The sequence below is a fragment of the Klebsiella sp. JN_Kp126 genome (genome assembly GCF_033843325.1).
Lineage (GTDB): Bacteria > Pseudomonadota > Gammaproteobacteria > Enterobacterales > Enterobacteriaceae > Klebsiella > Klebsiella michiganensis.
On record NZ_JAWXQV010000090.1, the window covers coordinates 1 to 56152 of the forward strand.

At 57.1% G+C, this 56152-nt stretch carries 58 protein-coding genes (1 of these 58 cut by a window edge); 30 read left to right on the forward strand and 28 right to left on the reverse strand.

Annotated features, from left to right (window positions below; all coding sequences use genetic code 11):
* The first annotated feature begins 387 nt into the window (after positions 1-387).
* The 6 genes from SIK97_RS24055 to SIK97_RS24080 all read left to right on the forward strand — a co-directional run bounded on the left by SIK97_RS24055 (position 388) and on the right by SIK97_RS24080 (position 4947).
* Positions 388-702, forward strand: coding sequence for a BON domain-containing protein (locus SIK97_RS24055; RefSeq protein WP_047723038.1), 315 nt, complete (start codon positions 388-390; stop codon positions 700-702).
* 127 nt (positions 703-829) lie between these two features.
* Positions 830-1396: a fructose-1-phosphate/6-phosphogluconate phosphatase gene (gene yqaB / locus SIK97_RS24060; protein WP_014226508.1), complete on the forward strand. Its 567-nt coding sequence runs from the start codon at positions 830-832 to the stop codon at positions 1394-1396.
* The gene (locus SIK97_RS24065) at positions 1393-1821 is read left to right on the forward strand and encodes a YqaA family protein (RefSeq protein WP_025107289.1); all 429 of its coding nucleotides are present in this window, start codon (positions 1393-1395) and stop codon (positions 1819-1821) included. Before yqaB ends, SIK97_RS24065 begins: the two co-directional genes overlap by 4 nt.
* Before the next feature lie 66 nt (positions 1822-1887).
* Positions 1888-3444 carry a glutamate--cysteine ligase gene (gene gshA / locus SIK97_RS24070; RefSeq protein ID WP_057173699.1) on the forward strand — a complete coding sequence of 519 codons (1557 nt, stop codon included), beginning with the start codon at positions 1888-1890 and terminating at the stop codon, positions 3442-3444.
* A 165-nt stretch (positions 3445-3609) separates the two neighbouring features.
* The gene (gene luxS / locus SIK97_RS24075; protein WP_004104795.1) at positions 3610-4125 is read left to right on the forward strand and encodes an S-ribosylhomocysteine lyase; all 516 of its coding nucleotides are present in this window, start codon (positions 3610-3612) and stop codon (positions 4123-4125) included.
* A 54-nt stretch (positions 4126-4179) separates the two neighbouring features.
* A complete protein-coding gene (locus SIK97_RS24080) occupies positions 4180-4947 on the forward strand; it encodes an AraC family transcriptional regulator (RefSeq protein ID WP_048260169.1) in 768 nt (255 codons plus the stop codon).
* Here SIK97_RS24080 and leuA read toward each other — a convergent pair.
* The 14 genes from leuA to SIK97_RS24150 form a co-directional block, all read right to left on the reverse strand.
* The gene (leuA, locus tag SIK97_RS24085; RefSeq protein WP_057173701.1) at positions 4926-6602 is read right to left on the reverse strand and encodes a 2-isopropylmalate synthase; all 1677 of its coding nucleotides are present in this window, start codon (positions 6600-6602) and stop codon (positions 4926-4928) included. The two genes, SIK97_RS24080 and leuA, sit on opposite strands and share 22 nt — an antisense overlap.
* A 144-nt stretch (positions 6603-6746) precedes the next feature.
* Positions 6747-8285, reverse strand: coding sequence for a multidrug efflux MFS transporter permease subunit EmrB (gene emrB / locus SIK97_RS24090; RefSeq protein WP_004123984.1), 1539 nt, complete (start codon positions 8283-8285; stop codon positions 6747-6749).
* A gap of 15 nt (positions 8286-8300) precedes the next feature.
* Entirely contained in the window at positions 8301-9473 is a 1173-nt protein-coding gene (gene emrA / locus SIK97_RS24095; protein WP_049082122.1) for a multidrug efflux MFS transporter periplasmic adaptor subunit EmrA, read from the reverse strand.
* 132 nt (positions 9474-9605) lie between these two features.
* A complete protein-coding gene (gene mprA, locus SIK97_RS24100) occupies positions 9606-10136 on the reverse strand; it encodes a transcriptional repressor MprA (protein ID WP_004104785.1) in 531 nt (176 codons plus the stop codon).
* Between the two features lie 91 nt (positions 10137-10227).
* Positions 10228-10563 carry an L-valine transporter subunit YgaH gene (gene ygaH, locus SIK97_RS24105; protein ID WP_014226502.1) on the reverse strand — a complete coding sequence of 112 codons (336 nt, stop codon included), beginning with the start codon at positions 10561-10563 and terminating at the stop codon, positions 10228-10230.
* Positions 10553-11299, reverse strand: coding sequence for an AzlC family ABC transporter permease (locus tag SIK97_RS24110; protein WP_014226501.1), 747 nt, complete (start codon positions 11297-11299; stop codon positions 10553-10555). Before SIK97_RS24110 ends, ygaH begins: the two co-directional genes overlap by 11 nt.
* 277 nt (positions 11300-11576) lie before the next feature.
* Positions 11577-12572 (reverse strand): glycine betaine/L-proline ABC transporter substrate-binding protein ProX, encoded by a 996-nt coding sequence (gene proX / locus SIK97_RS24115; RefSeq protein ID WP_014226500.1) that lies wholly within the window; start codon positions 12570-12572, stop codon positions 11577-11579.
* Positions 12573-12634: 62 nt separating this feature from the next.
* Positions 12635-13699 carry a glycine betaine/L-proline ABC transporter permease ProW gene (gene proW / locus SIK97_RS24120; protein ID WP_004853456.1) on the reverse strand — a complete coding sequence of 355 codons (1065 nt, stop codon included), beginning with the start codon at positions 13697-13699 and terminating at the stop codon, positions 12635-12637.
* On the reverse strand, positions 13692-14894 hold the full coding sequence (gene proV / locus SIK97_RS24125) for a glycine betaine/L-proline ABC transporter ATP-binding protein ProV (protein WP_014226499.1): 1203 nt from the start codon (positions 14892-14894) through the stop codon (positions 13692-13694). Before proV ends, proW begins: the two co-directional genes overlap by 8 nt.
* 345 nt (positions 14895-15239) lie before the next feature.
* Entirely contained in the window at positions 15240-16202 is a 963-nt protein-coding gene (gene nrdF, locus SIK97_RS24130; RefSeq protein ID WP_014226498.1) for a class 1b ribonucleoside-diphosphate reductase subunit beta, read from the reverse strand.
* A gap of 10 nt (positions 16203-16212) precedes the next feature.
* Positions 16213-18357, reverse strand: a complete 2145-nt coding sequence (gene nrdE / locus SIK97_RS24135) for a class 1b ribonucleoside-diphosphate reductase subunit alpha (RefSeq protein ID WP_057173703.1) — start codon at positions 18355-18357, stop codon at positions 16213-16215.
* Positions 18330-18740 carry a class Ib ribonucleoside-diphosphate reductase assembly flavoprotein NrdI gene (gene nrdI / locus SIK97_RS24140; RefSeq protein WP_004104769.1) on the reverse strand — a complete coding sequence of 137 codons (411 nt, stop codon included), beginning with the start codon at positions 18738-18740 and terminating at the stop codon, positions 18330-18332. The genes nrdE and nrdI overlap by 28 nt, the downstream gene beginning before the upstream one ends.
* Positions 18737-18982: a glutaredoxin-like protein NrdH gene (nrdH, locus tag SIK97_RS24145; RefSeq protein ID WP_004853449.1), complete on the reverse strand. Its 246-nt coding sequence runs from the start codon at positions 18980-18982 to the stop codon at positions 18737-18739. The genes nrdI and nrdH overlap by 4 nt, the downstream gene beginning before the upstream one ends.
* A gap of 183 nt (positions 18983-19165) precedes the next feature.
* Positions 19166-19597: a carboxymuconolactone decarboxylase family protein gene (locus SIK97_RS24150; RefSeq protein ID WP_004853446.1), complete on the reverse strand. Its 432-nt coding sequence runs from the start codon at positions 19595-19597 to the stop codon at positions 19166-19168.
* Positions 19598-19684: 87 nt separating this feature from the next.
* Between SIK97_RS24150 and SIK97_RS24155 the strand changes: the two genes are divergently transcribed.
* Positions 19685-21043 (forward strand): PLP-dependent aminotransferase family protein, encoded by a 1359-nt coding sequence (locus SIK97_RS24155; RefSeq protein WP_057173705.1) that lies wholly within the window; start codon positions 19685-19687, stop codon positions 21041-21043.
* A gap of 63 nt (positions 21044-21106) precedes the next feature.
* On the opposite strand, the gene SIK97_RS24160 is transcribed toward SIK97_RS24155, so the two are convergent.
* Positions 21107-21433 (reverse strand): DUF883 family protein, encoded by a 327-nt coding sequence (locus tag SIK97_RS24160; protein ID WP_004123945.1) that lies wholly within the window; start codon positions 21431-21433, stop codon positions 21107-21109.
* Between the two features lie 149 nt (positions 21434-21582).
* Here SIK97_RS24160 and SIK97_RS24165 point away from each other — a divergent pair, with 149 nt between their 5' ends.
* Positions 21583-21933: a DUF2002 family protein gene (locus SIK97_RS24165; protein ID WP_004123942.1), complete on the forward strand. Its 351-nt coding sequence runs from the start codon at positions 21583-21585 to the stop codon at positions 21931-21933.
* Between the two features lie 41 nt (positions 21934-21974).
* Here the strand turns inward: SIK97_RS24165 and alaE are convergent, their stop codons facing one another.
* Positions 21975-22424 carry an L-alanine exporter AlaE gene (gene alaE, locus SIK97_RS24170; protein WP_014839290.1) on the reverse strand — a complete coding sequence of 150 codons (450 nt, stop codon included), beginning with the start codon at positions 22422-22424 and terminating at the stop codon, positions 21975-21977.
* Between the two features lie 705 nt (positions 22425-23129).
* Here alaE and stpA point away from each other — a divergent pair.
* Positions 23130-23531 carry a DNA-binding protein StpA gene (gene stpA, locus SIK97_RS24175; protein ID WP_042945891.1) on the forward strand — a complete coding sequence of 134 codons (402 nt, stop codon included), beginning with the start codon at positions 23130-23132 and terminating at the stop codon, positions 23529-23531.
* A gap of 46 nt (positions 23532-23577) precedes the next feature.
* On the opposite strand, the gene SIK97_RS24180 is transcribed toward stpA, so the two are convergent.
* From SIK97_RS24180 to SIK97_RS24190, 3 genes are all read right to left on the reverse strand, one after another.
* Positions 23578-23757 (reverse strand): hypothetical protein, encoded by a 180-nt coding sequence (locus SIK97_RS24180; protein WP_042945889.1) that lies wholly within the window; start codon positions 23755-23757, stop codon positions 23578-23580.
* A gap of 90 nt (positions 23758-23847) precedes the next feature.
* Entirely contained in the window at positions 23848-24369 is a 522-nt protein-coding gene (locus SIK97_RS24185; protein WP_014226492.1) for a rhodanese family protein, read from the reverse strand.
* Positions 24370-24378: 9 nt separating this feature from the next.
* Complete coding sequence (locus SIK97_RS24190) at positions 24379-24678, reverse strand: ArsR/SmtB family transcription factor (RefSeq protein WP_014226491.1); 300 nt, start codon at positions 24676-24678, stop codon at positions 24379-24381.
* A gap of 182 nt (positions 24679-24860) precedes the next feature.
* Here SIK97_RS24190 and SIK97_RS24195 point away from each other — a divergent pair, with 182 nt between their 5' ends.
* A complete protein-coding gene (locus tag SIK97_RS24195) occupies positions 24861-25457 on the forward strand; it encodes an undecaprenyl-diphosphatase (protein ID WP_057173708.1) in 597 nt (198 codons plus the stop codon).
* Between the two features lie 13 nt (positions 25458-25470).
* On the opposite strand, the gene SIK97_RS24200 is transcribed toward SIK97_RS24195, so the two are convergent.
* The gene (locus SIK97_RS24200; protein ID WP_057173710.1) at positions 25471-27258 is read right to left on the reverse strand and encodes a sigma-54-dependent Fis family transcriptional regulator; all 1788 of its coding nucleotides are present in this window, start codon (positions 27256-27258) and stop codon (positions 25471-25473) included.
* Positions 27259-27507: 249 nt separating this feature from the next.
* On the opposite strand from SIK97_RS24200, the gene SIK97_RS24205 reads away from it, so the two are divergent.
* The 7 genes from SIK97_RS24205 to SIK97_RS24235 all read left to right on the forward strand — a co-directional run bounded on the left by SIK97_RS24205 (position 27508) and on the right by SIK97_RS24235 (position 36527).
* A complete protein-coding gene (locus SIK97_RS24205; RefSeq protein WP_057173712.1) occupies positions 27508-29028 on the forward strand; it encodes an aldehyde dehydrogenase family protein in 1521 nt (506 codons plus the stop codon).
* Positions 29029-29692: 664 nt separating this feature from the next.
* A complete protein-coding gene (locus SIK97_RS24210; protein WP_014226488.1) occupies positions 29693-30289 on the forward strand; it encodes a fimbrial protein in 597 nt (198 codons plus the stop codon).
* A gap of 163 nt (positions 30290-30452) precedes the next feature.
* Entirely contained in the window at positions 30453-31112 is a 660-nt protein-coding gene (locus SIK97_RS24215) for a molecular chaperone (RefSeq protein ID WP_033836968.1), read from the forward strand.
* 28 nt (positions 31113-31140) lie between these two features.
* Positions 31141-33675 carry a fimbria/pilus outer membrane usher protein gene (locus SIK97_RS24220; RefSeq protein WP_185219880.1) on the forward strand — a complete coding sequence of 845 codons (2535 nt, stop codon included), beginning with the start codon at positions 31141-31143 and terminating at the stop codon, positions 33673-33675.
* 48 nt (positions 33676-33723) lie between these two features.
* Positions 33724-34788 carry a fimbrial protein gene (locus tag SIK97_RS24225; protein ID WP_049103470.1) on the forward strand — a complete coding sequence of 355 codons (1065 nt, stop codon included), beginning with the start codon at positions 33724-33726 and terminating at the stop codon, positions 34786-34788.
* 135 nt (positions 34789-34923) lie between these two features.
* Positions 34924-35718: a CatB-related O-acetyltransferase gene (locus SIK97_RS24230; RefSeq protein ID WP_057173716.1), complete on the forward strand. Its 795-nt coding sequence runs from the start codon at positions 34924-34926 to the stop codon at positions 35716-35718.
* 35 nt (positions 35719-35753) lie between these two features.
* Complete coding sequence (locus tag SIK97_RS24235) at positions 35754-36527, forward strand: transporter substrate-binding domain-containing protein (RefSeq protein WP_049103465.1); 774 nt, start codon at positions 35754-35756, stop codon at positions 36525-36527.
* Positions 36528-36566: 39 nt separating this feature from the next.
* Here SIK97_RS24235 and SIK97_RS24240 read toward each other — a convergent pair whose 3' ends face one another.
* Positions 36567-37487, reverse strand: a complete 921-nt coding sequence (locus tag SIK97_RS24240) for a LysR substrate-binding domain-containing protein (RefSeq protein WP_057173718.1) — start codon at positions 37485-37487, stop codon at positions 36567-36569.
* A gap of 145 nt (positions 37488-37632) precedes the next feature.
* Between SIK97_RS24240 and SIK97_RS24245 the strand changes: the two genes are divergently transcribed.
* The 11 genes from SIK97_RS24245 to SIK97_RS24295 all read left to right on the forward strand — a co-directional run bounded on the left by SIK97_RS24245 (position 37633) and on the right by SIK97_RS24295 (position 47825).
* On the forward strand, positions 37633-38409 hold the full coding sequence (locus SIK97_RS24245; RefSeq protein WP_057173720.1) for an SDR family NAD(P)-dependent oxidoreductase: 777 nt from the start codon (positions 37633-37635) through the stop codon (positions 38407-38409).
* A 63-nt stretch (positions 38410-38472) separates the two neighbouring features.
* Complete coding sequence (locus SIK97_RS24250) at positions 38473-39666, forward strand: MFS transporter (protein ID WP_014839275.1); 1194 nt, start codon at positions 38473-38475, stop codon at positions 39664-39666.
* Between the two features lie 405 nt (positions 39667-40071).
* Complete coding sequence (locus tag SIK97_RS24255; protein WP_057173722.1) at positions 40072-41466, forward strand: cytochrome c peroxidase; 1395 nt, start codon at positions 40072-40074, stop codon at positions 41464-41466.
* Between the two features lie 7 nt (positions 41467-41473).
* Positions 41474-42115, forward strand: a complete 642-nt coding sequence (ccmA, locus tag SIK97_RS24260) for a cytochrome c biogenesis heme-transporting ATPase CcmA (protein WP_032751934.1) — start codon at positions 41474-41476, stop codon at positions 42113-42115.
* Complete coding sequence (ccmB, locus tag SIK97_RS24265) at positions 42115-42771, forward strand: heme exporter protein CcmB (RefSeq protein ID WP_086074038.1); 657 nt, start codon at positions 42115-42117, stop codon at positions 42769-42771. Before ccmA ends, ccmB begins: the two co-directional genes overlap by 1 nt.
* Positions 42772-42868: 97 nt before the next feature.
* A complete protein-coding gene (locus SIK97_RS24270; protein ID WP_032750933.1) occupies positions 42869-43606 on the forward strand; it encodes a heme ABC transporter permease in 738 nt (245 codons plus the stop codon).
* Positions 43603-43806: a heme exporter protein CcmD gene (ccmD, locus tag SIK97_RS24275; RefSeq protein ID WP_032750932.1), complete on the forward strand. Its 204-nt coding sequence runs from the start codon at positions 43603-43605 to the stop codon at positions 43804-43806. Before SIK97_RS24270 ends, ccmD begins: the two co-directional genes overlap by 4 nt.
* The gene (ccmE, locus tag SIK97_RS24280; protein ID WP_014839268.1) at positions 43803-44282 is read left to right on the forward strand and encodes a cytochrome c maturation protein CcmE; all 480 of its coding nucleotides are present in this window, start codon (positions 43803-43805) and stop codon (positions 44280-44282) included. The genes ccmD and ccmE overlap by 4 nt, the downstream gene beginning before the upstream one ends.
* Entirely contained in the window at positions 44279-46216 is a 1938-nt protein-coding gene (locus tag SIK97_RS24285; protein ID WP_032750931.1) for a heme lyase CcmF/NrfE family subunit, read from the forward strand. Before ccmE ends, SIK97_RS24285 begins: the two co-directional genes overlap by 4 nt.
* Positions 46213-46770 (forward strand): thiol:disulfide interchange protein DsbE, encoded by a 558-nt coding sequence (gene dsbE, locus SIK97_RS24290; RefSeq protein WP_014226473.1) that lies wholly within the window; start codon positions 46213-46215, stop codon positions 46768-46770. The genes SIK97_RS24285 and dsbE overlap by 4 nt, the downstream gene beginning before the upstream one ends.
* Positions 46767-47825, forward strand: coding sequence for a cytochrome c-type biogenesis protein CcmH (locus SIK97_RS24295; protein WP_032750930.1), 1059 nt, complete (start codon positions 46767-46769; stop codon positions 47823-47825). The genes dsbE and SIK97_RS24295 overlap by 4 nt, the downstream gene beginning before the upstream one ends.
* Here the strand turns inward: SIK97_RS24295 and SIK97_RS24300 are convergent.
* The 7 genes from SIK97_RS24300 to speB are packed head-to-tail and all read right to left on the reverse strand — an operon-like array spanning position 47822 to position 54745.
* Positions 47822-48754 (reverse strand): 2-hydroxyacid dehydrogenase, encoded by a 933-nt coding sequence (locus SIK97_RS24300; RefSeq protein ID WP_032751932.1) that lies wholly within the window; start codon positions 48752-48754, stop codon positions 47822-47824. The two genes, SIK97_RS24295 and SIK97_RS24300, sit on opposite strands and share 4 nt — an antisense overlap.
* A 5-nt stretch (positions 48755-48759) precedes the next feature.
* Entirely contained in the window at positions 48760-49488 is a 729-nt protein-coding gene (locus tag SIK97_RS24305) for a class II aldolase/adducin family protein (RefSeq protein ID WP_004853394.1), read from the reverse strand.
* On the reverse strand, positions 49489-51009 hold the full coding sequence (locus tag SIK97_RS24310) for an amino acid ABC transporter permease/ATP-binding protein (protein WP_004853393.1): 1521 nt from the start codon (positions 51007-51009) through the stop codon (positions 49489-49491).
* A 24-nt stretch (positions 51010-51033) separates the two neighbouring features.
* Positions 51034-51837: an ABC transporter substrate-binding protein gene (locus SIK97_RS24315; RefSeq protein ID WP_009652546.1), complete on the reverse strand. Its 804-nt coding sequence runs from the start codon at positions 51835-51837 to the stop codon at positions 51034-51036.
* 9 nt (positions 51838-51846) lie between these two features.
* Positions 51847-52923 carry an isopenicillin N synthase family dioxygenase gene (locus SIK97_RS24320; RefSeq protein WP_009652534.1) on the reverse strand — a complete coding sequence of 359 codons (1077 nt, stop codon included), beginning with the start codon at positions 52921-52923 and terminating at the stop codon, positions 51847-51849.
* A gap of 12 nt (positions 52924-52935) precedes the next feature.
* A complete protein-coding gene (locus SIK97_RS24325) occupies positions 52936-53784 on the reverse strand; it encodes a sugar phosphate isomerase/epimerase family protein (RefSeq protein WP_057173724.1) in 849 nt (282 codons plus the stop codon).
* 10 nt (positions 53785-53794) lie between these two features.
* A complete protein-coding gene (speB, locus tag SIK97_RS24330) occupies positions 53795-54745 on the reverse strand; it encodes an agmatinase (protein ID WP_057173726.1) in 951 nt (316 codons plus the stop codon).
* A 116-nt stretch (positions 54746-54861) separates the two neighbouring features.
* On the opposite strand from speB, the gene SIK97_RS24335 reads away from it, so the two are divergent.
* Together SIK97_RS24335 and SIK97_RS24340 are read left to right on the forward strand one after the other, a co-directional pair.
* Positions 54862-55773 (forward strand): LysR family transcriptional regulator, encoded by a 912-nt coding sequence (locus SIK97_RS24335; RefSeq protein WP_004135102.1) that lies wholly within the window; start codon positions 54862-54864, stop codon positions 55771-55773.
* 296 nt (positions 55774-56069) lie between these two features.
* Positions 56070-56152 carry the start of a hypothetical protein gene (locus SIK97_RS24340; protein ID WP_014226465.1) on the forward strand. The gene runs 322 nt beyond the window's last position, so the window shows 83 of its 405 coding nt (coding positions 1-83); it begins with the start codon at positions 56070-56072; its stop codon lies off the right edge, out of view.

Below are 56152 nucleotides of genomic sequence, written 5' to 3' on the forward strand. Positions count from 1 at the left end.
AGTACTCGGCTACGAACCGAGCGGTCGGAGGTTCGAATCCTCCCGGATGCACCATCTTCTCCGAGATAGCAGCTACGCTGTTGTTTCATGGTCTGCGAGATAATCGCCAGCGCCAGGGAGGATAACGTTGCTTCAGCAACGGCCCGAAGGGCGAACCCAGTGAGTCATCCTCCCGGATGCACCATCTTCTCCGAGATAGCAGCTACGCTGTTGTTTCACGGTCTGCGAGATAATCGCCAGCCACTCTCCTTGCCTCAAAACCCCTTAAGCGCAATCATTCACCTTATTCTTCAGCACTTTTTTCATTGGCAACTCCCTCTTTCCACTATAATTTATTCCTGTATATCGATCTGATTTTGGGTGAGATAAGTGCAAGGAGAGAAATCCATGAAATGGTTCAAAGCAATATCTGCGTTTTGCGCGACGCTTCTGGTCGCCGTATCGCTGGCGGGCTGCGCAGGTTCGTCCACAAAGGAAAGTACTGGTGGGTACATTGACGATACCGTCGTGACCACCAAAGTCAAAACCGCGCTCTTCAATGATAAAGAGATTAAGTCTTCGGAAATTAGCGTCCAGACCTTTAAAGGTCGTGTACAGCTGAGCGGCTTTGTCTCATCCGCCGAAAGCGCTAAACGTGCGGTAGAAGTGACGCGAACAGTGCAGGGCGTTCGCGTGGTGGAGAACGATTTAAGAATCAAATAAACGCATCAGATTGCATCTGTATCGACAAGGGTGCCTTCGAGCGCCCTTGTCGCATCTGCCGCTGGCAGCGACAAACCTGACCTTTTGCGTTACAGTAAGACCTCCTTAACCGGTTGGTGAGAAGACGATGTACGAACGTTATGCAGGACTGATTTTTGATATGGATGGCACGATCCTCGATACCGAGCCGACGCATCGTAAGGCATGGAACGAGGTTCTCGGACGTTACGGTATGCGTTTTGATATGCAGGCTATGGTCGCGCTTAACGGCTCTCCAACCTGGCGGATTGCTCAGGCCATTATCGAATTAAACCAGGCTGATTTAGATCCTCACCTTCTGGCGCGGGAAAAGACGGACGCGGTGAAAGCGATGCTGCTTGATAGCGTCCGTCCTCTGCCGCTGATTGAAGTGGTTAAAGAGTGGCACGGTCGTCGTCCGATGTCAGTCGGTACCGGCAGCGAGAGCGCCGTTGCTGAAGCGCTGCTGGCCCATCTGGGCCTGCGTCACTACTTCTCGGCGGTGGTTGCCGCCGATCATGTCGCCAACCATAAACCCGCTCCTGATACTTTCTTACTCTGCGCTGAGCGCATGGGCGTTGCGGCGGAAAAATGCGTGGTCTTTGAAGATGCGGACTTCGGTCTGCAGGCGGCGAAGCGCGCCGGAATGGATGCCGTGGACGTGCGATTGTTGTGAGCGACGCGCTGTCGCTGATATCGCTGTTTGCCAGCAGCTTTTTAAGCGCCACGCTGCTTCCCGGTAACTCGGAAGTGGTGTTGATCGCCATGCTTCTGGCGGGAGTGAGTCAGCCGTGGTTACTGGTTTTAATAGCAATAATCGGTAATAGCCTTGGAGGGGTAACTAACGTTATTCTGGGGCGCCTGTTTCCGCTGCGCAAGACATCGCGCTGGCAGGAGAAGGCGACCGGCTGGCTGAGGCGTTACGGCGCGGTCACGCTATTATTAAGCTGGGCGCCTGTTATAGGCGATTTGCTGTGTTTACTGGCGGGATGGATGCGCATTTCCTGGGGACCAGTGCTCTTTTTTTTATGCCTTGGCAAAGCATTACGCTATATCGTCATTGCGGCGATAACGCTTCAGGGCATGACGTGGTGGCACTAATTGGACTGACGGTTCAACCATTACAATTATGCTAATTCAAACGATTTCGACAGGCGGGAGGTCAAATTGATCCCGGACGTATCACAGGCGCTGGCCTGGCTGGAAAAAAATCCGCAGGCGCTGCAGGGTATTCAACGTGGTCTTGAACGCGAAACGCTGCGCGTCAACGCTGACGGCACGCTGGCCACTACCGGTCATCCGCAGGCACTGGGTTCAGCGCTGACTCATAAATGGATTACCACCGATTTTGCCGAAGCTTTGCTGGAATTTATTACGCCGGTTGATGGCGATATCCAGCATATGCTCACCCTCATGCGCGATGTTCATCGCTATACCGCACGCCATATTGGCGACGAGCGGATGTGGCCGCTGAGCATGCCTTGCTATATCGCGCCCGGCCAGGATATTGAACTGGCGCAGTACGGTACCTCTAATATCGGCCGCCTGAAAACGCTGTATCGCGAAGGGCTGAAAAATCGCTACGGCGCGCTGATGCAAACCATCTCCGGCGTGCACTATAACTTCTCGCTGCCGATGGCTTTCTGGCAGGCTAAGTGCGGCGTTGAGGATGCTGAAAGCGGTAAAGAGGCGATTTCAGCGGGCTATTTCCGCTCCATTCGCAACTATTACCGTTTTGGTTGGGTGATTCCATACCTGTTCGGCGCCTCTCCGGCGATCTGCTCATCGTTCCTGCAGGGCAAACCGACGGCGCTGCCGTTTGAGAAAGCCGGCAACGGCATGTACTACCTGCCGTATGCGACCTCGTTGCGTCTGAGCGATCTGGGCTATACCAATAAATCGCAAAGCAATCTCGGAATTACGTTTAACGATCTCTACGAGTATGTGGCAGGATTGAAGCGGGCGATTAAAACGCCTTCCGAAGAGTATGAAAATATCGGGCTGGAGAAAGACGGTAAGCGTCTGCAAATCAACAGCAACGTGCTGCAGATCGAAAACGAGCTGTACGCGCCGATTCGCCCGAAACGCGTGACCCGCAGCGGCGAAACGCCTTCCGACGCGCTGCTGCGCGGCGGTATTGAGTACATTGAAGTTCGCTCCCTGGATATCAATCCGTTCTCACCGATTGGCGTTGATGAGCAGCAGGTGCGTTTCCTCGATCTGTTTATGGTCTGGTGCGTGCTGGCCGATGCGCCGGAGATGAGCAGCGACGAGCTGCTGTGCACGCGCACCAACTGGAATCGGGTGATTCTGGAAGGCCGTAAGCCGGGCCTGACGCTGGGTATTGGCTGCGAAACCGCTCAGTTCCCGCTGGCTCAGGTCGGCAAAGATCTGTTCCGCGATTTACGCCGCGTGGCGCAAACGCTGGATAGCATCCACGGATGCCAGGCCTATCAGCAGGTCTGCGATGAGCTGGTCGCCTGCTTCGATAACCCGGAATTAACCTTCTCGGCGCGCATTCTGCGTTCTATGCTTGAAGAGGGGATTGGCGGTACCGGCAGAGAGCTGGCCGATCGGTATCGGACGATGCTGCGCGAAGAGCCGCTGGAAATTTTAAGCGAAGCGGATTTTGTCGCCGAGCGTGAAGCATCGGTACAGCGTCAGAAGAAGGTGGAGGCGGCGGATAGCGAGCCGTTTGAAGCGCTGCTGACACGGCACGCGTAGTTTTACGAGCCGTAAAAAAGAAAACGGCCACATCACTGTGGCCAAACTTTCATCTCTGATTCAGGGATGATGATGATAATAAATGCGCGTCTTTCATATACTCAGACTCGCGGCCTCAAAAAGAGTTCATTTTATTTTAAAAAAAATCACTATCGGAGGTGAAGAATGCCGTTGTTAGATAGTTTCACAGTCGACCATACCCGAATGGAAGCGCCTGCGGTGCGTGTCGCGAAGAAAATGAACACGCCTCACGGCGATGAAATCACCGTTTTCGATCTGCGATTCTGCGTGCCAAACCAGGAAGTGATGCCGGAAAGAGGCATTCACACCCTTGAGCACCTGTTTGCCGGCTTCATGCGCGATCACCTGAACGGCAATGGTGTGGAAATTATCGACATCTCTCCGATGGGCTGCCGCACCGGGTTCTATATGAGCCTGATCGGTACGCCGGACGAGCAGCGCGTCGCGGATGCCTGGAAAGCGGCGATGGCCGACGTGCTGAAGGTGAAAGATCAGAATCAGATCCCGGAGCTGAACGTTTATCAGTGCGGAACCTACACCATGCACTCGCTGGAGGAAGCTCAGGAAATCGCTCGCCATATTATTGAGCGCGATGTCCGCGTCAACAGCAACGATGAGCTGGCGCTGCCGAAAGAAAAACTGCAAGAACTGCACATCTAGTGCTTCTGCCACGGCCCGGCGAACCGCGTCGGGCCGCTACTCCCTGACGCCGCGATGTCGACGACTTTAACCTTCAATTTTCAACACCGTTCGCTGGTGCCTTTTGCCCATGATTACGCCCATGGCGATAGCGAACCCTGGCATCAGCACGATTGCGCCCAGCTGCTGCATATCCTCAGCGGCGTGGTGCGGGTGGAAACCGCGCAGGGTTATTGGATTGTGCCGCCGGGGCGTGGCGTCTGGCTGCCCGCCGGTACGCCGCATACCCTACGGGTGACCGGCGTCGCGGCCGCGCGAACCCTGTTTATCGATCCCCTTGCCCGGGCCGATCTCCCCTCATCCTGCCAGATAGTCCAGGTGACTCCGCTGCTGCGTGAACTGATCGTCGCGTCGCTGACGCTGGCGGAATCCTACGCGCCGGGCAGCCGCGATGAACGCATTTACGAACTGATCCTCGATGAAATTCGCGGCATGGCGGTGCTGCCGTTTGGCCTGCCGGAGCCGCAAAGCGAAGCGCTGCGCCGTTTATGCCAGAAGGTAAGAGAAGCGCCCGGCGAACCCTGGAGCAGCGCCGAGGCGGCGAAGGAGAGCAGCATGAGCGAGCGCACGCTGAATCGTCATTTTCAGCAGCAGACCTCGCTCACCTGGAGCGAGTGGGTGCGCCGGGCGAAGCTGATGGAAGCGCTGGTTCGCCTGGCACAGGGGCATTCGGTACTGCGGGTGGCGCTGGATCTCGGCTACGGTAGCCATAGCGCTTTTAGCGCCATGTTTCGTCGGGTGATAGGCGTGGCCCCCAGCGACTACTTCCGCTCGCCGGCGTAATGGCCTGCGCTCATCGCATTGCACAACGCCTGCAGCGAGGCGCGCGCCACGTCGCTATCAATTCCTACCCCCCAGCGGCTGTCGCCATTCGGGAATACGCAGCGAATATAGGCCACTGAACGGCTGTCGCTACGTTCACCGAGGGTATGCTCATGATAATCTTTAATCACGATGTGTTGCTTTAACAGGCCGCTCAGCCCGCTGGCGGCGGCGGACAGCAGGCCGTTGCCGCGGCTCAGCAGTCGTCGCGTTTCACCGGCGATGCGCAGGGTCGCCTGCAGAGAAAGCTGGCCGTCCTGCTGGCTATCGCTTTGGTAATCCAGCAGCGCAAGCGGCGGCTGGGGCAGAAGTCCGTAGCGGGCGCGAAACAGCTGCCACAGCGCGTTCTGGGTCATCTCTTTACCATGCGTATCGGTTTCGTGCTGAACGTGCAGGCTAAAATCCTGCTGCAGCGCGCGCGGCAGCTTCAGGCCATGATTCTGCTCAATCAGCCACGCGCTGCCGCTTTTGCCGGACTGGCTGTTGACGCGGATCACCGCTTCGTAGCTACAGCCGATATCCTGCGGGTCGATGGGCAGATAGGGCATTTCCCAGCAATCGCCGGGCCGGCGGGCATCGAACCCTTTTTTGATCGCATCCTGATGCGAGCCGGAAAAGGCGGTATAGGCGAGGCTTCCCGCCCACGGGTGGCGCGGATGAACCGGGATCTGGTTGCAGCTTTCGACAATTTCGACCACCCGGTTCATTTCGGAGAAGCTGAGCCGGGGATCGACGCCCTGGCTGTAGAGATTCATCGCCAGCGTCACCAGGCAGACGTTACCGGTGCGTTCGCCGTTGCCGAACAGGCAGCCTTCGACGCGGTCGGCGCCGGCCATCACCGCCAGCTCCGCGCTGGCGACGCCGGTTCCCCGGTCGTTATGCGGATGGACGCTGATGCACACATCGGCGCGGCGCGAGAAGTGACGACAAAAATACTCAATTTGATCGGCATAAACGTTAGGCGTGCTCACTTCTACCGTCGCGGGCAGATTGATAATCATCGGCCGTTCGGCGCAGGGCTGCCAGATTTCCGCCACCGCTTCGCAAATCTCCAGCGCGAATTCCGGCTCGGTGAAGCAGAAGGTTTCCGGGGAATACTCGTATTGCCAGCGGGTCTGCGGCTGCTGTTCGCACTGCTGGCGGATAAGCCGGGTGGCGCGGGTCGCCAGCTCGACCACCTGCGCTTTGTTCATTCCAAAAACCAGCTCGCGGAACAGCGGAGCGGTGGCGTTATAGAGGTGAACGGTGGCGCGGTGGGCATCGCGTAGCGATTCGAAGGTCCTGAGGATTAAATCTTCCCGCGCCTGGGTCAGCACCTGAATCGTCACATTCTGCGGGATACGCCGTTCTTCAATCAGTTGACGCACAAAGTTGAAATCGGTTTGCGAAGCCGAGGGAAATGCCACCTCGATCTCTTTAAATCCGCACTCCAGCAGCAAGTCCCAGAACTGCAGCTTGCGCGCGCTGTCCATCGGCTCGGCCAGCGCCTGGTTGCCGTCGCGCAGGTCGGTGGAGAGCCAGCGGGGGGCGCGGGCTATTTTTTGCTCCGGCCAGCGGCGGTCGGGCAGGGCAATCGGCGGATAGGGACGGTATTTTTCACCGGGTTGAGTCAGCATGATTTTCTCCTTCTTAGCGGATCTTCATCGTGCACGACAGAACGAAAAGGCATCTCCAGCGAACTGGACATCAACTAGCGTAAACCGGACAACCTGCGTTTTGGGCAATAAAAAAGGGATCCGCAGATCCCTTCAGGTCAAACCTTAGTGCGCGCCGCCGCCGCCGCCCCCGGCGCTAAACGGCGGCCTGGCAAACCACACCAGCCCGAGCAGTAGGATAAATATCGCCGCCGAGAACCAGAAAATTTCGTTGGCGGAGATAATCAGCCCCTGGTTGGTTATCTGCTGCGCTATCCAGCCGGACGCCTGCTGTTGCGTCATCCCTAATCCCTGCAGCTGATCGTACATCTGCTGGGCGTTGGGATTATACGGCGTCACCGATTCGGTAAGTTGAGCATGGTGCAGCGCCTCGCGGTTCGTCCACATGGTGGTGGTAATCGAGGTGCCGATGGAGCCCGCCAGGGTACGCGTGAAGTTCGACAGGCTCGATGCCGCCGCCAGCCGTTCCGGCGGCAGGCCGGACAGCGTGATGGTCGTCAGCGGCATAAAGAAGCAGGCCACCGCGAAGCCCTGGATAAACTGTGGCCACGCCGAGGCGCCGAAGTCCATACCCGGTTCGAAGGTCCACGCGCGCCAGTAGAAACAGACCGCGTACATAATAAAGCTGAAGGTGACCAGCCGACGCATATCCAGCTTATGCGCGAAGCGGCCGATAATCGGCGACAGGATAACCGGGATCACCCCGACCGGCGCCGAGGCCAGGCCGGCCCAGGTGGCGGTATAGCCGTATACCTCCTGCAGTAGCTGCGGCAACAGCACGATAGCGCCGAAGTAGAGCATATAGGCGAGGCTGATACACAGGCAGCCGATGGTGAAGTTTCGCGACTTAAAGAGCGACAGGTCGACTATCGGGTTGTCGTCGGTTAGCTCCCAGACGATCAGGAAGCTTATCGCCACCACTGCGACAATGGTCAGGATGATGATCTCGTTTGAGGCGAACCAGTCCAGCTCTTTACCCCGGTCGAGCATCACCTGCAGGCTACCGATACCAATAATCAGCAGCGCCAGGCCAACGCCGTCAATCCGCCGCTGCTCGGTGCGGGTTTCGCGGTTGCGCAGGGTCTGTAGCGTCATGACCACCACGGCGATGCCAATCGGCACGTTGATAAAGAAGATCCAGCCCCAGTGGTAGTTGTCGCTGATATAGCCGCCGAGGATGGGGCCGCAAATCGGCGCGACGATCACCGTCATTGACCACAGCGCCAGGGCGATAGAGCGCTTGGCGGGCGGATAGTTGCTGAGCAGCAGACTTTGCGACAGCGGGATCAGCGGACCGGCGACGATCCCCTGAATCACGCGGAAGAAAATCAGCATCGTCAGGCTGTTTGACATGCCGCAGGCCCAGGAGGCGATGGCGAACGCCACCGTCGACCAGAGGAACAGCTTCACTTCACCTACGCGTTTTGCCAGCCAGCCGGTAATCGGAATGGAGATAGCGTTCGCCACCCCAAACGAGGTGATAACCCAGGTCCCCTGGCTCAACGATGAGCCAAGGTTACCGGCGATGGTGGGGATGGCCACGTTGGCGATGGTGGAGTCCAGCACCTGCATAAAGGTCGCGAGCGACAGCGCAATGGTCATAATGACCAGCTGCGCGCCTTCCAGCGGTTTTTGCTGTTGCATTACGCTCACCCCGAATTATCCGGCGTTGGCCTGGATGATGTCGTTTATCAGCTTATTGACCGGCTCAAGGCCGATTTCGCGGGCATTACTTTCGTAAACCGGAGAGCTGCGCACCTGGCTTGCCAGCATCTCGCCGCCGCGGTCGGTGGTGTTCACCTCAACCAGGGTCGAAAGGCCGATGCGCAGCGGGTGCTCTGCCAGCTGTTTTTCATCGAGCTCAATACGTACCGGCAGGCGCTGAACCACTTTGATCCAGTTGCCGGTGGCGTTCTGCGCGGGCAGCAGCGAGAAGGCGCTACCGGTGCCCATATCGAGGCCGACCACTTTACCGGTGTATTTCACATCGTCACCGTAAATATCGCTGATCACGGTAGCCGGCTGACCGATACGCATGTGCGCCAGCTGGGTTTCTTTAAAGTTGGCGTCAATCCACAGGTTGGTCGCCGGCACGACGGCCATCAGCGGGGTGGTACTGCTGATTTGTGCGCCGGGCTGTACGGAGCGACGCGAAACGTAGCCGCTAATCGGGCTGACGATTTTCGTCCGCTGCAGGGCCAGCCAGGCGTTACGCACTTCGGTGGCCGCTTGTAGTACCGCAGGCTGCTGTTCCAGCTTCGTGCCCAGAACGATCGCCTGATTGGCGTTGTATTGCTGAATCGCCACGTCCAGTTCGGCCTGCGCGCTGGCAACCGTGTCGCGCGCGTGCTGCAGCTCTTCGCGGCCAATCAGGTTGGCGGCCCCCAGCGGAATACGACGGTTAAGGTCGGTCTGCGCCTGGGAAAGCGCGGTTTTTTTCACGTCGATGCTGGCCTGCAGCTGCTTGCTGTTGATCATCTGCTGGCGCGTTTGACGTACGCTGGCGGCCAGCTGGGTTTGCGCTTTTTCAAACGCCTGCTGGGCATCGGTCTGGTCGAGGGTGACCAGCGGATCGCCTTTTTGCACGTAGTCGGTGTTGTCGGCCCAGACTTTCGTCACGCTGCCGGACACCTGCGCCATAATTTGTACCTGATTCCCTGCCACGTACGCGTCGTCGGTCTCTTCGAAGTGACGCAGTACCAAAAACCAATAAATCCCGTATGCCACGGCAACAATAATAAAGAGCAAGGTCAGCAGCAGGAGGGCGCCTTTACGTTTCCCTTTTTTGTTGCCCGGTTGCTGCGGGGTTTGGCTCTCCGCATTTGCGCTCATGTTATTCTCCACGATCTTATTATTTCACATCGGCTGAGCCGACCTGTTTATCAGAAAGGCCAGCAGAAGATCTGCTGGCCTGTCCGTTTTCCTTGTCAATCCAGAAAAATTGTTGAGCGGTTGGTTCCGCGCTTAGCGCAGAGACTCCGCAAGCACGCCATCCTCTTCCATTTGGTCAAGGCGACCAAGCAGCTTACGGGTGATGTGCTCGAGCTGATCTTTTTCGCTGGTGCTTAAAGAAGACCAGAGTTGATGCAGGCAGTTGTGCTGCGGGGGTAACACTTCGCGCAGGAACTGATGCCCCTTTTCGGTAAGCTGTAAATGCAGGCAGCGACGATCGTTATCGCTTTCGCGGCGCTCAATCCAGCCGCGTTTTTCCAGCTCGTCGGCAATGCGCGTGGCGTTGGTACGCGAAGAGCCCAGCGCGCAGCTCAGCTCGGAAGGCTGAATGCTGTGGTTTTCCTGAGACTCGAGCGTGATCAGCGCCATAAACAATGTCTCGTTAATCCCTTGCGCTTTCAGCATCTTGTTGCGGTTTTCCAGCAATTTTCCCTGCATATGCATGCAAAGACGGGTGAGCAGAATCTCCTGAAAAGGAAAGTCTTCGTGACGGCTGGCGCGGAACTTGAGCATTTGCTCAATGGGAGTAAACGAACTATCCATTTTGGTTATGACCTCATTAATTACAGTCGATATAATAACTATTGTGACAAATAAATCAAATGAATTATTGACAGAAATTGATACTTTAAGCTTATAGCCATGTGCCGATTTTCCAGACAACACCGTAGGTTAGGGCGCTTAATAGTGTAGGCAAAATAATGCTGCGCGTTTTCCAGAAAGCCAGGCCCAGCACGGCGAAGCCAGCCAGCGTGGGCAGCAGGCGGCGGGCATCGTGGAGAATTTCCGGTACGCTGGAGACCACCAGCAGCGCGCAAATAGAGGCGATGCCGATGGTGTCCAGCAGCACGCTGACCGGCCCGCGACGCGTCGGACGCGCGTTCCCGGCGCGCAGGCGCAGCGGCAGATAGCGGAACAGATAATTTACGCAGCCGACCACGAGGCCGATAATTAAAACATCACTGTTCATCGGGCATCCCCTCAATGCTGGCCTGCACCAGCGCGGTCAGACAGCCGCAGACGATCCCGGCAAGGATGGCGGCGGGAATGGAAAACAGGATGATCCCCCCCAGCGCCCCTGCCAGCGCGGCGGTTACGCTAAGCGACTGCTTGCGCTGGAAAGAAGCCAGCAAAAAGCTCATAAACAGCGCGGGAAGCATAAAGCCCAGCGCCGCTTCCACCGCCGGAAAGTCGGTCAGCAGGCCGCTGCCCGAATAAGCGCCGATCAGCGTACCGAAGACCCATGACGCCCAGGACATCAAAGCGATACCGATCATCCAGTTTTCGCTCCAGCGTCGATTGTCGCGTACCAGTTTAGCAGTGGCGGCGGCAAAGACCTCATCGGTCAGGCCGAATGCCCATACCGCGGTTTTTTTCTTGCTCAGCGCGCGCTGGATGCGGCTGCGCAGGGAAGGGCCGTAGAGAACGTGGCGAACGTCCATCGCCATGACGGTGAGCGCGGCGACCCACAGCGAGCTTCCCGCCGCCAGCATCGCGGTGATCACGAACTGGCTGGCGCCCGCGTAAATAATGCAGGAGAAGAACAGACTTTCCAGCGGAGTGAAGCCGAGCTTAGTGGCGTTGAGGCCGAAGGCGAAGGCCACGGGGATATAGCTGATGACGATCGGCAGGCTGTCTTTCAGGCCTTCAGCCAGCGTGGCCGCGTCAGCGGGAGGAGAGTGCGTCAATGCGTCAGGATTTTCCATAGGAATTGCTTATTGATAACTCACGTGAAAATCACATGATTAAACAGGTGGATTTACCTTAGCAGAGAGCGGTGCGGCTTAACAGTAACGAAAACGTTGATGGCTAAAGTTATGCAGTTTATTTGCATATCAATCCATCATTTAGAACAGGAGATGTCGTGTTGTGCAGGATGCGGTCTTCCCCGGGGCGGCGCAAAGCGCCTTGCCCGGGCTACGGCTTTTGTAGCCCGGGCAGATGCGTAGCATCGCCTCCGGGAATTGGCTATAAAGTGGGAGACTATTTCTGCGCGGCCAGCGCTTCGTTCACCCAGCCGTCAAACTGCTGCTGGTGGGCTTTGATCCAGCCGTCGACGTGGCCTTGGATATCTGCTTCTGAACCATGTCCCTCGTGCATCATGGCATTCTCGGCGTTGATGTCGGCAATCGGCAGCTTCATGATGCTAAACAGCTTCGCCGCCGCCGGGTTTTTCTCGGCCCAGGCCTTATTGGCGACGATATGCATGGTGCTGACCGGGAAGCCGTAGTTGGCGCCATTAGAGAGCTTCGTGTCGATGTTTTTTTGCACACCCGGCAGGGAGGAGAATGGCACCTGCAGCCAGACGACGTCTTTACCCGGCTTCAGCACATCGCTGACCCAGTAAGGCGTCCAGGTGTAGTAGATGACCGGCTTGCCCTCTTTATAACGGGCAATGGTGTCGGCCATCATGGCGGCATAGTTACCCTGATTGTGGGTGACGGTATTATTCAGGCCATAGGCATCAAGCTGATGGTTGATCACCGCTTCACAGCCCCAGCCCGGGGTGCAGCCGGTCAGGTCGGCTTTGCCGTCGCCGTTGGTGTCAAACAGTTTGGCGATTTTCGGGTCTTTTAACTGATCGATAGATTTAATGTGGTACTGCTCGGCCGTTTTCTTATCAATCAGATAGCCCTGCGCCGCGCCGTTCACAAACACGCCTTCGCGATAGAACTTTTTATCCCCGCCGGCGGCAGCGTACATATCGTCGTGCAGGGGCTGCCAGTTGACGGCGGTAAAAGTGGCGTCGCCGGAGGCGAGCGAAGTATAGCCAACGTTGTAATCCACTTCGCTCGGCTTATCGACGGTATAACCGAGTTTCTCCAGCGCGCGGCTGACCAGCAGGGTCTGGAAGGTCTCTTCCGAAATGGTGCTCTGAATCGGCTTAACGGTAATGCCTTTGCCAGGCAGATCCGCCGCGAAGGCGGTGGTGGAAATGAGGGCGGTTAACGCTGTGGCAAGGATCGCTGTATGTCGCATCGTTGTTCCTTTTACTTATCAGAAGGGAAGTCTATCCCCCCGGCTGTCGGGGGGATGGACTCTTATTTACAGAAAGGGCGAGTTATCAGCCCCAGTGGGCCGGTTGCATACCAGCGGCGGTTGCCGCGGCTGCGCGAGTCCCGTCCTACGGCCTGAGTCAGACGGTCAAGAATAATGGCGAGGATAACAATCCCGACGCCGCCAACGGTGGCCAGGCCCATATCAAGGCGACCGATGCCGCGCAGTACCATCTGGCCGAGACCGCCAACGGCAATCATTGAGGCGATGACCACCATCGACAGGGCCAGCATCAGCGTCTGGTTGACCCCGGCCATAATCGTCGGCATGGCCAGCGGTAGCTGAACCTTAAACAACAGCTGACGCGGGCTGGCGCCGAAGGAGCGCGACGCTTCAATCAGATCCGCCGGCACCTGGTTAATCCCCAGAATGGTCAGACGAACAATCGGCGGCAGGGCGAAGATAATGGTGACCACCACGCCCGGAACGTTGCCGATACCGAACAGCATCACAATGGGCACCAGATAGACAAACGCCGGCGTGGTCTGCATCGCGTCGAGCAGCGGACGGATAATTTTCGCCGCCCGCGGGCTCCGCGCTAGCCATATCCCAAGCGGCAGGCCGATCAGCATACAAAACAGCAGCGCGGTCAGCACCAGCGCCAGGGTCACCATCGCCTGCGACCAGGCGCCGATAGCGCCGATAGCGATCAGCGAAATCAGCGTCGCCGCGCCCATGCCGACGCTGGAAATCTGCCAGGCAATCAGCGAGAAAATAATAATCGCCACTGGCGCCGGCATACCCAGCAGCAGCTGCTGGAAGGCGCTCAGGATGTAATCCACCGGTACGCGTATTCCCTGGAATACCGGACGAAAATGCATCACGACCCAGTCGATGCCGTGCGTGACCCAGCTGTCGAGCGGGATCAGCGTTTTATGGAACGGGTCCATAATATTGAAGTGTTCCGGCTGCGGCGCGGGCGCGCTGCTCAGCCAGTCGGCACCGCCGCCATCGGTCGGCGCCGGCGTAGAGGTGCCCCAGGCATCGGCGGATTGCGCTGCGCTATCCGCCGCCGGTGCGGTGTCCCACGGGTTAGATTGATCAGCCATTGTTTGCCCCCTCGCGATCTAAAGCCTGCAGCAGCATCCGTTTGGAAATGATGCCGATGTACTGGTGCCCCTCGTCGACAACCGGTACCGCGCACGGTGCATGGCCGACGTGAGAGAGCAGCTCGCTGAGCGGCGTTTGCGCATCCACCGCCTGCGGTGAGTCAATTAACGCCGCATCAATTCCCTGACCTTCGCTTAGCGCGGCTTTCAGGGAATCAATGGAGACAATGCCAACAAACTTATTCCCGCGTTCAATGACGTAGCCATATTCGCGGTCTTCATCCTGCAGCAATTTCAGCGCGGAACGCGGGCCAAAGCCGGGCGTTTTGCGAATCAGCCCCACCGGGCTACGGCGGGCAATATCTTTGGCGCTGAACACCTGGCTAATATCGACGCCGCGGAAGAAGGTTCGGACATAATCATTGGCCGGATTATTGAGTATTTCATCCGGCGTGCCGACCTGAACCACTTCACCATTTTGCATAATGGCAATCCGATCGCCAATACGCATGGCTTCATCAAGATCGTGGGAAATAAAGACCACGGTACGCTGATGTCTGGCCTGTAATTTAGTGAGCTCATCCTGCATCTCGGTACGAATTAACGGGTCGAGCGCGGAGAAGGCTTCATCCATTAACAGAATATCGGGATTAATCGCCAGCGCGCGGGCGAGACCAACGCGCTGGCGCATGCCGCCGGAGAGTTCGTCCGGGTATGCATGAGCATAGTTTTCCAGGCCGACCTGGCGCAGCGCCTCCAGCGCTTTCTCCTGGCGTTCCTGAGTCGGCACGCCGGCCAGCTCCATGCCGAAAGCGGCGTTGTCGAGCACGGTCATATGCGGCATAAGCGCAAAGGATTGAAAAACCATCGCAATTTTTTTTCTGCGCACCTCGCGGAGCTCGGCGTCAGAGATTTTAGCGATATCGACGCCGTCGATCAGGACCTGGCCACGGGTGGGTTCAATCAGGCGATTGAGAAGGCGAACCATGGTAGATTTCCCCGATCCGGAGAGCCCCATGATGACGAATATCTCGCCTTCTTCAATGGTCAGACTGGCGTTCTTTACGCCAAGCGATAACCCCGTCTTTTCCAGTATTTGTTCTTTCGATAGTCCTTTATCGATATATTTGAAAGCCCGCTGCGGGTGCTCGCCAAATATCTTATAGAGATTCTTGATTTCTAATTTAATTGCCATGCAATAGAGTGTTTCCTGTTATTTATTAATATCGATACGGTACCCGGTGATGATAATTGCTTTTTTACACCCTAACATACTGAGAATCTGTGACAACCCTTTATGTGGCGTTGCCAGGGAAATGCGCAAGGGAGAATTCCGGTGCATCCCCCGTGATATAAGGGCTGAGCGCGAATGACTTGTGGTCGATATTTTTTAGTTATGTTGCGTTAATTCAGGCGAAAATCGAGGGCATGCTGTTGAATATGACACGGTGATGACCGAAAGATATTGAGTGAGGCGAAAACAAATAATGTGAAATAAATCACCAGGAAATATGCTGATATATTCCTGGTGAAAGTAAGGCTAAAAGTCCCAATCGCCGTCGACGGTTTCTTCCGCTTTTCCCATCACATACGATGAACCTGAACCGGAAAAGAAGTCGTGGTTTTCGTCGGCATTCGGCGAAAGCGCGGCGAGGATCGCCGGATTGACGGCGGCCATTTCCGCCGGGAACAGCGCCTCGTAGCCGAGGTTCATCAGCGCCTTATTGGCGTTGTAGCAGAGAAAGGCGTTGACCTCCTCAATCCAGCCGCTATCGGCGTACAGTTCGCGGGTGTAGGCCAGTTCGTTATCATACAGATCCATCAACAGGTCGAGGGCGAAGTTTTTCATCTCCTCGCGCTTCTCGGCGCTGACTATTTCCAGCCCTTTCTGGAATTTGTAGCCAATGTAATAACCGTGTACCGCTTCATCGCGGATGATCAGGCGAATCAGATCGGCGGTGTTGGTCATCTTCCCCCGGCTGGAGAAGTACATCGGCAGCCAGAAGCCGGAGTAGAAGAGGAACGATTCGAGAAAGACGCTGGCGATTTTTTTCTTCAGCGGTTCATCTGCCTGATAGTACTCCAGCATCAGCTGCGCTTTGCGCTGCAGCGGCGCGTTTTGTTCGCTCCAGGCATAGGCGGCATCGACGTCTTTGGTCTGGCAGAGCGTCGAGAAAATGGAGCTGTAGGAGCGGGCGTGCACCGCCTCCATAAAGCTGACGTTCGACAGCACCGCTTCCTCATGCGGGGTGAGGGCGTCGGCCATCAGCGCCGGGGCGCCAACGGTATTCTGGATGGTATCGAGCAGCGTCAGGCCGGTGAAGACGCGAATCGTTAGCTGCTGTTCCGCCGGGGTGAGCGTTTGCCAGGCGGGGATATCGTTAGACAGCGGCACCTTCTCCGGCAGCCAGAAGTTGCTGGTCAGCCGATTCCAGACCTCCAGATCCTTATCATCTTCAATTTTGTTCCAGTTGATGGCGCTGATGCGCGATAAATGGGTCATCCTGTTCTCCTTACAGCGCGCAGGACACGCAGCCTTCGATTTCGGTACCTTCCAGCGCCAGCTGGCGCAGACGGATGTAATAGAGCGTTTTGATGCCTTTCTTCCACGCGTAGATTTGCGCTTTATTGATATCGCGCGTGGTGGCGGTATCGGGGAAGAATAGGGTCAGCGACAGCCCCTGATCGACATGGCGCGTCGCCTCGGCGTAGGTGTCGATGATCTTCTGCGGGCCGATTTCGTAAGCGTCCTGATACAGCGCCAGGTTGTCGTTGGTCATAAACGGCGCCGGATAGTAAACGCGCCCGGTTTTCCCCTCCTTGCGGATCTCTATCTTCGACACGATCGGATGGATGCTGGAGGTCGCGTGGTTGATGTACGAAATAGAGCCCGTCGGCGGCACCGCCTGCAGGTTGCGGTTATAAATGCCGTAGCGCATCACGTCATCGCGCAGCTGCCGCCACATATCGCGGTCGGGCAGGACAATACCGGCACGGGCAAACAGCGCGCGGACTTTCGCCGTTTTCGGCTGCCAGTCGCCTTCCAGGTAGGGGCGGAAATAATCACCGCTGGCGTACCGCGACTGCTCGAATCCGGCAAAACGCGTGCCTTTTTCCCGCGCTATCAGCATCGAGGTACGCAGCGCGTGCCAGGTGATGGTATAGAAATAGAAATTGGTGAAATCCAGCCCCGCTTCGCTGCCGTAGGCAATACCTTCGCGCGCCAGATAGCCGTGCAGATTCATCTGCCCAAGGCCGATGGCGTGCGAGGCGGCATTGCCCGCCGCGACCGACGGTACCGAACGGATATCGCTCATTTCGGACACCGCGGTCAGACCGCGCACCGCGACCTCAACCGTGCGGGCGAAATCAGGAGAGTCCATAGTATGGGCGATATTCAGCGAGCCGAGGTTGCAGGAGATATCCTGGCCGATGCTGGCGTAATCCAGGTTTTCGTCAAAGGTAGAAGGCGCGTTAACCTGCAGGATCTCCGAGCACAGGTTGCTCATATTGATGCGCCCGGCAATCGGGTTCGCGCGATTAACCGTGTCTTCAAACATGATGTACGGATAGCCGGATTCAAACTGAATTTCCGCCAACCGCTGGAACAGATCGCGGGCGCGGATCCAGCGCTTGCTGACCCGCGCGTCGGCCACCAGTTGTGCATACATTTCGCTTACCGCGATATCGCCGAACGGTTTACCGTACAGGCGCTCGACGTCGTAGGGCGAGAACAGCGCCATCTGCGCATCTTCTTTCGCTAGCTGAAAGGTGATATCCGGAATCACCACCCCGAGCGAGAGCGTTTTAATGCGGATTTTTTCATCGGCGTTCTCGCGTTTGGTATCAAGGAAACGCAGGATATCGGGATGATGGGCGTGCAGATAGACCGCGCCGGCCCCCTGGCGCGCGCCGAGCTGGTTGGCGTAGGAGAAGGCGTCTTCCAGCATTTTCATCACCGGCACCACGCCGGAGGACTGATTCTCGATACGCTTGATTGGCGCCCCGGCTTCGCGAAGATTGGAGAGCAGAAACGCCACGCCGCCGCCGCGCTTGGATAGCTGCAGCGCCGAGTTCACCGCCCGGCCAATGGATTCCATATTGTCTTCGATGCGCAGCAGAAAGCAGGAGACCAGCTCGCCGCGCTGCTGTTTACCCGCGTTGAGGAACGTCGGCGTGGCGGGCTGAAAACGTCCGGAGAGGATCTCATCGGTTAGCTGCCGGGCCAGCGCCTCGTTACCCTGCGCCAGGGCCAGGGCCACCATGCAGGTGCGGTCGGCAAAGTCTTCAAGGTAGCGCTTACCATCGAAGGTTTTCAGCGCGTAGCTGGTATAGAACTTCCATGCGCCGAGAAACGTCTGGAAGCGAAAACCGTAGCCCTGAGCGTACGCGAACAGCGCAAGAATAAACGAGCGATCGTAGCGGGCCAGCACCCTGGCGTCGTAATAGCCTTCGGCGACCAGCCACGTCAGCTTGTCGTCCTGGCTGGTAAAGGGCACGGTATTCGGCTCAACGTGGTTGGCCATAAACGCCGCTACCGCCTGATGGTCTTTGTCAAACGGGATGCGGCCGTTGCTGTCGTAGAGATTCAGCATCGCGTTGAGGGCGTGGAAATCCGGCGCCTCGGTGGTTATACGTTCTGCGGTTGTCGTTGCCAAAATTCGCTTACTCCTTTACGCACGTTGTCGACATCTTGCGGGGTGCCCATCAGCTCAAAGCGATAGAGATACGGTACGCCGCATTTCTGCTTGATGACGTCGCCTGCCCGGCCGTAGGCCTCGCCAAAATTACGATTGCCCGCGGCGATGACGCCGCGAATGAGCTGGCGGTTATGCGGATCGTTGAGGAAACGGATCGCCTGCCGGGGGACCGCGCCCGCCGTGCCGCCGCCGCCATAGCTGGGGACGATAAGAATGTAGGGTTCGTCTACCTGGATGCGCTCGCGTTCGTTAAGCGGTATACGCACGGCGGGCAGCCCCAGACGCTGGACGAACCGGTGCGTATTTTCGGAACTGCTGGAGAAGTAGACGATCAGGCTCATACGCTGGCCGCTGACGCTGTCGGGCGCAGGCGATTGATCATATCGGGACGGAAGCCGGACCAGCGGGTCTCTCCGGCAATCACCACCGGCAGCTGACGGAAACCCTGCTCGCGCAGCATATCAACGGCTTCAGGGTGGTGGTCGATGTTGATCATGTCGAATTCAAACCCGCGGGTTTCCATGGCCCGTTTAGTGGCATGGCATTGCACGCAGTCGTTTTTAGTGTAAATAGTAATGCGCATGATTCGTATTTCCATTTAAGATAACAGTACGACGTAAAAATTGACGTCGCGTGCTATGGGTTATCGTTGAAGGAAATACTAGATGTAGTTATTTAAAAGTTCAACAACTCAATATATATGGTTTTTGTAAAGGTTAGCCCCCGCGGGAGGATCCGGCGGGGGGCGGGATTTCTTGCCGTGAAATTACAGGCGCATACTCACCGCCAGACGATTAAAGGCGTTCATCAGGCTGATGGCGAAGGTCAGATCGCTGATCTGGCGGGCGCTGAAATGGTCCAGCAGCGGCTGATAAACGGCGTCTTCCGCATGACTTTCGGCGATATGGGTCACCGATTCCGCCCACGCCAGCGCCGCGCGTTCCGCATCGCTGAAATGGGCGCTCACCCGCCAGCCTGCCAGCGCGTCCAGCTTGTTTTGCGCGACGCCGGATTTACGCAGGGCTTTGCTGTGCATCTCCAGGCAGAAGGCGCAGCCGTTGATTTGCGATACCCGCAAATACACCAGCTCGATCAGCGCGCCATCCAGCTCGCTTTTTTCCAGCGCAATTTTGGCCTGAACCAGGGCGTTATAGACTTCCGGGCTCAGTTCATTGTACGGCTGACGTAGTGTGTTCATTTTACTCTCCTCATTAAGACGCGAGGAAAATAGCACTATAATGGACTGCATAAGATAGCCATATTACGATGAAAAAAGCAGACCATGATGGACGGTAAAAAAATTCCGCACTACCAGCGCATTGCCCGACAGCTTAAGCAGGCGATTGAGCGCGGTGAGCTGGCTCCGGGCAGCAGGCTGCCTGCAAGTCGGGTCTATGCTCAGGAGCTTGGCGTGTCGCGGGCGACGATTGAGAACGCCTGGGGAGATCTGGTGGCGCAGGGATGGCTGGAGCGGCGCGGACAGGCGGGGACCTTTGTCAGCGATCGGCTGCTGCCGCAGCAAAACGCGCCCGTTCAGCCCGTCGAGGGCGATGAACCCGCGGCGCCGCTGCCGTTTCAACTGGGGCTGCCCGCGCTGGATCTGTTTCCACGCGGCCTGTGGGCGCGCGTGATGGGTCGGCGTCTGCGTACACAAACGCGTTTTGACCTCGCGCCAGGCGATCCCAGCGGTGAACCGACGCTTCGCCGGGCGATCGTCGATTATTTGCGTCTGTCGCGCAGTATTGAGTGTCGGTCTGAGCAGGTCTTGATCACCGGTTGCTACGCGGCCTCGATGCGCCTTATTTTGCGCACGCTGGCGCGGCCTGGCCAGCAAATGTGGATGGAAGATCCGGGGTTTCCGCTGATCCGGCCGGTAGTGAACGACGAGGGGGTGGCGATCAATCCCGTTCCGGTCGACGACGACGGGATGGATATTCCCTGGGCGCAGCGGCATTACCCGAGTGCCCATTTCGCGCTGCTGACCCCGGCTCATCAAAGCCCGCTCGGCGTGGCGCTATCGCTGGCCAGGCGCAGACAGCTCCTGCTATGGGCGGCGCAGAATAACGCGTGGATTATCGAAGATGATTACGATAGCGAATTCCGCTATCACGGTAAGCCGCTGCCGCCGCTGAAAAGCCTCGACGCCCCGCAGCGGGTCATCTATGCCGGGGCGTTCAGCAAGTCTTTGTTCCCGGCATTACGCGCGGCCTGGCTGGTGGTGCCTGAGCCGCTGGTGGCGCCGTTTCGTGAACAGGCCGCGCTGATGTGCTGTAGCGTGCCGACGCTGTGGCAGCAGACGCTGGCGGATTTTATTCGCGAAGGCCACTTCTGGCGGCATCTGAAGAAAATGCGCGCCAGCTATGCCCAGCGCCGACTGTGGCTTGAGTCGGCGCTGCGGGCGCAGGGATTCACCGTCGTGCCTCAGGCGGGCGGGATCCAGATGGTGGTCAGGGTTGTCGGAGACGATCGGCCTCTGGCGCAGCGCGCCAGACGGGCCGGTCTGGCCGTACAGGCGCTGAGCGACTGGCGGATGGAGACTCGGGGAGAAGGGGGGCTGATAATGAGCTTCACCAACCTGACGTCGGCAGAAATGGCGAATCAGGCTGTGCGTAAGCTTTATGTCGCGCTTTACCCGCAGAGATAACAAAAACCCCTGCAGTGCAGGGGTAGACGCGTATTTGTTATCTTCATGGGTCTGGCTGTTTTATTATCGACGTAAATTCAGCAATACGCCAATAAATACCCCAACGGCAGCTGCGGCGCCGACGCTTTGCCACGGTTTATCGCGCACGTAGCTGTCTGCGCAGCCCATGGCATCGCACGCCGCCTGCTGAACGCGGTTATTGCCGTTAAGCCGCGCGCGGGTCTCTTTCAGCAGCGCCTGCGCTTTTTTACGCGCGGCCTCCGCTTCGTCCTTGGCGTCGCTGCCCCATGATTTCAGCACCTCTTCCAGCGTATCCGCTAATTGGCTGACATCATTATGGATATCTTCAGCGCTCTCTTCTACGTTGTTGCGGTTTGCTCGGTTGGCCATTGGTTTCTCCCTTTATTCCATTGAGTCTATAAGTGTAGGACAAGATTTTGAATTATGCTGTAAATAGCCCTTTATGGAATATTCCGAAAGCGTTGCCTTTAATGAATAAGGTAAGGTTAACGTGCGGTAAAAGATAATGAGGAATGAGTATGTATTTAAGACCCGATGAGGTGGCGCGTGTTCTTGAAAAAGCCGGCTTCACCATGGATGTTGTGACGCAAAAAGCGTACGGCTATCGCCGTGGCGATAATTATGTTTATGTGAACCGTGAAGCTCGTATGGGGCGTACCGCGTTAATTATTCATCCGGCTTTAAAAGAGCGCAGCACAACGCTTGCGGAGCCCGCGTCGGATATCAAAACCTGCGATCACTACGAGCAGTTCCCGCTCTATTTAGCGGGCGATGCTCAGCAGCATTATGGTATTCCACACGGGTTCAGTTCGCGCATGGCGCTTGAGCGTTTTCTGAGTGGCCTGTTTGGCGAAACGCAGTATAGCTGACAAAAAGCGGCTGGCTGAACCAGTCGCTTTTTTGTATCAACTCAGGCTTTGGCCTGCTGATAGGGGCTGACGCGAAACAGGCGGCGGCAGTAGTCGAGGAAATAGCCGTACGCTGCGCCCATCATCATCGATACCACGATGTTGGAACTTACCGCCGCGGCGATCTGATGCCAGTCGGCGCCGACAACCAGCAGAATCGCCACGTATACCGGCGACTGGAACGTCACATAGGCCACCACATCCGCAATATTCTTCATCCAGCCGGACGGGCTAATGCGGCGCGCCTGGCGCATCGCGAAATCGCGATAAAAACCGTAAGGCACGGCAATAATAATGTTCACCGGAATCGCCACCAGTCTCGAAGATAACGACTGCTGGAAAGTCATTCCGGAGAGAAAAATTTCGATCATCATGTTCACAACGGTGCAGTACACCACCATCGCAAAGGTGTCTGCTACCGCATGACGCAAGCGGGACTGCGCAGAGAACATTGGTATGCTCCTCGAAAATGAAGTCGATAATGCCAAAAGATTCGCGGTTATTCAGCGTTTTTGGGTGCCTGTTTTGATGTGCGTAGATTATATCTCTACATTAAAAGAGGCAACTAGCTATAAATTTTTATTTAAAGGCTTTTGGTCGATAAAATACTCTGCGTCAGGCTATTTTTTGTTCGTTACGCTACTTTTGTTCTCTTTACTGATTTTTTTATTGTTTTTCAATTGGTTGTAAAATAAATACGTCATATAGATGAGAGCCAATCCGGGTTGTAAGGGGGGATTTCGCGACAGAATCGCGTAGCGGTGTGAGTTGTGTCACTTTTGGCGTTTTTTACACGTATAAAAGAGGAATGGCAGCATTATATGCTGATTTGTCTGCTGGGTGGACATTCGGATTTTTTGCATGACTATTCTATAAACGCCCGTAGCGCCCTGCGAGGCGCAACCGTAAATATACGGATAACCTGCTGAGCATACAGGTAATAAGATAAAGACGTTGCCTGGCGAATAGTATTATTTGCAAAAGAATTTATTCAGTGTTGATAATTTCGCTTTTATCGATTTGTTTGCCTTATTAATTGCTAAACATTTCCGGTGCTATATCAGGAATTAGTGAAAGGCTGGAAATACATTATCATATCAATTAAACTAGCGCCGTAATCTTTGTTTCATTTGCTATTTGGGAATTTTTTGAATTATATGTCATTACTATTAGAGAAATTGAATAATATCCGTTCACTTCGCGCCATGTCCCGTGAATTCTCCATTGACGTGCTTGAAGATATGCTGGAAAAGCTAAGGACCGTCACTGAAGAAAAACGCGCTGAAGAGCAGGCGGCTCAGGCGCTGCGCGCAGAACATCAGGAAAAAATAAATACCTGGCTGGAATTAATGATGGCTGACGGCATTACCCCTGAACAATTAGCGGGCCACAACAGCGCCTCCCCGAAAGGGAGCAAAAAGCGCCAGCCGCGTCCGGCTAAATATCGTTTTACCGACCATACCGGCGCCGAGAAAACCTGGACCGGGCAGGGACGTATGCCGAAGCCGCTGGCTAAAGCGGTGGCTGAGGGAAAATCCCTCGATAGCTTCCTGATCTAATATTGAAAACGGTGGGGAGACCCACCGTTATCGTTAGCCGGCTTAATCAGCACACGCCAAAATCGCCGTCTTCTTTATAAACCGTCACATCGGCGGCCTTCAGCGTATATTTCTCACCCTGCTCGTTGCTTGCCTGAACGGCAATAATGCGATCGTCCTGGACTTCAACGACTTTAAGTTTTGGCCCACCCGCGCGCGGTTGTACCAGGTCACCGACTGAAAACATACTGCTTCTCCTGTGTGCTGATGAATCTTTTCGCTGACATAACCATAGCTCAGCAAAAGCGTTACCAACAGTCTCTCAAAGAGGTAGAGGCTAGCGACGGTTCCAGGGCATCAAAGCCAAAAGACGCGCCATACCGCAAAACCCGGTAATACCGGCAAAGGTTAAGCCGGCGCCGACGAAGGCGCTAAGCAGAAAAAAGCCGCTGCTGAAAGCGTAACCTAAAGCGACGCCAAGCAAAATCAGGGCGCCGGCGACGATCTGTACCTGACGCATAAGCGGCAGCGGCTGTGATTTATCCTCTTTCACCGGCAGACCGGCCGCTTTCCACGCCTGAATTCCGCCAGCCAGCAGCTTTACCTGCGCCGGTGCGGCGGCCTGCGCCAGACGGGCCGCGTTATTTTGGGTGCGCGATCCCGCCTGACAGTGAAAAATAATCGTCTCTTCGGGACTGGCGTGCAGCGCTGCGCCATTCGTCAGCGTCGCCAGCGGCACGAGCTCCGCTCCGGGAATATGCTCGCGGGCGTATTCATCGGCATCGCGGATATCGATCAGCCGGCCGCCCCGGGCGACGAGCGCCTGGGCTTCGGCAGGCGAAAGAGTAGCAATAGGCATAAAGGCTCCTTAAGGACAATAGATTGACTTCAGCGCGGCGACGATTTGCTGAACCGCTGGCCGGGTAATGAAGTAGTGAATGCGCTGCGCCTGACGTTCGCAGCCGATCAGGCCTTCATCACGCATCCGCGCCAGATGCTGGGAAGTTGCGGAGGGGCTCAGCCCGGTTATCCGCGCCAGTTCGCCGGCGCTGGTGCCCGGCGCATCGCATAGCATGCACAGAATCAATAGCCTGCTGGGATGGCTCATGGCTTTCAGCAGCGCGGCGGCTTCACCGGCGCTGGCCTGTAGCTGTTCGGGTGTATTCATTTATTTTAGTCTTTTCTAAATTTAGTAAAGTCTAAAATAAAAAAGCGTATTACGCCAGCAATGGCTGCCGCTGTGGCTAAGCAGCGTGGCCAAAACCAGGACGATTCTTGAGCGCCGGGTTAAGCGTAACTTAAGCCAGGGGGGCGATAATGACGGAAATATGACTGTCGCGAGCTACCGCCATGAACGTACTGGAAACCCTTAATCAAAGCGCCTTTTTAGCGCTGAACGCATCGCCCGGCACGCCGGAGGCGATCCTGGCATTGGCGCGTTTTTCAGCGAGCGGGATCATCTTTGTGGTTCCGGCCATTCTGCTCTGGCTGTGGTTTTCCGGCGGGCGGCAGGGTCATCGGCAGGCGCTGTTTTATACCTTGAGTATTCTGATCGCGCTGGGGTTGGGATCGATCTGCGGAATGCTGCTGTTTCATCCGCGGCCGTTTATGATCCCGCTCGGCCATACCTGGATAAATCATCCGGCGGACAACTCTTTCCCGAGCGACCACGGCACGGTGATGTTTAGCGCCGCGTTTGCACTGCTCTCGCTGCGTTCACGCGCCGCGGGGCTCTTTCTGCTGCTGGCGGCGCTGCCCGTGGCCTGGTCGCGGATCTTTCTTGGGGTTCACTTTCCGCTGGACATGGTGGGGGCGGCGTTGGTTTCAGCCTGCGGCGTCTGCGTCGCCAAGCTTATCTGGTCGGGCATTGGGCACCGCTTAACCTCCCTGTGTGAAGCGATAAGCAGACGCCTGTTCGCCTGGCTACCGCCGCGCTTCACGCCCTGAGCGAATCAGAAGGCTATGCGCTATGGCTTCCGCGACGGGCCGCACGGCGATACAGCGTACTGCGCGCGACGCCTAACGCCTGCGCGGCCTTACTGATGTTGCCGTTATAGCTTGCCAGCGTGTCGGCAATCAGCTGCGCATCGTGCTGCTGAAGCCCGCGCAGCGGGCGGGCGGCGGGCGGGCTTCGATACTCCTGGGGCAAATCATCTATCCCCAGCGTTTCACCCTCTTCGGCGAGGGCCAGCAGTACCCTCAACACACTTTGCAGCTGGCGGACGTTGCCCGGCCAGGGATGAGACGTCAGGTGTTGCACAACTTCCGGGGCCAGCGCGATGCGACGCTTTTCTCCGCCCAGCTCGCGCCACAATCGTTGGATAAACCCGGATAGTTCAGGCCATTCGCGCAAGGGCGGCAGCGTTAAAGCAAACTCACGCAGGCGGTAGAGCAGGTCTTCGCGGAAGGTCCCTTCCGCGACGCGCTGCGCCAGATTGCGGTGGGTGGCGCAAATCACCGCGAAATTAACCGGCGAGCTCTGGCTGGCGCCAAGCGGCGTGACCTCTTTCTCCTGTAAGATCCTCAGCAGCCGGGTCTGAAGCGTTAACGGCATATCGCCAATCTCATCAAGAAACAGTACGCCGCCGTCGGCTTCGCGAATCTTGCCGATGTAGCCGTTTTTGTTTGCGCCGGTAAACGCCCCGGGCTGGTAGCCAAACAGCTCGGATTCAATCAGTGATTCCGGCAGCGCGGCGCAGTTGATGGCGACGAATTTGCCGCCGCTCCAGCGGCTGTGCCGATGCAGGGTACGGCTGACGTACTCTTTGCCGCAGCCGGTTTCGCCTTCGATACACAACCCAATCCCGGCGTTAAGCAGGCGCAGCAGCTTTTCGCCTTCGCGCTGGCTGGAGAAAGGCAGCTCGAGGGTGGGGCGCGCGGTCACCGCCACGCCAGCGGTCACGGGAGCGCGTAGACGGTAATAGTAGTTTCGATCTCCGGCGACGAGCGGCAGCGGTACGCTGACGGCGGTTTGCCGCAACTGCGGAAAAAGCTGCTGGAAGGTGAGGTGGCCGAACCGATCTGCGTTAAGTGAGAACTCGCGCATCGCCAGCCGGTTAGCCGCCATCAGCACATTGTCGGTAAAGACCAGCAGACATTCGTCGACGCCGTCGAGCTTTTCCAGCTGAGGATGCAGGCTCATCAGCCACTGTTGCGGATGCAGACTCTGTTTAACCCACAGATATTCTATCTGCTTCGCGGCGCCTTTTACCCACGCCAGCGTGCGGGCGTGCGGGTACCGGGCCGGGCCGGAGATATCCAGCACCCCGGCTATTTTGCCATCGGGACTTTGCAGCGGCACGGCGGCGCAATAAAGACCCTGGTTACTGGTCAGAAAATGCTGGCGGCCATCGATTTCGCAGCTGTCGTCAATTGCCAGCGCGGTGCCAATGGCGTTGGTTCCGCGTCCGCTTTCGCTCCACAGGTTGCCCGGTGCTAAAGCGAAGCGCTGCGCTTTCTGCATGGCGTGCGTATCGCCAAAGGTTTGCAAAACCAGACCGCTGGCGTCAGAGAGAACCACGACGGATTGCAGAGCGTTGACTTTGCGGGATAGCTCATTAACGACCGGCTGGGCCAGCGTTTGCAGGCGGCTGTGTCTGGCGAGCCTGTCGGCCAGTTCGCTGGCGTGCAGGCGAGGGAAGTCATCCGTGGCGGGGTCGAGGCCATAGCGCTGGCTACGGCACCAGGAGTCGCTGAGCAGCGGGTTCGTTTCGATCTCTGGCGTCAGGGCAAACGGATTTCCTGGCACGGGACACCTCGTCGTTTAATTTGTGTTGCAATATTGTAGCTATATGGTTTTCGTTGTGTTGCGATTTGCGACACATAAGAGAGATTCTGTGCGACAGAAAGTGACGTGACCTATCTAATTTATTGAAAATTAATTTCTTTTTTAAAATATAAAAAATGGCATAACCCCTGCAATAGACGAGAGACGCAGCGAGCCGCCGTACAAAACTAATATGCCGCTGCCCTCAACCCTACATGAAGGAGATTCGCGATGCGTTATGCTCATCCTGGCACACCGGGCGCTTTGGTTTCACTGAAGTCAGCCTACGGTAACTTTATTGACGGTAAATTTGTTGAACCCATCGGTGGAGAATTCTTTATGAATACCTCCCCGGTCGACGGTAGCAACATCGGGCAGTTTCCGCGTTCTGATGCCAAAGATATCGACTTCGCCCTTGATGCGGCGCACCGGGCCGCCGACGCCTGGGGCAAAACGTCGGCTCAGCACCGCGCTAATCTGCTGCTGCAGGTTGCCGACCGTATTGAGGCCAACCTGGAATATCTGGCGGTAGCGGAGAGCTGGGATAACGGTAAGCCGATCCGCGAAACCCTCAACGCCGACCTGCCGCTGGCGGTCGATCACTTCCGCTATTTCGCCGGCTGCCTGCGCGCGCAGGAGGGAAGCTCGGCGGAGATTGATGAAACGACGGTGGCTTATCACTTCCATGAGCCTCTCGGCGTGGTCGGACAAATTATTCCGTGGAACTTCCCGCTGCTGATGGCCGCCTGGAAGCTCGCTCCGGCGCTGGCTGCGGGCAACTGCGTGGTGCTGAAACCGGCAGAGCAGACGCCGCTCAGCATTACATTGCTGCTGGAGATTATTGGCGATCTGTTCCCGGCGGGCGTCCTTAACGTGGTTCAGGGATTTGGCAAAGAGGCGGGTGAAGCGCTGGCAACCAGTAAACGCATCGCCAAAATCGCCTTTACCGGCTCAACGCCGGTAGGCCGCCATATCATGGCCTGCGCGGCGGAAAACATTATCCCCTGTACCGTTGAGCTGGGCGGTAAATCGCCGAACATCTACTTTGCCGACGTGATGGAAGGAGAAGAAGAGTATATCGAGAAGGCGGTTGAAGGCCTGGTTCTGGGCTTCTTTAATCAGGGTGAGGTCTGCACCTGCCCGTCCCGCGCGCTGATTCAGGAGTCTATTTACGAGCCCTTTATGGCGCGGGTCATGGAGAAGGTGGCGCAAATTCGCCGCGGCGACCCCTTTGATACCGATACGATGATCGGCGCGCAGGCGTCGCGTCAGCAGTTCGATAAGATCCTTTCCTATATTAAGATCGCTCGCGATGAAGGCGGAAAGATCCTGACCGGCGGCGAACGCGCCAGCATCTCTGCCGAACTGGATAACGGTTTCTATATTCAGCCGACGCTGATTCAGGGTCGCAACGATATGCGCAGCTTCCAGGAGGAGATCTTTGGCCCGGTTATCGGCGTCACCACCTTTAAAGATGAAGCCGAGGCGCTGGCTATTGCAAACCAAACCCAGTTTGGCCTTGGGGCCGGGGTGTGGACGCGGGATACCAACCTGGCTTATCGCATGGGGCGCGGCATTAAGGCCGGTCGGGTGTGGACCAACTGCTATCACATCTACCCTGCGCACGCCGCGTTCGGCGGCTACAAACAGTCCGGCGTAGGGCGCGAAACCCATAAGATGGCGCTCAATGCCTATCAGCAGACGAAGAACCTGCTGGTGAGCTACGGTACCGCGCCGCTGGGCCTGTTCTGATCGTCCCTGTCAGCTATTTATTTTAGGATAACCCGCAATCTTCAGCATCGATTGCGGGTTTATTATTCCATAAAGAAAGTATTGTTATTCATCTTTCCTCTCCGGCTTTCAGATGAAATACACTTGTCATCAATATCTCCTGCTTATAATGACTCGCGTGATTATTGTTTATTCGACAACGAAAATAAGATAAAAGCCAATCTAAGATTTATCCTAATATTCTATAAAAACCCAGTCCGCTCACAGAATTATTGCCGAAAAATCGCGGTGAAATTAGGGGTGATTGTTAAATTACACCGCCTGATGTTGCTTTTTGATGTTATTGCATCGTGATTTTTGGTTGCATTAATTAACAATGCGCATAATGTTTTTAATATTATCTTTATATGTAAAATAAAACAGCATTTCATTAACATAACAAAATATTGCGATTTGTAATCGGTAGGGATAGTATTTATTTGTTACCTTAATAAAGGGTTTATCAATTTCGCCGAAGAACTTCTTTTTATCAAAATAGCCAATTAAGCAGCTTATTTTTGCTGCCTGATGTCCTGCGGACGGAACGCGAATATTATTAACATGGAGGATCTGCACGCAGATTTGCCCGGGGCTTAATCCCTCGCGCGCAATCTGTCGAAAATATAAGTTAGAGATGAGATGAATAATGAAAACGCAATTTCGTATTATGGCAATGTTTGTCGGTGCTCTGGTGTCCGCTAGCGCATTATCCTCGCCTTCACAACCCGCCAGATCGGCAATGACCGTTAACCCCGGTTCTAATGCGGGCACGCAGGGGACGGGTGGGCAGGTCGAATTTACCGGATCGATTACCGATTCCTCCTGTAATGTTGATAGCACCAGCGCAAATCAGAGCGTCGATCTGGGGAAATGGGCGAGCAGCTATTTTACCGGCGCAGGTTCTGAAACGACCAAAACCGCCTTCCATATCAAAGTGAAAGATTGTCCTTCTACCGTTACCACCGTCTCGGTGCTGTTTGACGGTACCCGCGATACCAACAATAGCGATCTGCTGGCGATTAACGGTACCGCAAGTGGGGTAGCGATAAAGCTGTATGAAGATGATAAGTCGACGCCGGTTGATCTCGGCGCCGTCTCACGCGGCCACAGCGTTACCGCTGGCGCGAGCGGCGCGGCAACGGGTACCGCCGATCTGGAATTCTTTGCTGACTATGTCTCAACCAGCGCGGTTTCCGCCGGTTCTGCCAACGGTACGGCCAACTTCAATATGGTTTACAACTAATACCCTGGAAGCGGGTAAAGCTGCGGTTATTCATGGCTTCCCACGCCGGGTAAGCCGCCAGCCGCCGCCGCCCGGCTGAAATAGGGTCGGCATAATTAATGCAGATTATTTATCAGCTTCAGGCAGTGATACCCGCTTTTATTATTCCCGGACGGTAGTCATTATGAAACGAACGATCGCCGCGATAGCCTTTTTATTGCTATCAACTGCGGCACAGGCCGGTATTGTCATGGGAGGAACCCGTGTTGTTTATCAGGAAGGGAAACGTGAAGCCGCAATATCGGTCACCAACGCTGATACTCATTCACCTTATCTGGTGCAATCGTGGGTAGAAAACTATACGGAAAACAATAAAAGCCGGGTGCCTTTTATTGTGACGCCGCCGCTTTTCCGTCTCGATCCTGAACAGCAGAACGTATTGCGTATTAACTATATTGGTGGAACGCTGCCCACCGATCGCGAATCCGTTTTTTGGCTCAATGTGAAAAGTATTGCACCAACGAAACAAGATGAAGTGAACAAGCTTCAGGTCAATATTAAATCAAAGTTTAAGATCTTCTATCGCCCGAATGGTCTGGCGGGCGAGCCTGACGATGCATGGCGCAAGCTGACGTTTAACATTGAAGGTTCCAGGCTGGTTGCCCAAAACCCGACGCCCTATTTTGTCTCCTTTTTTGTTATTTCGGTTGGCGGTACAGATATTCCGCAACCCGGCATGATTGGCCCCTTTGATCATAAAGCGTGGCCGATTACTCATTCCGGGGTAGTTAAATGGCGCGCCATTAATGACTTCGGTGGTATTACGGATTACGCGCAACAGTAATTAATTTGCTTCGCCTGGTCAGGATATTGTGAAAAATAACACTTCGGATATGACTTCCGTTTATTCGGCGATCGCGGCGCCAACCGGCGGGATTTTATTATTGCCGACGGCGCTTTTTCTGCTGTACCAAAGCGGTATCGCGCGGGCGGAGGACTACTTTGATCCGGCGGCATTAGAATTTACTAATCCGCAGCAAAAGACCGCTGATTTACACTATTTTGCTAAAGCTGGCGGCCAGCAGCCCGGGACATACCCGGTCAGCATTTGGGTGAATAACCAGGAGATAGCCCAGGGCGAGGTGACATTTGTCGACAGCAACGGCGAACTGCGGCCGCAGTTAACCCCGGCGCAGCTGGCGGAATATGGCGTCAACGTCAGCGCTTTCCCGGCGTTTAATACCCTGCATGAGGGAGAAACGTTCACTCGCATCGAGCGCTACATCCCCGATGCCAGCAGCCGTTTTGATTTCGCCACTCAGCGTCTGAACTTAAGTATTCCCCAGGCGGCCATGAACGCCCAAAGCCGCGGATACGTGGATCCGGCACGCTGGGATGATGGTATCCCGGCGGCGTTTGTTAACTATAACCTGACCGGGTCGCAAACCCGGCAGACGGATGACAGCAGCCGCTCCAGCTACCTGAATCTACGCAGCGGGGTTAACCTTGGCGCCTGGCGCCTGCGTAACGTCTCGTCGATGGAGTATGACCGGACCCGGCGCTGGAATTCTCAGAGTACCTGGCTACAGCGCGACCTGAAGTCACTCAAAAGCCTGCTGCGGATGGGCGATACCTTTACGACCGGTGACGTTTTCGACAGCGTGCAGTTTCGCGGCGTTCAGCTGATGTCCGATGATGAAATGCTGCCGGATAGCCAGCGCGGCTTCGCCCCGACGATCCGCGGAATGGCGCACAGCAACGCCAAAGTCACCATCTCCCAGCATGGCTACGTTATCTATGAAACGTTCGTCTCGCCGGGAGCGTTTGCGATAAACGACCTCTATCCAACGGCGCAAAGCGGCGATCTCGAGGTGCAGGTAAAAGAGAGCGATGGTTCGGTGCGGACCTTTACCCAGCCCTTTTCAGCCGTCCCGTTTATGCTGCGGGAAGGACGCGTGAAATTCAGCCTGAGCGCCGGACGCTACCATTCGGAGCAGAGCCAGGCGCGCTCGCCGACGTTTTTGCAGGGTACGCTCTTTTATGGGCTACCGGCTGAATTCACGCTCTACGGCGGTAGCCAGCTGGCGCAGGATTACCAGTCGTGGGCGCTCGGCGTCGGGCGCGGTTTTGGCGAGCTCGGATCGCTTGGAGGCGATGCGACATGGGCGAACACCACGACGCCGTCGGGAAAGCGCTCGGCCGGCCATTCGGTACGGGTGCAGTACCAGAAGGATTTTGCCGGCACCGGCACCTCATTTAGCCTCGCCAGCTATCGCTACTCCTCAGGCGGTTATTACGACTTCAGCGAAGCCAGCGCGCTTGAGAGCCGCAATGGCCTGCTGGATAACAAGCGCAGCCGCGAAGAGGTCTCCCTTTCTCAGGCGTTTGGCGGTATGAGCAGCCTGGCGATTTCCGCCTGGTCGCAGGAGTACTGGCACCGCCAGAGCCGCGATGAAACGATCCATCTCGGTTTTTACAGCGCCTGGCGAGGCGTTTCGTGGGGCGTGGGTTATTACTACACCCAGTCATCCGATCGCCAAAAAGACGATCGCTCGTGGTCCTTGAACCTGAGCATTCCGCTTGGCGGCCCGCTGTCCGAGAGCGCGGTTAGCTACAGCACCACCTCCGACAATAACGGACGCACCTCGCAGCAGGCGTCGCTGTACGGTTCGCTTCCGCGCAATCCCAATCTCTACTACTCCCTTCAGCAGGGCTACGTTAACGGCGGCCAGGGCAGCAACAGCAGCGCATCGCTCGATTACCACGGCGGCTATGGAACCGCGCAGCTCGGCTATCGCCGCGATAGCGCAAGCCATCAGCTGACCTGGGGCGCATCGGGGTCCATCGTCGCCCATCCTCATGGCGTGACGCTGGGTCAGACCGTCGGCGAAAGCTTTGCCATCGTACGCGCGCCGGGTGCCGCCGACGTGGCGATTCAGAACGGCAGCAACGTGCATACCGACTGGCGGGGCTATGCGGTGGTGCCCTCGCTGACGGCGTATCGCAAAAACACCATTACGCTCGATACCGAATCGCTGGCCGACGATGCCGATGTTGAACTTGAAGGGCAGACGGTGATCCCCGGCGGCGGGGCGGTGGTGCAGGCAAACTATCAGACCCATATCGGCAGCCGCGTGCTGTTTACCCTTCGCGATAGCCACGGCCCGCTGCCGTTCGGCGCCAGCGTTCGCTTGCGTAAAGCAGAAGACGATCGGGGCGCGGCGCCGGGCGGCATGGTGGCGGATGGCGGGCAGGTCTATCTGAGCGGTATTCCGCAAGAAGGGACGCTCGATGCCGCCTGGAACGCCGACAATATCTCACGGAGATGCGCGCTGCATTTCCATCTTACCGATACCGTACAGCAGGGGCAGAGTCCGGTTAAAACCGTCTCTGGCCTCTGCCAGTAGGTCTGCACAGAGGTGATTTTGCGCATAGTATCGTTTTTATTCCTGCTGATGGCGGGGATTTATAGCCACAGCGGCTGGGCGGAAACCTGCAGAGGAGATATCGGCCAGATGACCGTGAACGTCCAGAATATCAAGTACCTGCCCACGCTGCCGTTGAATACCCAGATGACCGGCATGATGGCGGATAACGGCAGCGGGATTCATTTCTCCTGCGATCTTCAGGTGCCGAAAGCGGCGGCAAAGCGTCTGGTTTATCGGCAGCTAAAAACGGCCTCAACGCCGCTGTCAATCGGCGGTCAGCACGTGTTCCCCTCAGCGCTGGACGGCATAGGATACTCGCTGGGCTTCCAGTGCAGCGGCGGCGCCGTTCGCTTTATTGATGGCAGCCATGCGGCCGGTAATGGGGAATCCGTGACGGTTTGCGACAGCAATGAGATGGCTAATCTGCTGAACCAGCAGCAGATTGTGGTGAAAGTCTTTGTGACGTTTTATAAGACCGGTAATGTCGCCCTGGTCAGCGGCAACCACGCAAACGTTCCGGCGCAGCCGCAGATTGGCGAACTCACTATCCAGCAGCAGGCCGACAGCCGCAGCGGTTTTGTCGCCAGCTCGCCGGTCACGCTCGATATGGCGGCGCTGAATGTCGATATCGGCAGCAGCGGCAGCTGTCAGGTTTCAACCGCGAATATTCACGTTAGCCTCGGCACGGTAAATAAAGCGGAGTTTAAGGGCAAAAACACCACCGGCGGCGTCGCGAAGCGCTTCTCCATACCGGTCTTCTGCTCCACGCCAACCGATATCCGCATCGGCTTTTTTGGCGTCACCTCGCCATCCGGGGGAACGGATACTCTGGCGCTAAGTAAAGCAAACGCCTCCGCGAGCGGTGTGGGCGTCAGGCTCACCTACGGCAATAACAGTGCCCCAGCGCCCGCCGCCGGAACCGGCGTCAAAATCAATGAGGCCAGTAACTTACCTGTACTCAAGCGGATTACCGCCAGCAGCGCGGGGGCGGCGGAAAATATCAACTTTAACGCCCAGTACGTACAGACGGATGACGCGGTAACCGCCGGTACCGCCAATAGCATGGTGACGTTTGCGCTGGAGTATAACTGACCGTCGCTTTCGCGCTGTCGCTCACAAAAAAGAGAAGTCATAACGATTTTTCGCACGGCGAGCGGATCGGTACGCTATCAATGATCGAGAGATTAAGCGGCTGTCCGGGAATACTTTTGTGCGGGAAAATCGATAATGAAAATCGCCTTTGGGGAGCTTAAGCCACTATTGCAGGCGCAGCGGATTTTTGTCGACGGGCAGACGCTGGCCTGCGGCCACGCCTTTTACCGTGACGACCTGCCGATTGAGATACCGGAAAACTTAGCCACCGAGGCCTATACCACTTACTGGGGGCGCTGCGGCGAACGGCTGGCCTCGCTGGGCGCCTTTAGCTATACGCGAACCCTGCTGCCGGCGCTGATTAACGTGGGGCGCTACACGTCGATTGCCGATCGGTTACAGGTGCTCGGCGACCGACATCCCCTGGAGTGGGCCAGCGCCAGCCCGGTGTTTTATGCCCATCATTCCGGCGTGATGGCGACGCTGGCTGCCGATAGCGGCAGGACCAACCAGTTTTATCCTTTTGCAAAAACCCCCCGGCCGATAACCATCGGCAACGATGTGTGGATTGGCCAGAATGTCACCCTGGCGCAGGGGATCACTATTGGCGATGGGGCCGTCATTGCCGCCAACGCGCTGGTGGTCAAAGACGTCGCACCGTACGCCATCGTCGGCGGTAATCCCGCGAAGATCATCCGCATGCGCTTCAGCGAGGCGATTATTGAGCAGCTGATGGCGCTACGATGGTGGCGTTACTCCGCCCAGGATATTGCCGGGTATCCGGTTAATCAGGTTGAGCGCTTTTGCGAGCAGCTCGCCGGGCGGGTGGCCGAAGGAACGATGCCGCCTTTCTCGCCGCCGGTATTGACGGTATCCATGATTAAAGATTTTATAAACAATAAACAGCATCCGCTGCGCAGCGCGGTGTAATCATAAACGGTTCACATTTGAACAAGGATATAACGATGAAGTTGAAGTCAGGTCTTGTTTTCGTCATCGCTGCCGTCGCCTTTGGCGCCCAGGCGCGCGACATGAACAGCATTCAACAAAGCGGTGAACTTAAAGTCGGCGTCCCGGGGGATTACGCGCCGCTGGCGTTTCATAATAAAGCCGGGGAGCTGGTGGGCTACGATGTTGATATGGCGAAAGATCTCGGCAAGCGGCTTGGGCTAAAGGTGAGCTTTGTGACGACCAGCTGGCCCACGCTCTCCGCCGACCTGAAGGCCGATAAGTTTGATATCGCCATGGGCGGGGTGACGGAAACCGCAGCGCGGGCGAAAGATTTCGCGTTAAGCCAGCCGGTGGTGCCGAACGGCAAGATTGCGCTGGCTAACTGCGCGGCGGCGCCGGCGCTCGGTAGCCTGGAAAAAATCGACCAGCCAAACGTGAAGGTGGTGGTGAATCCGGGCGGCACCAACCAAAGCTTTGTCGATGAACATATCAAACAGGCGCAGATTATTCGGGTGAAAAACAATATCGATAACCTTGAAGCGCTGCGGCAGAAAACGGCGGATATGATGGTGACCGACCTGATTGAGGGCGTCTATTACGAGAGCAATGAGCCGGGCGTGTTTTGCGTGGCCAATGAGCAGCCGTTCCCGGGCACCGCCAGCTTCAAAGTCTATATGATGAATAAAGATAACCCGCAGCTGCTGGACAAGGTTAACCAGTGGCTGGCCAGCCAGGACAAAAACGTGCTGAAACAGAAGTGGCGCATTCATGACCAGCTAAAACCATAAAGCAATAAAGGTTTTCTATGCGGGGGTGGCGGAAGATATTCAGCGTATCGGGTTTTCCGCCAGCACATCGTGAAGCAGCCAGTCATAAAACACCTTCACTTCCGGGCGCATGACCGCATGCTGGGGCGTCACAATATAGTAGGACCAGGTGAGCGGCCAGCGGCGGGCCGGGTGTAGCTGAACGAGCTGGCCGGTGGCGAGGAGCTGTTGTACCAGCGCCCGGCGAACAATAGCGACGCCGCGCCCGCTGAGCGCGGCCAGGATGACCGCCGACGTTGAGTTAATATGCAACCCGCTATCGCGCGCCGTTGGCGCCTGAGCGGCCTCCAGCACTTCCGCCCATGATGGAAAGCTGGCGCCGGGATAGGGCGTATCATCATGAATCAGCTTTTGCGCCGCCAGCCACTCGCCGCAGGCGGTTTTGTCTGCCGGGACGATTCGCGGGCTGCACACCAGCACCGCTTCTTCATCCATCAGCCAGGTTTTATCGACCCCGGGCCAGTCGCCGCGACCGCAGCGAACTGCCAAATCCGCTTCGCCGTGGGCCACATCCATCAGCTTTTCCGTAACGTTGAGACGCAGGTCGATATTATCATGGACTTCAGAGAAGCGGTTTAAGCGCTCCATCAGCCAGTTCATCATCAGAACCTGCGAGGCGGTAATCACCACCACGGAACGCGCCCGGCGGCCGCGAAGCTTATTCAGTCCGCTCTCCAGCTTATCCAGCCCCTGAGTAATATCCTGCAGCGCCGCCTGCGCTTCGCTCACCAGGGTGAGACGCTCTTTACCGCTACGGGTACGGTGCAGCAGCGGATGGCCGACCCACTCTTCCAGCGCCCTGACCAGCTGCCCGACGGCGGCGGGCGTCACGCCCAGCTCGCGCGCCGCACCGGTAAAGCTGCCGTGGCGGGCGGTGGCTTCAAACGCGTGAAGCCATTTCAGTCGGTTAAGCGAACGCATGGTGAATATCCCTCAGTGAATTTGCGTCTCAGTATAGGTCATCAAGATAGATTTTCTTTGTCGTTGGGCTATTTCTTCTCATTCGTCAGCGCGCTGCAGGAAAGGCATGCTTAGGCTACACAAATCAAGCGTGAAGAGGTGAATGATGAATACGGCGTTTATGGGAAAAAAACTGTTAGTGGTTGGCGGGACCAGCGGTATGGGGCTGGCGACGGCCAAACGGGTGGTGGAGAATGGCGGCAGCGTGGTGCTGGTGGGCAATCGTCGGCAGAAGGCCGAACAGGCGCGTCAGGCGCTGGCGGCAGCGGGGAAGGTGGATGTTATCGTCGCTGACCTGACGAGCGAAAGCGGTATGCAGCAGGTTATGGCCGCTATTAACGCGGAACATCAGGATATCAGCCTGCTGGTCAACGCCGCCGGCGTTTTCTTCCCGAAGCCGTTTATCGAACATGAAATGGCTGACTACGATCGGTATATGCATCTCAACCGCGCGACGTTTTTTATCACCCGCGAGGTGGTGCGCAATATGCTGGCTAATGGCATCAAAGGTTCGATTGTGAATATCGGCTCGATGTGGGCGCAGCAGGCCATCGGCGCAACGCCGTCGTCAGCCTACTCCATGGCGAAAGCGGGTCTGCATGCGCTGACCAAAAATCTGGCGATTGAGCTGGGCGGCAGCGGGATTCGGGTCAATGCGGTATCGCCGGCGGTGGTGCATACGCCGATATATGAAGGGTTTATCCCTAAAGAGGATGTGAAGGATGTGATGAACAGCTTTGACGACTTCCATCCCATTGGCCGCGTCGGCACGCCTGATGATATCGCGCAAACCGTGGCGTTTCTGCTCAGCGATAGCACCCGCTGGGTGACCGGCGCGGTTTGGGATATTGATGGCGGCGTGATGGCTGGTCGTCATGCCTGATTACGTTCATTATGTCAGTCAGGGTATTGGCATAACGCAAACGAATTCAGGATAAAGAGAGTCATGAGCGCTGAGATAACGCTGCCCGTCGGACAGCAAAACCAAAATATTGTTCGCCTGGCGACGGCGCAGGCGCTCGCAGGAGCAAACTCGGTGGTGTTTTACGCCACAGGGGCGATTGTGGGCAATGCCATCGCGCCCTCGCCGACGCTGGCCACGCTGCCCATCACCATTTTTGTGCTGGGGATGGCGGCCTGTATTTTGCCGTTTGGCGCGCTGGCCAGAAGACGCGGGCGCAAAACGGTCTTTATGGTCGGTACCGGCGCCGGCGTGTTGACGGGAGCGCTGGCGGCGCTGGCGGTCGCGATCGCTTCGTTCGGACTGTTCTGTCTCGCGGCCTTTTTCGGCGGCGCCTATGCGGCGGTGGCGGTGTCCTTCCGCTTTGCCGCTACCGACGGCGTCAGCGGCGAGCGGCGCGCGCGGGCGCTCTCGCTGGTCATGGGCGGCGGCGTGGCGGCGGGGATCATCGGCCCGATGCTGGTGACCGCGACCATGAATTTGTGGCCGCCGCACACCTTTGCGATGACCTTTATCGCTCAGGGGCTGGTGGCGGCGGTATCCGCGCTGGTCTTGCTGGGGGTAAAAACCCCCGAGCCGGCGGCGCAGGCCAAATCGGGCGGGCGCCCGCTGGGCGAAATCGTGCGCCAGCCGGGGTTTTCCCGGACGGTTTTTAGCGGCGCTATATCCTATATGGTGATGAACTTCCTGATGACCGCGGCGCCGCTTTCCATGCATATGCACGGGATCTCCCAGCAGGCGTCGAATCTGGGCATTCAGTGGCACGTGATCGCCATGTACGGTCCCGGATTTTTTACCGGCAAGCTGATTAATCGCTTCGGCGCCCGGCGTATTAACGCGGCCGGTTTAGTTCTGCTGCTGCTGTCGGTGATGGTTGGCCTCGCCGGTATCGACGTGATGCACTACTGGCTGTCGCTGATCCTGCTGGGTATCGGCTGGAACTTCGGCTTTACCGGCGCGTCGGCGCAGATCATGGATTTCCACCGGCCGGAAGAGAAAACTCAGGTGCAATCGCTGAATGATTTTATTGTCTTCGGCGTCATGATGATTGGCTCATTTTCCTCGGGCGCGTTGATGAACCTCTTCGGCTGGAATGCCGTGCTGTGGGGTTCGCTGGTGCCGGTTGCGGTTGCGCTGATCGCATTGTTGGCAGGCCGACGCCCAACGCTAAGGGGTTAATCCTCTTAGCTTTTCAAACGCAGGCGGAATTATTTTTCCGCTTTTTATTTCTGCCGCGAGAGCAAATTTAAAATATGAATTGGTAGGGTGAGATAAAATTCATCTCTCTTTTTTACTGCTTAATGGAAACACGCTAATGTGAATCCTCTTATTAATGTTTTACCCGTTTATATAATAAGAGTGAATACATGGAGGATTGAGCAAGGGAGTGAGGTTTTTAGCCGCCGCGCGCAGCGCAGAATAATATAGTGATGATAGGGTGTGGTTATTATATCTATAGGCCCTGCCTGTCATCGGCTTTGACGCTAATCAATATCCACGGCGCCGTCACCGCTATGATGTTACGTGAAACTATAAATATAAAACGTCATTATCTCAGCTGCAATGCCTCAAAGGAATGATCTTATGAAGAAAATTGCGACCATTACAGCCTCGGTCATTACCGCAGGCGTGTTATGTTATTTAGGGTTGTCAGGCTATATCTGGTATTACGACAGTCAGCGTATTAAAAAAAACGACGTCCGGCTCTCGGCGGTTGCCGAGAATAATAAAGTCCTCTCTTTTTTTAATGAAAAAGGTTGCGACTATTGCCACACGCCCTCGGCGGAGTTGCCCTTTTACGCCGCTTTTCCCGTTGCCAAACAGCTGATGGATTATGACGTACAGCTGGGATACAAATCCTTTAACCTTCAATCCGTGCGTACGTCACTGATTGACGATAAACCCGTTTCACAAAGTGGATTAAACAAGATTGAGTGGGTTATGCAGCATCAAACGATGCCGCCTACGCGATACGTCGCGCTGCACTGGGCCGGCGGCGTTAGCGACAGCGAACGTATTGAGATACTCAACTGGATTAAGCACCAGCGCGAGCGCTACTATGCCAGCGCTGATACCGCCGCGAAGCATCGCAATGAACCTCTCCAGCCGATCCCTAAAAAGCTGCCCGTTGATGAGCGGAAAGCTGCGCTGGGTTTTCGTCTTTATCACGACGCGCGAATGTCCGGGGATAGCACCATTTCTTGCGCACACTGCCATGCGTTAAACGCGGGCGGGGTCGATGGCAGAAAAACGTCTATCGGCGTGGGGGGCGCTGTTGGGCCAATTAACGCGCCAACGGTATTTAACGCCGTCTTTAATATTGAGCAATTCTGGGACGGACGGGCATCAACGCTGCAAGAACAGGCCGGTGGCCCGCCGTTAAACCCCATTGAGATGGCATCAAAATCCTGGGGAGACATTATTAATAAACTGGATAAAGATCCCGTATTGAAAAAGGATTTTTTAGCCGTTTATCCGCAAGGTTTTAGCGGTGAGCGCATCACTGACGCTATCGCTGAATTTGAAAAAACATTAATTACCCCCGACGCGCCATTTGATAATTGGCTGCGCGGTGATGAAGACGCGCTGACCGCGCAACAAAAACATGGCTATCAGCTATTTAAAGATAATAAATGTGCTACCTGTCACGGCGGTATTATTCTCGGCGGCCGCTCTTTTGAACCGCTGGGGCTGAAGCGTGATTTTAATTTTGGTGAAATCACGGCTGCTGATATTGGCCGAATGAATGTGACGAAAGAGGTACGGGATAAATTACGCCAAAAAGTGCCGGGGCTACGCAACGTGGCGCTCACCGCGCCCTATTTTCATCGCGGTGATGTTCCGACGCTTGATGGCGCAGTAAAACTGATGCTGCGCTATCAGGTCGGTACGGATTTAGCGCAAAAAGATATCGATGATATTGTCGCTTTTCTGCATAGCCTGACCGGTGTTTATACGCCGTATCAGCCGGGGCAATAACGGGATGATGAGCGAAAGTTCCCGGAGCTGGCTCAGGGCCATTAAACTGCACTGCGAACGCGATGGTCGGACGCTGCTGAAAGATTTTTCATTCAGCGTTTCGGCGGGCGATTGGGTGCAGATAGCCGGAGGCAACGGTGCGGGGAAAACCACTCTCCTGCGCCTGCTTACCGGGCTGGCCCGCGCTGATGCCGGAGAAATCTACTGGCAGGGCCGCCCTCTGCATCGCGCGCGCGATAGCTACCAGCAAAACCTGCTGTGGATTGGCCATAAGCCGGGAATCAAAGCCAGGCTGACCGCCATGGAAAACCTGCGCTTTCTCCATCAACACGATGATATCGCCCAGTGCCGGGAGGCCCTTAAGCAGGCCGGGCTTGCCGGCTTCGACGATATTCCTGTTAACCAGCTCTCCGCCGGTCAGCAGCAGCGCGTGGCGCTATCGCGCCTCTGGCTGACCCGCGCCCGCCTGTGGATCCTCGACGAACCTTTTACCGCGGTCGATACGGAGGGCGTCGAATGCCTGATTCAGCGCATGGCGCAGCACACGGAGCAAGGGGGCATCGTCATTTTCACTGCCCATCAATCAATTAGCGCGGCATCCGACAGGATTCGACGCATTGCGCTGCGCGGCGAGAGGGCGGAACCGTGATGTGGCGGATTTTTTGCCTTGAACTGCGGGTCGCGTTTCGCCATCGCGCGGAAATCGCCAATCCGCTGTGGTTTTTTCTGATTGTCATTACGCTGTTTCCGCTCGCCGTTGGTCCGGAGCCGCAGCTGCTGGCGCGGCTGACGCCCGGCATTATTTGGGTCGCTGCGCTGCTCTCCTCGCTGCTGGCGCTCGAGCGCTTGTTTCGCGACGACTTACAAGACGGCAGCCTTGAACAGCTGATGCTGCTGCCTTTGCCGCTGCCGGCGGTGGTCGTGGCTAAAGTGATGGCTCACTGGGTGGTCACCGGTGTGCCCCTGCTGATCCTGTCGCCGCTGGTGGCTCTGCTGCTGGGCATGGACGTCTATGGCTGGAAAATTATGGCGCTGACCCTGCTATTAGGGACGCCGACGCTGGGGTTCCTCGGCGCGCCGGGCGTGGGGCTCACCGTTGGACTTAAGCGCGGCGGCGCGCTGTTAAGCATTCTGGTTCTGCCGCTGACTATTCCCTTACTTATTTTTGCTACCGCCGCGATGGATGCGGCCTCCATGCATCTGCCCGTGGCGGGGTATATGGCGATACTGGGCGCGCTGCTGGCGGGCAGCGCAACGTTAAGCCCCTTTGCGACGGCGGCGGCGCTACGCGTCAGTCTGCACTAGCGCGGTTTTTGATGGATGACGCTTATCAGGTTTGCGGCGCCGGGGATCCAGACCCGGGCTTATCAATGGATTTATCTTTATTTCTGGTGACTGAAATATGAGGAAAACAGGGATTCAACTGACGAATCCGCCGCGGCTTTATCAGCTCTGCGGCAGGGTCGCTCCGTGGCTGGGCGGCGCCAGCGCGCTGGTACTGATCGCGGGCTGGGTCTGGGGATTTGGCTTTGCACCCGCGGACTATCAGCAGGGCGAGAGCTATCGCATTATCTATCTGCATGTTCCGGCGGCAATGTGGTCTATGGGCATTTATGCCCTGATGGCGGCCGCGGCGTTCATCGGCGTGGTCTGGCAGATGAAAATGGCCAATCTGGCGCTGGCGGCGATGGCGCCCGTGGGGGCGGTGTTTACTTTTGTGGCGCTGGTGACCGGTTCCGCGTGGGGTAAGCCAATGTGGGGAACCTGGTGGGTTTGGGATGCCAGATTAACCTCTGAGCTGGTGCTGCTGTTTCTCTACGTCGGCGCGATAGCGCTGTGGCACGCTTTTGACGATCGCCGTCTGGCCGGGCGCGCGGCGGCTATTCTGGTGCTGATTGGCGTGGTGAATTTACCTATCGTTCACTACTCGGTGGAGTGGTGGAACACCCTGCATCAGGGCTCAACGAATATGCAGCAAAGCATCGCTCCGGCGATGCGCGCGCCGCTGCGGATGGCGATTATCGGCTACCTGCTGCTGTTTATCACGCTGGCGCTAATGCGCATGCGGAATCTGATTTTGCTCATGGAAAAACGTCGCCCGTGGGTCAGTGAACTGATTTTAAAAAGAGGTCGTCGATGAGCAGCGCATTTACAAGCTGGAGTGATTTCCTGGCCATGGGCGGCTATGCCTTTTACGTCTGGCTGGCGGTGGCGTTGACCATTCTCCCGCTGGCGGCGCTGGTCGCGCACAGCGCGATCCTGCATCGTGTCATTCTGCGCGATATCGCCCGGCAGCGCGCCCGTGAAGCCCGCAGGCGCGCGGCGCGGGAGGCGATATGAATATTCGCCGCAAAAACCGCCTGTGGGTCGCCCTCGCGGTGCTCGCCGGGCTAACGCTGACCACCGCGCTGGTGCTCTATGCGCTGCGTTCCAGTATCGACCTGTTCTATACGCCTGGCGAAATCCTCTACGGCAAGCGCGAAACGCAGCAGCGGCCCGAGCGGGGTCAGCGTCTGCGCGTCGGTGGGATGGTCGCGCCCGGCAGCGTGAAGCGGGATGCGAATTCGCTGCAGGTGAGTTTTAGCATCTATGACGCCGAAGGTTCGGTGGACGTCAGCTACGAAGGCATTCTGCCGGACCTGTTCCGCGAAGGGCAGGGCGTGGTGGTTCAGGGCGAGCTTGATGCGCACAACCGGATACAGGCGAAAGAAGTGCTCGCCAAACACGATGAGAACTACACTCCGCCAGACGTGGAAAAAGCGATGGAGAGCAACCATCGTCGCCCGGATAGCGCCTACAGGGACACATCCTTATGATGCCTGAAGTCGGCAACGGGCTGCTGTGCCTGGCGCTTGGCGTCGCGCTACTGCTTTCCGTCTATCCGCTGTGGGGCGCGGCGCGGGGGGACAGGCGAATGATGGCCTCTTCCCGGGTATTTGCCGTTCTGCTGTTCATCCTCATTATGGGCGCCTTTATGGTGCTGATTAACGCCTTCATTACCAACGATTTTACGTTGAGCTACGTGGCCAGTAACGCCAATACTCAGCTGCCGGTCCGGTACCGCGTGGCCGCAGCCTGGGGCGCACATGAAGGTTCGCTGCTGCTATGGGTGCTGCTGATGAGCGGCTGGACAGTGGCGGTAGCGCTGCGCAGCAGGCGAATGCCGCTTGATATTGTCGCCCGGGCGCTGGCGGTGATGGGAACGATCAGCGTTGGCTTTCTGCTGTTTATTCTGTTCACCTCCAACCCGTTTGCCCGTACGCTGCCGGAATTTGCCATTGAAGGGCGCGACCTGAACCCGCTGTTGCAGGACCCCGGGCTCATTTTCCATCCGCCGCTGCTGTATATGGGCTATGTGGGCTTCTCGGTGAGTTTTGCCCTGGCGATAGCCGCGCTGTTGAGCGGGCGGCTGGATAGCACCTTTGCGCGCTTCTCTCGCCCATGGACGCTGGCGGCGTGGGCCTTCCTGACGCTCGGTATTGTGCTGGGCTCCGCGTGGGCTTACTACGAGCTGGGATGGGGAGGCTGGTGGTTCTGGGATCCGGTGGAAAACGCGTCGCTGATGCCATGGCTGGCCGGTACCGCGTTGCTGCATTCGCTGGCGGTCACTGAACAGCGCGCCAGCTTCAAGGCGTGGACGCTTCTGCTCGCTATCTGCGCATTTTCGCTCTGTCTGCTGGGGACCTTTCTGGTGCGTTCCGGCGTGCTGGTCTCGGTTCACGCTTTTACCTCCGACCCGGCGCGCGGCACGTTTATTCTAGCCTTTATGGTGCTGGTCATTGGCGGCTCTTTACTGCTGTTCGCCATGCGTGGCTATAAAGTCCGCTCTCGGGTAAATAATGCGCTCTGGTCGCGCGAGTCGCTGCTGCTCGGCAACAACGTTCTGCTGATGGCCGCTATGCTCACGGTGCTGCTGGGTACGCTGCTGCCGCTGGTGCATAAACAGCTGGGTCTCGGCAGTATTTCGATTGGCGCGCCGTTCTTTAATACGATGTTTAGCTGGCTGATGGCGCCGTTTGCGCTCCTGATGGGCATCGGCCCGCTGGTGCGCTGGGGGCGCGATCGCCCGCGTAAGCTCAGGAGGCTGCTGGTTATCGCCTGCGCAAGCACGCTGGCGCTGTCGCTTCTGTTGCCGTGGTGGTTGGGCGATAAGATTGTCGCCATGACGGTGGTCGGGCTGGCGATGGCCTGTTGGGTCTTTGTGCTGGCGGGAGTAGAGATCGCTTTGCGGGTTTCACGCGGCGCCAGGATGACCCTCAGCTACTGGGGAATGGTCGCAGGCCACCTCGGGCTGGCGGTCACCCTCGTGGGTATCGCCTTTAGTCAAAATTACAGCGTGGAGCGCGACGTGCGCATGCGGGTGGGCGACAGCGTCGATGTCCATGAATATCGCTTTTCTTTCCGTGAGGTCAAAGAGGCGATCGGCCCAAACTATCGCTCCGCCGTCGCGGTGATTGGCGTCATGCGACGCGGCGAACCGCAGGCGATACTGAATGCGGAAAAGCGCTTTTACCACAGCAGCAGCGCCATGATGACCGAAGCGGCGGTTGACGGCGGATTCACCCGCGATCTCTATGCCGCGCTGGGCGAAGAGCTGGGCAACGGCGCCTGGGCCGTACGCCTTTATTATAAACCGTTCGTACGCTGGATTTGGGCCGGGGGAGTGCTGATGGCGCTAGGCGGGCTGTTGTGCCTGTGCGATCCGCGCTATCGCCCGCGCCGCGGATATCCTGGCGCGGAGGCCAGATGAAGCGCTGTACGTTGTTGATGCCGCTGGTCATTTTTATGGCTATCGCGATGCTGCTGCTGTGGCAGCTGGCGCGTAATGTGGAAGGGGACGATCCCAATAGCCTGGAGTCGGCGCTGATCGGAAAACCGGTACCGATTTTCCGTCTTGAGGCGCTGGAAGATCCCGGGCAGTATTTTCAGTCGGATGCGCTGGCCCAGGGCAAACCGCTGCTGCTTAACGTCTGGGCGACCTGGTGCCCGACCTGTCGCGCAGAGCATCAGTATTTGAATCAGCTTTCCGCGCGGGGGATCCGCGTGGTGGGTCTGAACTACAAAGACGATCGGCAGAAAGCAATTGGCTGGCTGAACACGCTGGGCAATCCCTACGCACTGAGCCTGTTTGACGGCGACGGGATGCTCGGGCTGGATCTCGGAGTCTACGGCGCGCCGGAGACGTTTTTGATCGATGGACAGGGGATCATTCGCTACCGCCACGCGGGGGATCTTAACGATCGGGTGTGGGAGCGCGAATTCAGGCCGCTGTGGGAGAAGTTTAGCCGGGAGGCTGCGCCATGAGATTATTACTGAGCGCGCTGATGCTGCTGCTTTGCGCAAACGCGCTGGCCGCTATTGATGTCATGCCGTTTAAGGACGAGGAGCAGGAACAGCGGTTTCGCCTGCTCACGGAGCAGCTTCGGTGCCCGAAATGCCAGAACAATAGCATTGCGGATTCCAGTTCCGCGATCGCGGCCGACCTGCGGCAGAAAGTTTTTACGCTCATGCAGGAAGGAAAAAGCGACAGCGATATTGTGGACTACATGGTGGCGCGCTACGGCAACTTCGTTACCTACGATCCGCCATTAACCCCGCTGACGATGCTGCTGTGGGTCGTGCCGGCCGCTGCGATCGCCATGGGCGGTTGGGCTATAGTGGCCCGCTCCCGCCGCCGCGTCAGGCCAGGGCAGGAGACGTTTTCTGACGGCCGGGCGCCGGAGGATAAATCCGCCGGGCCGTGGATTTTTATACCTGGCGCGGTGCTTGCGCTGGCGGTAGGTGCGGTCAGCTATAGCCAGACCGGCCACTATCAGCAGGTGCAACGCTGGCAGCAGGCGGTGGCTCAGACGCCGGCTCTGTTGGCGCGGGTGCAGGATCCAAAGGCGCAGCCGCTTGATGAAGACGAACTGCGGCGTCTGGCCCTCGGGCTACGCACGACGCTGTGGCAAAATCCGGACGCTTCTATTGAGGACTGGCTTATGCTCGGGCGTCTCGGCAGGGTCCTGGACAACGCCGCTATGGCGACTCAGGCCTATGCTCGCGCTTACGCGCTGGCTCCGGATAACGATCGTGCGGCATTTGGCTATGCGGAGGCGCTGCTGCGGGTATCTGACCCGCGGGGCGATGCGCTGGTGCGCCAGCTGATGGAGAGCCAGCGCGTTAACGACCGCCTGCTTAATCTCTACGCGCTCAGTGCATCAGAGCAGGCGCATTTCAGCGAGGCGCTGACGGCGTGGCGGTTGCTGCTAAAACGATTACCGCCGGACGATACGCGCCGGGCGGTTATTGAGCATCATATCAACCAGACGGAGCAACGGTTAACCCACGAACATCCCGCCGTTGACGCGCAAGGTTAATAACCGCTCCGTTTGTTCACCAGGTTTTTCAGCGGCAGCGCCTGCTGCTGCCGCCGGATGTTGTCCAGCAGTTGGCGGGCAATCACCTCCGTCTGCGCGATGGAGGCCATATGCGGCGTGATCGCCACCTGCGGGTGTTGCCACAGCGGGTCTTCCTGGGGCAGGGGCTCGACGGGGAAGACGTCCAGCACCGCGCCGGACAGCTTGCCGCTATCCAACGCCTCGAGCACGTCCTGATTCACCATATGCTCGCCGCGGCCGCAGTTAATCAGCGACGCGCCGTCGGGCAGCTGCTGCAGTAAAGGATGGGCGAGGATACCTCGCGTCTCCCCGGTTAACGGCAGGACGTTGATCAGCGCATCCAACTGGCCAAGGAATTCGCCAGCCTGCGCCTCTCCGTTGTAGCAGCGCACGCCGGCAAGGGATTTTTCGCTACGCGCCCAGCCGGAAACCCGATACCCCAGCGCGGCCAGCTGCGAGGCGATATAGCCGCCAATTTCGCCGAGGCCCATGACGCCAACGTGATAATCGGCCGCCGCTCGCTGCGGATACATCTTCCAGACGCGCTCGCGCTGGTGGGCCAGCGCCCGGTCAAAGCGACGCTGAAACCACAGCACGCCCCACAGCGCGTATTCAAACATACCGTGACGAAAATCTTCATCCACCACCCGGCAGAGCGGAACGTCGCTGGCGAAAACGCTGGCGGGCAAATGGTCTACGCCGGCAGACGCGGCCTGGATCAGCTTCAGCTGAGGCGAGCGCGCCAGCAGCTGCGGGTCGGGAAACCAGCAGCAGGCGTATTGCGCCTCGCGGGCGGCGGGGTCCTCGGGCAGAACCGCTTTCACTTCCGGGAATAGCGCGAACGCGGCGCAAATCTCCCGGGTGTACTGAGGATCGTTACAATCCACGACGATGGTGAACTGAGTCATAGGCATTAGCTCTTATAAGAAGTATCAAGACGGTCGAGGCGCCGTAGCCACGCCTGCCACACCAGCTGGCGTTCATGTTCAACCCCCATCAGCTGCTCACAGGCGTGCCGGCTCAGCGGTTCAGGTATCGTATGGATGGGGCCGAGCGGCGCCAGCTGCGCGGCGGCCATCTGGATCTCGCAGGCGCGGTTCAGGTAGTACATGATATAAAACGCATCGGCGACGGTGCGCCCGACCGACAGCAGCCCGTGGCTTTGCAGGATCAGGGCGATATTCTCGCCGAGCGAGCGCTGGATCCGCACGCGTTCATCGAGATCGAATGCGACGCCTTCATAAGGATGGTAGCCGACGCGTTGATAAAACTCGGTGCTGATTTGGTTAAGCTGCAGCAGCCCGTCTGCGCAGGCGGCAACGGCCATCCCCGGCAGCGTGTGGGTGTGGATCACGCAGTGGGCGTCTTCCCGGGCCATATGGACCGCGCTATGAATGGTAAATCCCGCCGAGTTTGCCGGGGCGCTGCCCTCGACGACCTTACCCTGCATATCGACCACGATTAAGTTGCTGGCGGTGACTTCGTCAAACATCATGCCAAAGGGGTTAATCAAAAACCGCGGCTCGCCGTCACCGGGCAGGCGCACGGAGAAGTGGGTATACAGCGTGTCTTCCCAGCCGAAGAGCGCCGCCAGACGATAGGCGGCGGCCAGCTGCTGGCGTAGTTCCCGTTCAGTTGCCATTTATTGCACTCCCATAAATTCACGAATGCGGGTGAGGGACGGATCGGCGGCATCGCTGCGAATGCGCTGCGGCGGCATATCGCTCTGCACGACGCCGTTTTCCATCATCACCACCCGGTCAGAAATTGATAAGGCGAAGTCCATCTCGTGGGTCACGATAATCATCGTCATGCCTTCGCGGGCGAGGGACTGAATGACCTTCAGCACTTCGCCAACCAGTTCAGGGTCCAGCGCCGACGTGGGTTCATCAAACAGCATGATGTCCGGTTTCAGCGCCAGGGCGCGGGCGATGGCCACGCGCTGCTGCTGGCCGCCGGAGAGCTGGTACGGGTACTTTTCGGCGTGCGCCAGCAGACCGACGCGATCCAGCAGCCACAGCGCCTGCTCTCTGGCGGCGGCGCGGTCGAGCAGCTTGTGATAGAGCGGGGCGAGCATCACGTTATCCAGCACCGTGCGGTGGGGAAACAGGTTGAAGCCCTGGAACACCATGCCGATGCGGCGTACGCCCGCGCGCATTTGCTGTTTATCAACAACGGAGGCGCCCTTCAGGTAATCCTCGCCGTAAAGAATGATCTCGCCGCCGTCGATGCTTTCAAGGGCGTTAATGGTGCGGATCAGGGTGGTCTTGCCGGAGCCGGACGGGCCGATGATGCTGATTACCTCGCCGTTTTCCACTTTCAGGTCGATGCCTTTCAGCACGTGGTGCTGGCCCCAGGATTTTTCGATGGCGTGCAGATCCAGCGCCGGCGGGTTGCCGCTGGCGGCCTGCGCTTTTTGCGTCTGTACCGGCGGCTTCAGGTTCTGGCGCAGGGTTTCGCATTCATGCTCGTTGAGCGTTTGCGGGCGCTTACGCTGAATATCCAGCAGGTTTTCCAGCGCCCGGAACAGCCAGCTAAACACCGTGACGACCATAACGTAGTAAATGGCGACCGCCAGCAGCGTCTCCATGACGAGAAAATTCTGCGCGTACAGGCGCTGGCCGGTCAGCAGCAGCTCCGGCAGCGAAATAACCGACAGAATCGAGCTGAGCTTGATGATGGTGATGTATTCGTTAATCAGCGTGGGCAGGGAAATACGAAACGCCTGCGGGATAATAATTAAGCGCTGAATCCCGATAAAGCTAAAGCTTAAGGCATGCCCGGCTTCGCTTTGCCCCCTGGCGACCGAAAGCAGGCCGCCGCGATGGATTTCCGCCATGTAGGCCGCTTCGGTCACCGTCATCGAGACCAGCCCGGCAATAAACGGAACGCCGAGCAGCGGTTGGGTGGCCGGAAACAGCTGCGGCAGGTTATAGACAAAGACCAGCAGGACCATCAGCGGTACGCTGCGGAAAAACCAAATATAGAGTTCGACGGGAACCTTCAGCCAGCGCGGGCCGGAGAGCTTCGCGCAGGCTAAAAGAAAACCTAATATCAGGCCAATAAACCAGGACAATGAACTGACGACAACCACGGTGACACACGCCTGCCAGAATGCCCCAACGCTAAATAATGAAAAAAAGTATCCCCAATCGAACTCCATACCGACTCCCGTTTAATTATTGTATTAATTGATGCTTTCTAAGTTGTATTTCTTGATGATGGCGTCATATTTGCCGTTGGCTTTAAGGGTGGCTAACGTTGATTTAATGGCCTCGGCCAGCTCGGTGTTGCCTTTGGCGACGTAAATTCCCAGCGGCAGCGGATAGACCAGGCGGTTCGAGCTAATGGCCAGGCGGCCGCGGCTTTTCTCGACGATAATTTGCGCCGCCGGGGCGATTTCTAACTGGGCGTTGATATTTTTCGACAGCAGGGCCTGGGAGGCTTCCGGCGCGGTCGGGAATTCCTGAATACTAATGGCCGGTTTGCCGTTTTTCAGGCAGTACTCGTCGGAGTGCGTTTTCAGGCTGGAAACCCAGGCGGTACCCGCCTGCAGACCTACCTTCACGCCGCACAGTTCGTCTTCCGTTTTTGGCTGAATGGCGCTGCTTTTCAGCGCAATAATGGACGCGCCGGACAGGGCGTAAGGGATGGCGTCCGCCTGCTTCTGGCGCTCGGGCGTCACGTACATCCCGGAGATCACCGCATCGTATTTTTTACCGATACCTAAGATCAGGCTGGTGAATTTCGTGTCGATAAGCTGCGGTTTTGCCTTCAGCTGTTCGGCGATCAGCGCCGCGAACTCCGGGTCGATGCCGACAATATTGTTATTGCTGTCATAGGATTCAAAAGGCGGATAGGTCACCTCCATCCCGACTTTAAAGACGCCCTCGGTCAGCAGCTCAGCGGCCTGAGCCAGCGGTGAAAAACAAGCGGTGACGGCGATGGATAAAGCCACACGGCGCGAGAGTTTTTTTAGCGTTTTGTTCATCATTTATCCTCACGGGTTATTTACGGTTTTTTGCTGTGCTTGTTTTTTCAGATGGCCAAAGGTGTTAGTGCCGCGGGCGCGTTCGGGGAGCTGGAGCTCGCCTCGGGTGACTTTCTCGCGCAGGTAGCGATAGGTCTGTAACGCCTGGCTCCACATATGCTCACCAATGCTCAGTTCTTGATATTCGCTGGCTTCGCCTGCCTCAAGGAAGCCCGGCAGCGGGCGAATCAGCGTGTGGTAGTCGCAGGCGAAAAACAGCGGGAAGGAGTAGCGTTCCTGCGGCACCTTGCGTACGCGGTGTGCGGTTGCAACAAATGTGCCAGCGCTCAGGACTTCCAGCATGTCGCCGATATTAATCACGAAAGCCTCTTCTCCGGTCGCGTTCTTCAGCGGCGGGGCGTCGATCCAGTCGCTATCTTCATTCAGCACTTCAAGACCCGGCTGGTCGGCGAGCAGCAGGGTGAAGCATTCATAGTCGGTGTGTGCACCAATACCGGGAACATCTTCGGCGCTGGCGTCAAAGGGGTAGTGGATCAGCCGCAGCTTTGACGGCGGGCAGGTAACCATCGACCTGAAATAGCCCTCCGGCAGGCCAAGGGCGAGAGCGAAGGCGTCAAACAGGCGATGCCCAAGGGCGAAGACCGCGTCATAGTAGGCCAGCACGCGGGATTGAAATTCCGGCACGTCAGGCCACTCGTTGGCGCCAATCAGCGGCGTTTTCGCCACGACGAACGGGTGGTCGTCGGCGGCCTGAAAGCCGATATCAAACGCCTCTTTGTGATCCGGCTTGCCGGAGCCGTAAATCTCTTCCCCTTCGGGAACGTAGCCTTTATGGCTTTTCGACTGTCCGATGTAGTACGCCATCTTGCGTTCCATCGGCAGGGCGAAAATCTCTTTGGCCGCCGCGCGGATCCCGGCAATCAGTTCGGGCGCGATGCCGTGGCCGGTAACGTAGAAAAAGCCGACTTCGCGGGCCGCCTGGCCGATGGCGTCGGCCACCGCCTGGCGTCGGACGAGATCGTCGCAGGCCAGGTCGCTGATATCGATGGTCGGTAATTCAGTAAACGAACTTTTTGCAGCGGTCATTTCTTCCGTTCCTTATTCAGTTTGCGAGGTGAATTCAACAAAATGCTGCTGTTCACGCTGGGCCATCCAGGCGTTCAGCGACCACAGGTCGGCGACCGGAACGTTGGTAAACGGCAGGTGATGCAGGTAGCCATCGGGGCCAAATTCCGGCGTAAGCGTGGTGTACTGGTAGCCGCGCCGGCGCTGCGATTGCCAGATTTGTTCCCAGAAGCGCTGCTGAAACCGCAGGGCCGCCCGATATTCCGGCGCGGCGGGGTGCGGCACCTGCGGCCCCTGGTCGTACCCGGCGCGGGCCTGAATATGGTGGACCCGTTCGATAAAGGCGCTGAAGTCATCGCAGGGGTCATCCAGCAGGCGTTCGCTTACCACGATCCAGTGGCTGATATCGGCGGTAAAGCGCAGCTGCGGCAGCTGTTGAATTATCTCCAGCGTCAGCCACGGGCTATACAGCGATGTGGCGCGATGGGTTTCAAAGCTGCAGAACAGCTCATATTCGGCGGCGAGCTCATGCGCTTTGCCGAGAAAATCCACCTGCTGCGCCAGCGGCCAGCGGTCGTTACCGGCCAGCAGATTGACGAAGCGCGGATTAAGCGCTTTTGCCGCCGCAAAACGTTCTTTTAAGCGCTCCAGATGCTGCGCGGGCGTCTCGGCCTGGGCCGGGATAACGCCGCCGCCGCTGAACACAATGGCGATATACTCAAGCGCGGACGCTTCGATGCGTTGGGCCAGCGTCCGCTGCTCTTCTGGCGTCAGCGGAACCCGCGCTTCAATACCGCAGCAGCCGACGCTCCGGAGTTCGCTGACCGTTTGCTGCCACGGGGTGGTGACGCCCCACAGCGTGCGAAAGACGTTAAGCTGCATGGTTTTTCCTCTATGGATATTTCACGCCCGGGAGAACGCAGAGCATTTCATACAGCAGGTTGGCGGCCAGCTGGGACGTGTTGCCGCTGACGTCATAGGGGGGCGAGACCTCGACCAGGTCGCAGCCAATCAGGTTCAGACCGCGGCAGCCGCGCACGATTTCCAGCGCCTGAATCGACGTCAGTCCGCCCACTTCCGGAGTTCCGGTGCCGGGGGCCCAGATCGGGTCGAGGCTATCAATATCGAAGCTGAGATAAACCGGGCCAGCCCCCATTTGCTGGCGCACTTCGGCCATTAGCGGAGTCAAAGATTGGTGCCAGCACTGCTCGGCCTGAACCAGACGAAAACCGCGATCGACGCCCCACTGGAAGTCACCGGCGGCGTAGCCCTGCGCGCGCTGGCCAATCTGGACGACGCGTTTAAGATCCAGCAGCCCCTCTTCGACGGCGCGGCGGAAGGTGGTGCCGTGGGCAATCTTTTCGCCGAACATCTCATCGTTGGTATCGGTGTGGGCATCGACGTGAATCAGCCCAACCGGACCGTGCTTTTTGGTCAGCGCGCGCAGGATCGGCAGGGTAATGGTGTGATCGCCCCCCAGCGTCAGGGGGATAAGCGGAAAACTATTTAAACCGGTGTAGTAATCCTCGATAATCTGCACCGATTTGAGCAGGTTGTAGGTATTGATCGGTACATCACCGATATCTGCCACCGACAATGAATCAAAAGGCGCGGCGCCGGTGGCCATGTTGTACGGGCGGATCATTACCGATTCGGTACGAATATAGCGCGGTCCGTAGCGCGTTCCGGAACGCTGTGAGGTTCCGATATCCAGCGGGATGCCGACAAACGCTGCATCAAGTCCCTGTAAATCTTCGATAAATGGCAGGCGCATCATCGTGGCGCGGCCACCAAAACGCGGCATCTCGTTGCCACCCTGCGGTTGATGAAAGACGTTATCCATTTCAGCTCCTGAATCTGACCAACAAAACTCAACAGCAGGGATAGTGCGAAAGATGTGCTGGACTTTAAATCGTCTGCCGCAAATACTTAGTTCATTTATTAGTGAACTAAGACGCTATGCTTAACGACGCGACGCTTAACATTCGACAGCTCCAGGTTTTTGAGGCGGTGGCCCGTCTTGAGAGCTATGGCCGGGCCCAGCAGGAGCTGGGGATTTCCGTTTCCGCGATCAGCAATGCGATGTCGCAGCTGGAAGGCCAGCTTGGCTTTAGCCTGTGTCAGCGCGGGCGCGGCGGCTTTGCGTTGACCGAAAAAGGGCAGCATTTTTTACAGCAGGCGATCCGCGTGCTGAGCGAACTGAATGAACTGGAGCGCCAGTCGGCGCTGCTGAAAGGCGAGCATAGCGGCACGATTTGTATCTCAACGCTTGATTCCATCGAGACGGAAACCGCGCTGTCGCTGCCGGTCGTGCTGCGCAGCTTTAGCGATAAGTTTCCTAATGTGCATATCAAGCTGATTATCCGTACCCCGGCGGAACAGCTTAACGGCGTATTGAATAACCATATCGATCTCGCCATCGGCAGCTACAACTCGCGGGTGCATAACATCATCAGCGAACCGCTCTATCGCGAGCAGCACTGGCTCTACTGCAGCGACCTGCATCCCATGTTCTTCAGTCGACAGCTCGATAAAGAGCTGATCAGCCAGTGTCCGCTGGTGACGCGCAGCTACTGGAATACCAGCGATCTGCGGCGGCGCGGGTTCAGCAAGGGCAGCGCGACCGTTGAAACCGTCGATGCGCAGCTGCTGCTCATCCTCTCCGGGAAATACATCGGCTACCTTCCCGAGCACTACGCCTGGCCGTGGATTAAGGAGAATCGCCTGCGCGTACTGCTGCCCAATGAGTTTGGCTTTCAATCTCCCTTCTCGGCGATATGTAAGCGCGGGCGCAGCAACGAACCCTACCTGAAGGAGTTTCGCAATCTACTCAAGAAGAATACGGTGGCCAGACCGAAGTGGAGCGAATGAGATTCGTATTGAATGAGTAACAGCTTATGCCTGATTAGAATTGTAAAAAGACCGCTCAATATCAGGCATATAAAAGGTAATGTGCCATTAATCATATGTGGCTAAGAAAAAGCTTAGATAAAAATATCGTCCTGCACCTGGATAATTCCCATTCCCGACCTGGTTAAAAAATGACCTTTTTGTGTGTTTTTTCTGAATTAATGTTAAATCCAACGCCTGACGTTGTTTGTTAAAATTTTTTCTGCTGCAATCGACAAATATATTTTTGACGTATTTTTTTTCTAATGGATGGGAAGATGATAAGAAATAGCTTATTGGCATTGGTGTGCATTTCTGTAGGTTTATTACAGGGGTGTACTAATGGTAAAAAACCGCAGAG

Excerpts from the sequence above, each read along its gene's own strand:
- SIK97_RS24055 (WP_047723038.1), top strand. The coding sequence starts at position 388 with ATGAAATGGTTCAAAGCAATATCTGCGTTTTGCGCGACGCTTCTGGTC.
- yqaB (WP_014226508.1), top strand. The coding sequence starts at position 830 with ATGTACGAACGTTATGCAGGACTGATTTTTGATATGGATGGCACGATC.
- luxS (WP_004104795.1), top strand. The coding sequence starts at position 3,610 with ATGCCGTTGTTAGATAGTTTCACAGTCGACCATACCCGAATGGAAGCG.
- SIK97_RS24080 (WP_048260169.1), top strand. The coding sequence starts at position 4,180 with ATGTCGACGACTTTAACCTTCAATTTTCAACACCGTTCGCTGGTGCCT.
- leuA (WP_057173701.1), bottom strand. The coding sequence starts at position 6,602 with ATGCTGACTCAACCCGGTGAAAAATACCGTCCCTATCCGCCGATTGCC.
- emrB (WP_004123984.1), bottom strand. The coding sequence starts at position 8,285 with ATGCAACAGCAAAAACCGCTGGAAGGCGCGCAGCTGGTCATTATGACC.
- emrA (WP_049082122.1), bottom strand. The coding sequence starts at position 9,473 with ATGAGCGCAAATGCGGAGAGCCAAACCCCGCAGCAACCGGGCAACAAA.
- mprA (WP_004104785.1), bottom strand. The coding sequence starts at position 10,136 with ATGGATAGTTCGTTTACTCCCATTGAGCAAATGCTCAAGTTCCGCGCC.
- ygaH (WP_014226502.1), bottom strand. The coding sequence starts at position 10,563 with ATGAACAGTGATGTTTTAATTATCGGCCTCGTGGTCGGCTGCGTAAAT.
- SIK97_RS24110 (WP_014226501.1), bottom strand. The coding sequence starts at position 11,299 with ATGGAAAATCCTGACGCATTGACGCACTCTCCTCCCGCTGACGCGGCC.
- proX (WP_014226500.1), bottom strand. The coding sequence starts at position 12,572 with ATGCGACATACAGCGATCCTTGCCACAGCGTTAACCGCCCTCATTTCC.
- proW (WP_004853456.1), bottom strand. The coding sequence starts at position 13,699 with ATGGCTGATCAATCTAACCCGTGGGACACCGCACCGGCGGCGGATAGC.
- proV (WP_014226499.1), bottom strand. The coding sequence starts at position 14,894 with ATGGCAATTAAATTAGAAATCAAGAATCTCTATAAGATATTTGGCGAG.
- nrdF (WP_014226498.1), bottom strand. The coding sequence starts at position 16,202 with ATGACCCATTTATCGCGCATCAGCGCCATCAACTGGAACAAAATTGAA.
- nrdI (WP_004104769.1), bottom strand. The coding sequence starts at position 18,740 with ATGAGCCTGATCGTCTACTTCTCCAGCAGTTCCGAAAATACGCACCGG.
- nrdH (WP_004853449.1), bottom strand. The coding sequence starts at position 18,982 with ATGCGCATTACTATTTACACTAAAAACGACTGCGTGCAATGCCATGCC.
- SIK97_RS24150 (WP_004853446.1), bottom strand. The coding sequence starts at position 19,597 with ATGAACACACTACGTCAGCCGTACAATGAACTGAGCCCGGAAGTCTAT.
- SIK97_RS24155 (WP_057173705.1), top strand. The coding sequence starts at position 19,685 with ATGGACGGTAAAAAAATTCCGCACTACCAGCGCATTGCCCGACAGCTT.
- SIK97_RS24160 (WP_004123945.1), bottom strand. The coding sequence starts at position 21,433 with ATGGCCAACCGAGCAAACCGCAACAACGTAGAAGAGAGCGCTGAAGAT.
- SIK97_RS24165 (WP_004123942.1), top strand. The coding sequence starts at position 21,583 with ATGTATTTAAGACCCGATGAGGTGGCGCGTGTTCTTGAAAAAGCCGGC.
- alaE (WP_014839290.1), bottom strand. The coding sequence starts at position 22,424 with ATGTTCTCTGCGCAGTCCCGCTTGCGTCATGCGGTAGCAGACACCTTT.
- stpA (WP_042945891.1), top strand. The coding sequence starts at position 23,130 with ATGTCATTACTATTAGAGAAATTGAATAATATCCGTTCACTTCGCGCC.
- SIK97_RS24180 (WP_042945889.1), bottom strand. The coding sequence starts at position 23,757 with ATGTTTTCAGTCGGTGACCTGGTACAACCGCGCGCGGGTGGGCCAAAA.
- SIK97_RS24185 (WP_014226492.1), bottom strand. The coding sequence starts at position 24,369 with ATGCCTATTGCTACTCTTTCGCCTGCCGAAGCCCAGGCGCTCGTCGCC.
- SIK97_RS24190 (WP_014226491.1), bottom strand. The coding sequence starts at position 24,678 with ATGAATACACCCGAACAGCTACAGGCCAGCGCCGGTGAAGCCGCCGCG.
- SIK97_RS24195 (WP_057173708.1), top strand. The coding sequence starts at position 24,861 with ATGAACGTACTGGAAACCCTTAATCAAAGCGCCTTTTTAGCGCTGAAC.
- SIK97_RS24205 (WP_057173712.1), top strand. The coding sequence starts at position 27,508 with ATGCGTTATGCTCATCCTGGCACACCGGGCGCTTTGGTTTCACTGAAG.
- SIK97_RS24210 (WP_014226488.1), top strand. The coding sequence starts at position 29,693 with ATGAAAACGCAATTTCGTATTATGGCAATGTTTGTCGGTGCTCTGGTG.
- SIK97_RS24215 (WP_033836968.1), top strand. The coding sequence starts at position 30,453 with ATGAAACGAACGATCGCCGCGATAGCCTTTTTATTGCTATCAACTGCG.
- SIK97_RS24225 (WP_049103470.1), top strand. The coding sequence starts at position 33,724 with ATGGCGGGGATTTATAGCCACAGCGGCTGGGCGGAAACCTGCAGAGGA.
- SIK97_RS24230 (WP_057173716.1), top strand. The coding sequence starts at position 34,924 with ATGAAAATCGCCTTTGGGGAGCTTAAGCCACTATTGCAGGCGCAGCGG.
- SIK97_RS24235 (WP_049103465.1), top strand. The coding sequence starts at position 35,754 with ATGAAGTTGAAGTCAGGTCTTGTTTTCGTCATCGCTGCCGTCGCCTTT.
- SIK97_RS24240 (WP_057173718.1), bottom strand. The coding sequence starts at position 37,487 with ATGCGTTCGCTTAACCGACTGAAATGGCTTCACGCGTTTGAAGCCACC.
- SIK97_RS24245 (WP_057173720.1), top strand. The coding sequence starts at position 37,633 with ATGAATACGGCGTTTATGGGAAAAAAACTGTTAGTGGTTGGCGGGACC.
- SIK97_RS24250 (WP_014839275.1), top strand. The coding sequence starts at position 38,473 with ATGAGCGCTGAGATAACGCTGCCCGTCGGACAGCAAAACCAAAATATT.
- SIK97_RS24255 (WP_057173722.1), top strand. The coding sequence starts at position 40,072 with ATGAAGAAAATTGCGACCATTACAGCCTCGGTCATTACCGCAGGCGTG.
- ccmA (WP_032751934.1), top strand. The coding sequence starts at position 41,474 with ATGAGCGAAAGTTCCCGGAGCTGGCTCAGGGCCATTAAACTGCACTGC.
- ccmB (WP_086074038.1), top strand. The coding sequence starts at position 42,115 with ATGTGGCGGATTTTTTGCCTTGAACTGCGGGTCGCGTTTCGCCATCGC.
- SIK97_RS24270 (WP_032750933.1), top strand. The coding sequence starts at position 42,869 with ATGAGGAAAACAGGGATTCAACTGACGAATCCGCCGCGGCTTTATCAG.
- ccmD (WP_032750932.1), top strand. The coding sequence starts at position 43,603 with ATGAGCAGCGCATTTACAAGCTGGAGTGATTTCCTGGCCATGGGCGGC.
- ccmE (WP_014839268.1), top strand. The coding sequence starts at position 43,803 with ATGAATATTCGCCGCAAAAACCGCCTGTGGGTCGCCCTCGCGGTGCTC.
- SIK97_RS24285 (WP_032750931.1), top strand. The coding sequence starts at position 44,279 with ATGATGCCTGAAGTCGGCAACGGGCTGCTGTGCCTGGCGCTTGGCGTC.
- dsbE (WP_014226473.1), top strand. The coding sequence starts at position 46,213 with ATGAAGCGCTGTACGTTGTTGATGCCGCTGGTCATTTTTATGGCTATC.
- SIK97_RS24295 (WP_032750930.1), top strand. The coding sequence starts at position 46,767 with ATGAGATTATTACTGAGCGCGCTGATGCTGCTGCTTTGCGCAAACGCG.
- SIK97_RS24300 (WP_032751932.1), bottom strand. The coding sequence starts at position 48,754 with ATGACTCAGTTCACCATCGTCGTGGATTGTAACGATCCTCAGTACACC.
- SIK97_RS24305 (WP_004853394.1), bottom strand. The coding sequence starts at position 49,488 with ATGGCAACTGAACGGGAACTACGCCAGCAGCTGGCCGCCGCCTATCGT.
- SIK97_RS24310 (WP_004853393.1), bottom strand. The coding sequence starts at position 51,009 with ATGGAGTTCGATTGGGGATACTTTTTTTCATTATTTAGCGTTGGGGCA.
- SIK97_RS24315 (WP_009652546.1), bottom strand. The coding sequence starts at position 51,837 with ATGAACAAAACGCTAAAAAAACTCTCGCGCCGTGTGGCTTTATCCATC.
- SIK97_RS24320 (WP_009652534.1), bottom strand. The coding sequence starts at position 52,923 with ATGACCGCTGCAAAAAGTTCGTTTACTGAATTACCGACCATCGATATC.
- SIK97_RS24325 (WP_057173724.1), bottom strand. The coding sequence starts at position 53,784 with ATGCAGCTTAACGTCTTTCGCACGCTGTGGGGCGTCACCACCCCGTGG.
- speB (WP_057173726.1), bottom strand. The coding sequence starts at position 54,745 with ATGGATAACGTCTTTCATCAACCGCAGGGTGGCAACGAGATGCCGCGT.
- SIK97_RS24335 (WP_004135102.1), top strand. The coding sequence starts at position 54,862 with ATGCTTAACGACGCGACGCTTAACATTCGACAGCTCCAGGTTTTTGAG.